General features: G+C 46.1%; 52 protein-coding genes, 16 tRNA genes and 1 pseudogene. 57 read left to right on the top strand and 12 right to left on the bottom strand.

The genetic code is table 11. The features are described 5' to 3' along the window. The first annotated feature begins 151 nt into the window (after positions 1 to 151). The 21 genes from E0496_RS24535 to E0496_RS24635 all read left to right on the top strand — a co-directional run bounded on the left by E0496_RS24535 (position 152) and on the right by E0496_RS24635 (position 5,450). Positions 152 to 227: transfer RNA gene (locus tag E0496_RS24535), tRNA-Asn, on the top strand. 4 nt (positions 228 to 231) lie between these two features. Next, a tRNA-Ser gene (locus E0496_RS24540) sits at positions 232 to 322 on the top strand. Between the two features lie 4 nt (positions 323 to 326). Next, positions 327 to 401 (top strand) — tRNA-Glu (locus E0496_RS24545). Between the two features lie 68 nt (positions 402 to 469). After that, a tRNA-Val gene (locus E0496_RS24550) sits at positions 470 to 545 on the top strand. Positions 546 to 563: 18 nt separating this feature from the next. Continuing rightward, a tRNA-Met gene (locus E0496_RS24555) sits at positions 564 to 640 on the top strand. Positions 641 to 678: 38 nt separating this feature from the next. Next, positions 679 to 755, top strand: a tRNA-Asp gene (locus E0496_RS24560). A 14-nt stretch (positions 756 to 769) separates the two neighbouring features. Then, a tRNA-Phe gene (locus E0496_RS24565) sits at positions 770 to 845 on the top strand. A gap of 32 nt (positions 846 to 877) precedes the next feature. Next, positions 878 to 953, top strand: a tRNA-Thr gene (locus E0496_RS24570). 3 nt (positions 954 to 956) lie between these two features. Beyond that, positions 957 to 1,041 (top strand) — tRNA-Tyr (locus E0496_RS24575). Positions 1,042 to 1,046: 5 nt separating this feature from the next. Beyond that, a tRNA-Trp gene (locus tag E0496_RS24580) sits at positions 1,047 to 1,120 on the top strand. A gap of 18 nt (positions 1,121 to 1,138) precedes the next feature. Beyond that, positions 1,139 to 1,214, top strand: a tRNA-His gene (locus E0496_RS24585). 32 nt (positions 1,215 to 1,246) lie between these two features. Beyond that, positions 1,247 to 1,321 (top strand) — tRNA-Gln (locus E0496_RS24590). 7 nt (positions 1,322 to 1,328) lie between these two features. Further along, positions 1,329 to 1,403: transfer RNA gene (locus E0496_RS24595), tRNA-Gly, on the top strand. 7 nt (positions 1,404 to 1,410) lie between these two features. Further along, positions 1,411 to 1,484, top strand: a tRNA-Cys gene (locus E0496_RS24600). A gap of 22 nt (positions 1,485 to 1,506) precedes the next feature. Next, positions 1,507 to 1,583 (top strand) — tRNA-Arg (locus E0496_RS24605). Positions 1,584 to 1,597: 14 nt separating this feature from the next. Beyond that, a tRNA-Leu gene (locus E0496_RS24610) sits at positions 1,598 to 1,679 on the top strand. A 160-nt stretch (positions 1,680 to 1,839) separates the two neighbouring features. Continuing rightward, on the top strand, positions 1,840 to 2,793 hold the full coding sequence (locus E0496_RS24615) for an ATP-binding cassette domain-containing protein (protein ID WP_141504411.1): 954 nt from the start codon (positions 1,840 to 1,842) through the stop codon (positions 2,791 to 2,793). Further along, positions 2,786 to 3,562, top strand: a complete 777-nt coding sequence (locus E0496_RS24620; RefSeq protein WP_141504412.1) for an ABC transporter permease — start codon at positions 2,786 to 2,788, stop codon at positions 3,560 to 3,562. Before E0496_RS24615 ends, E0496_RS24620 begins: the two co-directional genes overlap by 8 nt. Before the next feature lie 43 nt (positions 3,563 to 3,605). Next, on the top strand, positions 3,606 to 3,986 hold the full coding sequence (locus E0496_RS24625; protein ID WP_141504413.1) for a GntR family transcriptional regulator: 381 nt from the start codon (positions 3,606 to 3,608) through the stop codon (positions 3,984 to 3,986). A gap of 13 nt (positions 3,987 to 3,999) precedes the next feature. Continuing rightward, a complete protein-coding gene (locus E0496_RS24630) occupies positions 4,000 to 4,698 on the top strand; it encodes an ABC transporter ATP-binding protein (protein WP_175598116.1) in 699 nt (232 codons plus the stop codon). Further along, positions 4,695 to 5,450, top strand: a complete 756-nt coding sequence (locus tag E0496_RS24635; protein ID WP_141504414.1) for a hypothetical protein — start codon at positions 4,695 to 4,697, stop codon at positions 5,448 to 5,450. The genes E0496_RS24630 and E0496_RS24635 overlap by 4 nt, the downstream gene beginning before the upstream one ends. A 67-nt stretch (positions 5,451 to 5,517) precedes the next feature. Here E0496_RS24635 and E0496_RS24640 read toward each other — a convergent pair whose 3' ends face one another. The 3 genes and pseudogenes from E0496_RS24640 to E0496_RS24645 all read right to left on the bottom strand — a co-directional run. Then, a complete protein-coding gene (locus E0496_RS24640) occupies positions 5,518 to 6,552 on the bottom strand; it encodes an S-layer homology domain-containing protein (protein ID WP_141504415.1) in 1,035 nt (344 codons plus the stop codon). A 97-nt stretch (positions 6,553 to 6,649) separates the two neighbouring features. Beyond that, positions 6,650 to 7,072 (bottom strand): dockerin type I domain-containing protein, encoded by a 423-nt coding sequence (locus E0496_RS37255; RefSeq protein WP_421924616.1) that lies wholly within the window; start codon positions 7,070 to 7,072, stop codon positions 6,650 to 6,652. Between the two features lie 54 nt (positions 7,073 to 7,126). Beyond that, positions 7,127 to 9,793: pseudogene (locus E0496_RS24645) on the bottom strand (rhamnogalacturonan lyase family protein); the annotation flags it as partial. Positions 9,794 to 10,094: 301 nt separating this feature from the next. On the opposite strand from E0496_RS24645, the gene E0496_RS24650 reads away from it, so the two are divergent. The 6 genes from E0496_RS24650 to E0496_RS24675 all read left to right on the top strand — a co-directional run bounded on the left by E0496_RS24650 (position 10,095) and on the right by E0496_RS24675 (position 18,869). Beyond that, positions 10,095 to 11,846, top strand: a complete 1,752-nt coding sequence (locus E0496_RS24650) for a sensor histidine kinase (RefSeq protein WP_141504417.1) — start codon at positions 10,095 to 10,097, stop codon at positions 11,844 to 11,846. Further along, on the top strand, positions 11,839 to 13,446 hold the full coding sequence (locus tag E0496_RS24655; RefSeq protein WP_241674972.1) for a helix-turn-helix domain-containing protein: 1,608 nt from the start codon (positions 11,839 to 11,841) through the stop codon (positions 13,444 to 13,446). Before E0496_RS24650 ends, E0496_RS24655 begins: the two co-directional genes overlap by 8 nt. Positions 13,447 to 13,565: 119 nt before the next feature. Further along, complete coding sequence (locus E0496_RS24660; RefSeq protein WP_141504419.1) at positions 13,566 to 14,543, top strand: ABC transporter permease; 978 nt, start codon at positions 13,566 to 13,568, stop codon at positions 14,541 to 14,543. A 51-nt stretch (positions 14,544 to 14,594) separates the two neighbouring features. Next, positions 14,595 to 15,530, top strand: a complete 936-nt coding sequence (locus tag E0496_RS24665; protein ID WP_139996102.1) for a carbohydrate ABC transporter permease — start codon at positions 14,595 to 14,597, stop codon at positions 15,528 to 15,530. A gap of 88 nt (positions 15,531 to 15,618) precedes the next feature. Continuing rightward, positions 15,619 to 17,166: an ABC transporter substrate-binding protein gene (locus E0496_RS24670; protein WP_141504420.1), complete on the top strand. Its 1,548-nt coding sequence runs from the start codon at positions 15,619 to 15,621 to the stop codon at positions 17,164 to 17,166. A 131-nt stretch (positions 17,167 to 17,297) separates the two neighbouring features. Next, a complete protein-coding gene (locus E0496_RS24675) occupies positions 17,298 to 18,869 on the top strand; it encodes an ABC transporter substrate-binding protein (protein ID WP_141504421.1) in 1,572 nt (523 codons plus the stop codon). A gap of 121 nt (positions 18,870 to 18,990) precedes the next feature. On the opposite strand, the gene E0496_RS24680 is transcribed toward E0496_RS24675, so the two are convergent. Beyond that, entirely contained in the window at positions 18,991 to 19,536 is a 546-nt protein-coding gene (locus E0496_RS24680) for a C40 family peptidase (RefSeq protein ID WP_141504422.1), read from the bottom strand. A gap of 260 nt (positions 19,537 to 19,796) precedes the next feature. Here E0496_RS24680 and E0496_RS24685 point away from each other — a divergent pair, with 260 nt between their 5' ends. The 6 genes from E0496_RS24685 (at position 19,797) to E0496_RS24710 (ending at position 23,868) form a co-directional block, all read left to right on the top strand. Beyond that, entirely contained in the window at positions 19,797 to 20,093 is a 297-nt protein-coding gene (locus tag E0496_RS24685) for a LiaF transmembrane domain-containing protein (protein ID WP_141504423.1), read from the top strand. Between the two features lie 72 nt (positions 20,094 to 20,165). After that, complete coding sequence (locus E0496_RS24690) at positions 20,166 to 20,852, top strand: PspA/IM30 family protein (RefSeq protein WP_141504424.1); 687 nt, start codon at positions 20,166 to 20,168, stop codon at positions 20,850 to 20,852. Then, entirely contained in the window at positions 20,849 to 21,316 is a 468-nt protein-coding gene (locus E0496_RS24695; RefSeq protein WP_141504425.1) for a PspC domain-containing protein, read from the top strand. The genes E0496_RS24690 and E0496_RS24695 overlap by 4 nt, the downstream gene beginning before the upstream one ends. Position 21,317: 1 nt before the next feature. Beyond that, positions 21,318 to 22,025: a PspA/IM30 family protein gene (locus E0496_RS24700; RefSeq protein WP_141504426.1), complete on the top strand. Its 708-nt coding sequence runs from the start codon at positions 21,318 to 21,320 to the stop codon at positions 22,023 to 22,025. A 112-nt stretch (positions 22,026 to 22,137) separates the two neighbouring features. Beyond that, entirely contained in the window at positions 22,138 to 23,121 is a 984-nt protein-coding gene (locus E0496_RS24705) for a sensor histidine kinase (protein ID WP_141504427.1), read from the top strand. Between the two features lie 96 nt (positions 23,122 to 23,217). Next, positions 23,218 to 23,868, top strand: a complete 651-nt coding sequence (locus tag E0496_RS24710; protein ID WP_479680877.1) for a response regulator — start codon at positions 23,218 to 23,220, stop codon at positions 23,866 to 23,868. Between the two features lie 33 nt (positions 23,869 to 23,901). Here the strand turns inward: E0496_RS24710 and mobB are convergent, their stop codons facing one another. Continuing rightward, a complete protein-coding gene (gene mobB, locus E0496_RS24715) occupies positions 23,902 to 24,411 on the bottom strand; it encodes a molybdopterin-guanine dinucleotide biosynthesis protein B (protein ID WP_161601555.1) in 510 nt (169 codons plus the stop codon). A 114-nt stretch (positions 24,412 to 24,525) separates the two neighbouring features. On the opposite strand from mobB, the gene E0496_RS24720 reads away from it, so the two are divergent. After that, entirely contained in the window at positions 24,526 to 25,824 is a 1,299-nt protein-coding gene (locus E0496_RS24720; protein WP_241674973.1) for a molybdopterin molybdotransferase MoeA, read from the top strand. A gap of 411 nt (positions 25,825 to 26,235) precedes the next feature. On the opposite strand, the gene E0496_RS24725 is transcribed toward E0496_RS24720, so the two are convergent. Next, complete coding sequence (locus tag E0496_RS24725; protein WP_141504431.1) at positions 26,236 to 26,943, bottom strand: hypothetical protein; 708 nt, start codon at positions 26,941 to 26,943, stop codon at positions 26,236 to 26,238. Between the two features lie 134 nt (positions 26,944 to 27,077). Continuing rightward, positions 27,078 to 27,455, bottom strand: coding sequence for a hypothetical protein (locus E0496_RS24730; protein WP_141504432.1), 378 nt, complete (start codon positions 27,453 to 27,455; stop codon positions 27,078 to 27,080). A 107-nt stretch (positions 27,456 to 27,562) separates the two neighbouring features. On the opposite strand from E0496_RS24730, the gene E0496_RS24735 reads away from it, so the two are divergent. The 8 genes from E0496_RS24735 (at position 27,563) to E0496_RS24770 (ending at position 37,364) form a co-directional block, all read left to right on the top strand. Next, a complete protein-coding gene (locus tag E0496_RS24735) occupies positions 27,563 to 28,402 on the top strand; it encodes a YwmB family TATA-box binding protein (RefSeq protein ID WP_161601556.1) in 840 nt (279 codons plus the stop codon). A 148-nt stretch (positions 28,403 to 28,550) separates the two neighbouring features. Further along, positions 28,551 to 30,107 (top strand): glucose-6-phosphate dehydrogenase, encoded by a 1,557-nt coding sequence (gene zwf, locus E0496_RS24740; RefSeq protein WP_141504434.1) that lies wholly within the window; start codon positions 28,551 to 28,553, stop codon positions 30,105 to 30,107. 39 nt (positions 30,108 to 30,146) lie between these two features. Continuing rightward, entirely contained in the window at positions 30,147 to 31,733 is a 1,587-nt protein-coding gene (locus E0496_RS24745) for a peptide chain release factor 3 (protein WP_141504435.1), read from the top strand. A gap of 158 nt (positions 31,734 to 31,891) precedes the next feature. Next, positions 31,892 to 32,959, top strand: coding sequence for an undecaprenyldiphospho-muramoylpentapeptide beta-N-acetylglucosaminyltransferase (locus tag E0496_RS24750; RefSeq protein ID WP_141504436.1), 1,068 nt, complete (start codon positions 31,892 to 31,894; stop codon positions 32,957 to 32,959). 258 nt (positions 32,960 to 33,217) lie between these two features. Then, complete coding sequence (locus tag E0496_RS24755; protein ID WP_141504437.1) at positions 33,218 to 34,258, top strand: LacI family DNA-binding transcriptional regulator; 1,041 nt, start codon at positions 33,218 to 33,220, stop codon at positions 34,256 to 34,258. A gap of 17 nt (positions 34,259 to 34,275) precedes the next feature. Beyond that, positions 34,276 to 35,439: a Gfo/Idh/MocA family protein gene (locus E0496_RS24760; protein WP_141504438.1), complete on the top strand. Its 1,164-nt coding sequence runs from the start codon at positions 34,276 to 34,278 to the stop codon at positions 35,437 to 35,439. Positions 35,440 to 35,497: 58 nt separating this feature from the next. Continuing rightward, positions 35,498 to 36,220, top strand: a complete 723-nt coding sequence (locus E0496_RS24765) for a ThuA domain-containing protein (RefSeq protein ID WP_141504439.1) — start codon at positions 35,498 to 35,500, stop codon at positions 36,218 to 36,220. 43 nt (positions 36,221 to 36,263) lie between these two features. After that, positions 36,264 to 37,364: a Gfo/Idh/MocA family protein gene (locus tag E0496_RS24770; protein WP_139996143.1), complete on the top strand. Its 1,101-nt coding sequence runs from the start codon at positions 36,264 to 36,266 to the stop codon at positions 37,362 to 37,364. A 68-nt stretch (positions 37,365 to 37,432) separates the two neighbouring features. Here E0496_RS24770 and E0496_RS24775 read toward each other — a convergent pair whose 3' ends face one another. The 3 genes from E0496_RS24775 to E0496_RS24785 all read right to left on the bottom strand — a co-directional run bounded on the left by E0496_RS24775 (position 37,433) and on the right by E0496_RS24785 (position 40,496). Continuing rightward, positions 37,433 to 38,302, bottom strand: a complete 870-nt coding sequence (locus E0496_RS24775; RefSeq protein WP_338325874.1) for a glycine betaine ABC transporter substrate-binding protein — start codon at positions 38,300 to 38,302, stop codon at positions 37,433 to 37,435. A gap of 162 nt (positions 38,303 to 38,464) precedes the next feature. Beyond that, positions 38,465 to 39,301, bottom strand: a complete 837-nt coding sequence (locus E0496_RS24780; protein ID WP_141504440.1) for an ABC transporter permease — start codon at positions 39,299 to 39,301, stop codon at positions 38,465 to 38,467. Beyond that, the gene (locus E0496_RS24785; RefSeq protein WP_141504441.1) at positions 39,288 to 40,496 is read right to left on the bottom strand and encodes a quaternary amine ABC transporter ATP-binding protein; all 1,209 of its coding nucleotides are present in this window, start codon (positions 40,494 to 40,496) and stop codon (positions 39,288 to 39,290) included. Before E0496_RS24785 ends, E0496_RS24780 begins: the two co-directional genes overlap by 14 nt. A 239-nt stretch (positions 40,497 to 40,735) precedes the next feature. Between E0496_RS24785 and E0496_RS24790 the strand changes: the two genes are divergently transcribed. Both E0496_RS24790 and E0496_RS24795 read left to right on the top strand, forming a co-directional pair. Further along, a complete protein-coding gene (locus E0496_RS24790) occupies positions 40,736 to 41,293 on the top strand; it encodes a GbsR/MarR family transcriptional regulator (protein WP_139996149.1) in 558 nt (185 codons plus the stop codon). Positions 41,294 to 41,573: 280 nt separating this feature from the next. Next, positions 41,574 to 42,806 carry an alpha-D-ribose 1-methylphosphonate 5-triphosphate diphosphatase gene (locus E0496_RS24795; RefSeq protein WP_141504442.1) on the top strand — a complete coding sequence of 411 codons (1,233 nt, stop codon included), beginning with the start codon at positions 41,574 to 41,576 and terminating at the stop codon, positions 42,804 to 42,806. Here E0496_RS24795 and sspI read toward each other — a convergent pair. After that, the gene (sspI, locus tag E0496_RS24800) at positions 42,776 to 43,009 is read right to left on the bottom strand and encodes a small acid-soluble spore protein SspI (protein WP_139996153.1); all 234 of its coding nucleotides are present in this window, start codon (positions 43,007 to 43,009) and stop codon (positions 42,776 to 42,778) included. The genes E0496_RS24795 and sspI overlap by 31 nt on opposite strands. 135 nt (positions 43,010 to 43,144) lie before the next feature. Between sspI and E0496_RS24805 the strand changes: the two genes are divergently transcribed. From E0496_RS24805 to E0496_RS24860, 12 genes are all read left to right on the top strand, one after another. Further along, positions 43,145 to 43,810 carry a potassium channel family protein gene (locus tag E0496_RS24805; RefSeq protein ID WP_139996155.1) on the top strand — a complete coding sequence of 222 codons (666 nt, stop codon included), beginning with the start codon at positions 43,145 to 43,147 and terminating at the stop codon, positions 43,808 to 43,810. Positions 43,811 to 43,818: 8 nt separating this feature from the next. Continuing rightward, on the top strand, positions 43,819 to 44,643 hold the full coding sequence (locus E0496_RS24810) for a TrmH family RNA methyltransferase (protein WP_141504443.1): 825 nt from the start codon (positions 43,819 to 43,821) through the stop codon (positions 44,641 to 44,643). 753 nt (positions 44,644 to 45,396) lie between these two features. After that, entirely contained in the window at positions 45,397 to 45,972 is a 576-nt protein-coding gene (locus tag E0496_RS24815) for an NUDIX hydrolase (RefSeq protein WP_141504444.1), read from the top strand. Then, positions 45,959 to 46,138 (top strand): hypothetical protein, encoded by a 180-nt coding sequence (locus E0496_RS24820; protein ID WP_141504445.1) that lies wholly within the window; start codon positions 45,959 to 45,961, stop codon positions 46,136 to 46,138. Before E0496_RS24815 ends, E0496_RS24820 begins: the two co-directional genes overlap by 14 nt. 226 nt (positions 46,139 to 46,364) lie before the next feature. Continuing rightward, positions 46,365 to 47,150 (top strand): helix-turn-helix domain-containing protein, encoded by a 786-nt coding sequence (locus tag E0496_RS24825; RefSeq protein WP_141504446.1) that lies wholly within the window; start codon positions 46,365 to 46,367, stop codon positions 47,148 to 47,150. 47 nt (positions 47,151 to 47,197) lie between these two features. After that, positions 47,198 to 48,202 (top strand): VanZ family protein, encoded by a 1,005-nt coding sequence (locus tag E0496_RS24830; protein WP_141504447.1) that lies wholly within the window; start codon positions 47,198 to 47,200, stop codon positions 48,200 to 48,202. A gap of 695 nt (positions 48,203 to 48,897) precedes the next feature. Further along, positions 48,898 to 49,350 carry a VOC family protein gene (locus tag E0496_RS24835; RefSeq protein ID WP_141504448.1) on the top strand — a complete coding sequence of 151 codons (453 nt, stop codon included), beginning with the start codon at positions 48,898 to 48,900 and terminating at the stop codon, positions 49,348 to 49,350. A gap of 112 nt (positions 49,351 to 49,462) precedes the next feature. Further along, positions 49,463 to 49,882, top strand: a complete 420-nt coding sequence (locus E0496_RS24840; protein ID WP_206669850.1) for a hypothetical protein — start codon at positions 49,463 to 49,465, stop codon at positions 49,880 to 49,882. Between the two features lie 198 nt (positions 49,883 to 50,080). Beyond that, complete coding sequence (locus E0496_RS24845) at positions 50,081 to 50,623, top strand: DinB family protein (protein ID WP_421924618.1); 543 nt, start codon at positions 50,081 to 50,083, stop codon at positions 50,621 to 50,623. Positions 50,624 to 50,886: 263 nt separating this feature from the next. Continuing rightward, on the top strand, positions 50,887 to 51,546 hold the full coding sequence (locus E0496_RS24850; protein ID WP_161601557.1) for a DUF4304 domain-containing protein: 660 nt from the start codon (positions 50,887 to 50,889) through the stop codon (positions 51,544 to 51,546). A gap of 171 nt (positions 51,547 to 51,717) precedes the next feature. After that, on the top strand, positions 51,718 to 52,020 hold the full coding sequence (locus E0496_RS24855) for a hypothetical protein (protein ID WP_141504451.1): 303 nt from the start codon (positions 51,718 to 51,720) through the stop codon (positions 52,018 to 52,020). 175 nt (positions 52,021 to 52,195) lie between these two features. Beyond that, entirely contained in the window at positions 52,196 to 52,492 is a 297-nt protein-coding gene (locus tag E0496_RS24860) for a hypothetical protein (RefSeq protein ID WP_141504452.1), read from the top strand. A gap of 154 nt (positions 52,493 to 52,646) precedes the next feature. Here the strand turns inward: E0496_RS24860 and E0496_RS24865 are convergent, their stop codons facing one another. Continuing rightward, positions 52,647 to 53,510: a helix-turn-helix transcriptional regulator gene (locus E0496_RS24865; protein WP_141504453.1), complete on the bottom strand. Its 864-nt coding sequence runs from the start codon at positions 53,508 to 53,510 to the stop codon at positions 52,647 to 52,649. A gap of 139 nt (positions 53,511 to 53,649) precedes the next feature. Here E0496_RS24865 and E0496_RS24870 point away from each other — a divergent pair, with 139 nt between their 5' ends. After that, a complete protein-coding gene (locus E0496_RS24870; protein ID WP_141504454.1) occupies positions 53,650 to 54,474 on the top strand; it encodes a phytanoyl-CoA dioxygenase family protein in 825 nt (274 codons plus the stop codon). The last annotated feature ends 380 nt before the right edge of the window (positions 54,475 to 54,854 follow it).

Genomic DNA, 54,854 nt, shown 5'->3' on the forward strand with positions numbered 1-54,854 from the left:
GTGGAGCTGACGAATACTAATCGGTCGAGGGCTTATCCTAAACACGTTTACTGTGACCCATACATCCGGTAGACAGCAGCGACAAGGCTTCAGCAAGCCTAATCTTTCGTATCCAGTTTTCAGGGCGCAATTTGCTTTGAAATGATTTTATTCCCTGATAGCTCAGTTGGTAGAGCACTCGACTGTTAATCGAGTTGTCACAGGTTCGAGTCCTGTTCGGGGAGCCATTGTAGAGAGGTGTCCGAGTGGTCGAAGGAGCACGATTGGAAATCGTGTAGGCTCTAACCGGGTCTCGAGGGTTCGAATCCCTTCCTCTCTGCCAGCAAGGCCCGTTGGTCAAGTGGTTAAGACACCTCCCTTTCACGGAGGTAACAGGGGTTCGAGTCCCCTACGGGTCACCAACAACTTTTTTAAAAAAATATTGACAAAAAAGAATGACCTATGATAAGATATAAAGGTCGCTCAACATGGAGGATTAGCTCAGCTGGGAGAGCATCTGCCTTACAAGCAGAGGGTCGGCGGTTCGATCCCGTCATCCTCCACCATTTATAATTAGTTAACGACGCGGGGTGGAGCAGCCCGGTAGCTCGTCGGGCTCATAACCCGAAGGCCGCAGGTTCAAATCCTGCCCCCGCAACCAAAAATCTTTACCTATCGGAACTTTCCGAGATATGATGTGGAGCTGTGGTGTAGTGGCCCAACATGCCTGCCTGTCACGCAGGAGACCGCGGGTTCGAATCCCGTCAGCTCCGCCATTTAAACAACATCAGGCTCGGTAGCTCAGTCGGTAGAGCAGAGGACTGAAAATCCTCGTGTCGGCGGTTCGATTCCGTCCCGAGCCACCATTAAGTTGTACATGCAGTGAAAAGGTTTGTATGCCGTTGTAGCTCAACTGGTAGAGCAACTGACTTGTAATCAGTAGGTTGGGGGTTCAAGTCCTCTCGACGGCACCATATGGAGGATTAGTGAAGTGGCTAAACACGGCAGACTGTAAATCTGCTCTCTCTGAGTTCGGTGGTTCGAATCCATCATCCTCCACCAGTTTTAGGGGCATAGTTTAAAGGTAGAACAAAGGTCTCCAAAACCTTTGGTGTGGGTTCAATTCCTGCTGCCCCTGCCAATTAAATAATTGAACGTGGCGGTCGTGGCGAAGTGGTTAACGCATCGGTTTGTGGATCCGACACTCGGGGGTTCAATTCCCCTCGATCGCCCCATTTTAATTCAAGTATGTAATATCGCATTTTGTTGGGGATTAGCCAAGCGGTAAGGCAACGGACTTTGACTCCGTCATTCTCAGGTTCGATCCCTGAATCCCCAGCCATTTATATGCGGAAGTGGCTCAGCGGTAGAGCATCGCCTTGCCAAGGCGAGGGTCGCGGGTTCGATTCCCGTCTTCCGCTCCATTAATTTGGCGCCATAGCCAAGTGGTAAGGCAGAGCTCTGCAAAAGCTCTACCCCCAGTTCGAGTCTGGGTGGCGCCTCCACATTTTTTTTAGAAAAACATATGTGCCCTTAGCTCAGCTGGATAGAGCGTTTGACTACGAATCAAAAGGCCAGGAGTTCGAATCTCTTAGGGCACGCCATAATTTTACTGAATGCCGATGTGGCGGAATGGCAGACGCGCGCGACTCAAAATCGTGAGGGAAACCGTGGAGGTTCGAGTCCTCTCATCGGCACCAACTTTTTCTACATAAGCTCTTAAGATCATTATGATCTTAAGAGCTTTTTTTGTGTTTTCTTTTAAAATAGCCTTTTAAATTATTCTAAAACCACCCTTTACAATCACAACTATCTAGTGTACTATTTAACTAACACACAAGGACACTGGAGGTTAAGTTCATGAATTCATCGATTGAGAAAAAGGAAATGCTTCCTGTACTTTCTTTAAAAAACGTAACCAAACGAATTGGCAGCAAGGCTATTGTAGACCGTATGTCGTTTGATATTCGGAAAGGCGAGATTGTCGGACTGCTTGGACCAAACGGAGCAGGTAAGACAACTACCATTCGAATGATTGTAGGGCTTATCCAAATGTCAGAGGGGGATGTGGTTGTGCAAGGCCACAGCATCCGAAATGATTTTACGAATGCCATTCGCCATATTGGTGCTATTATTGAAAACCCGGAGTTTTATCCGTACATGACCGGTCGAGATAATTTGAAGCAATATCAACGAATGTCAACGGGCATAACGGATGAACGAATTAAAGAGGTTGTTGAGCTGGTGGGCCTGGAAGCTGCGATGAACAAGAAGGTGAAGGCTTACTCGCTTGGGATGAGGCAGCGCCTTGGGATAGCGCAAGCGCTGCTTGATCGTCCATCCCTACTCATATTAGATGAGCCAACAAATGGTTTAGATCCAGCAGGGATCAGGGAGATGAGGCAGTATTTGCAACAGATTGCAAGTCAAGAGGGAATTTCCATTCTTGTATCAAGCCATTTGTTATCCGAGATGGAACTGATGTGCAGCAGGGTAGTTGTCATTCAGGAAGGGAAATTTGTTACGGAGCGTAATTTGAGCGAAAATATCGAGCAATCTCAATCAATAAATGTTGCGTTCCGTGTGGATGATGTCGAGCGAGCAGCCTTGATAGCTGGCAAAATAGAAGAAGTGAAAGTCGTCCAGCTTATTGCGGAGAGGAACGAGCTCATCTTAGCTCTTCAAAATGAATTGATTCCTGATGTAATCACCCGATTAGGGAACGATCAAGTCAACGTTTATCGTATTACTGAAACGAAGCTTACGCTGGAAGATGAGTTCTTGAAATGGACAGGAGGTAGTCGCATTGCTTAACTTTGGAGGATTAGTATTAAACGAATGGCTGAAGATGTCGAAGAAACGCAGCTTTTTTATCTCGTATGCAGTTATGCTGTTTACAATCGTAGGCTTTACTTATCTCATATGGAAACTTTCAGGGGTTCAATCGTCAGATGTAGGGACTGAAACGTCGACTGTGCTTGATTTTATTGCAATGGTCATGTCAGTCAGTGCCGTGGGGAAGGTAATCACCATCATATCCATTATTTTCACAGCAGGCATTGTCGCCAAAGAGCATCAGCTTGGTACGGTTAAGTTTTTGCTCATCAGAGCACATGGAAGAAGCAAGATTTTGGCTTCCAAATATATTGCTGCTTTGTTATTTGTATGTTCTATCATTATTTTCTCGTTAGTCACAGGTTTTATAGCAAGCGGTATTGCATTCGGGTTTGATACAAGTGCCGGCCAAGAAACGTGGGGGAGTGTGGCGGAAGCCGTATTGTATCAAGTGGTTTACACATTCATCTATGTTACGTTAACCTTTATGTTCGGCATCTTGACGCGATCGTCGGGAGCAACCATCGGGATCGGAATGACAGCTGTTCTCATGGAGGGATTGTTACAAATGCTGCTTTCGAGCTATGACTTCTCCAAATATCTACTGTTTATGAATACCGACTTATCCCTATACGCTGGTGACGGTCCCAATGGTGGTACAGCCTTCCCGAGTATGGTTTGTGCAGCTTATGCAGTACTGTTTCTGGTCATCAGCTTTGTTACTTTCAAAAAAAGGGATATAGCCTAACTAACGTTTGATCAATCAAGGCACAGAAGGGAGAATTCCAATTGTGAGCATTGAATTCGATAATAATCTACCGATTTATTTGCAAATCATGAACTATATCAAAAAAGAAATTATTATCGGGAACCTTAAGGCCGGCGATAAAATACCTGCGGTACGCGAGCTGGCTTTAGAGCTGCAAATCAACCCCAATACGATTCAGCGTACTTTTCAGGAGCTCGAACGTGAACAAATCGTCGAAACTAGGCGAGGGCTTGGCCGATATGTAACTAGTGAGGAGTCGAAGATCATGGATATCAAAAAAGAGATGGCTGGCGAATTGCTTGGCCGCTTTATCCAAGGCATGCAGGAGCTCGGTTATAAAAATCAGGATATTATCACCATCGTCAGTCATGCCGTACAAGAGAAAGATAAAGATAAAGAATAGGAGTGAAGTAATCGTGGAAAGCGTATTGCAGCTTGCGGATGTATCAAAGTCTTATTCAGGCAAATTAGCATTGAAGCATGTATCGCTTACCCTTAAGCCAGGCAAAATTATCGGACTGCTAGGAAGCAATGGGAGCGGCAAAAGCACGCTTATGAAAATTGCAGCTGGACTTATTCATCCGGCTAGCGGTACGGTGAAGGTGGGCGGTGTGCCGGTTGGAAGTGAAACCAGGGCTGTAACCTCATTTATGCCTGATCAGCCTCTATCCGAACCGTGGATGAGAGTCGAGGATGCGATTGATTTTTATAGGGATTTCTATGCGAATTTTGATAGCGCCAAAGCGGATGAAATGCTTGCTTTCATGAAACTGGGCAAAAAGGATCGGGTAAGTTCGTTATCCAAGGGGATGAGCGAGCGCCTGCAGCTAACCCTAACCTTATCGCGGAATGCTAAGCTGTATTTGCTTGACGAGCCTATCGGCGGGGTAGATCCCGTTGCCCGAGCTAAAATATTGGATGCTATCGTTAACTATTACAGTGAAGAGAGCAGCTTAATGGTATCGACTCATCTTGTAAGGGATATCGAGCGGATTTTTGATGAGGTTGTATTCCTGAAAGAAGGAGAAATCGTTCTTCATGACGAGGTAGAAAACATCCGCCTTGCACATGGGAAAAGCGTGGATGAAATGTTCAAGGAGGTGTTTGGAGAATGATCAAGCTGCTCAAATATGATTGGAAACGGAGCAATGACGGCATTCTCAGTACGCTTGCCATCTTGATTATTTTGGAAGCCGCGCTGAGCATAACCGGTTTCATTAGAGATTGGGAGGATGCGATTGTCCTTTCGTTTAGTATATTCGGATATGTGTTGGCGCTTATCCTGTTGTTCATTCATTGCTGCAGGACATATGACGGCAATATTAAGTCATTCAGCAGAAGGCTGATTCCCTTGCATCCCATTCATGGTATCGGAGCCATCATTATTTTAAGCTGGATCATACTGCTCTTAGTGACCATCATAGCTCTTATTCATATTACTGTTTATTTGAATTTCTCTGATGCAAGTTGGAGTGAATGGCATAAAATCGTTCAGTTCAAACATGGTGGATTGTTCGGAATGGCTGTTGCCGGCTTATGGGCCTATACTTCAATTATGATTGCCATATTAGCATCCATTACGGTGGCACGTAGCTTCCGGATGAAGCGCTCAGCTTGGATCGGCATTGTTTTTTTCTTCGCTGTCCAAAGCCTATTTGCTTGGTTTAATTCTCTCTTATTTGATTCTAACCAATCCCCATTAGGCATTATTTCAATGGACACTTCGTCAGTCGAACCCGGAGCGGTAAGCTTTGCTTCATCGCTGAACACGGATTATCTATTCGGCCCGTTCCTGCTGGAAGTGGCGCTTAACGCTGGATTTTTGTTGCTAACGATTTATTTGTTAAACAAAAAAGTCGAGGTTTAGTGTTAGCGAATAGAAAATAGGAGCATTGAAGTTTCCAGAACTGGAGACTCCAATGCTCCTATTGCTTTTAAGGCAATAACAAACCTTGCAGCTTAAGGATTACCGTCAATGCTTCTGCACGGGTAGTATGGCCAAGTGGCGCAAAGGTCTGATTGCCTCGTCCATTCAATAGTGCTTTCTCGGAAGAAAGGGCTACGGCCGTTTTGGCCCATTGTGGAATTTGGCTCTCATCCCTGTAGTCGGGTGTCAGGTTGAGCGTTAAATCAAAGGCAGCTGCTCGCGCAATCATGACTGACATCTCGGCACGGTTAATGAGCAGTTTGGAGCGGAAAGTATGATCGTCATAACCCGTAATAATGCCAGTAGCAGCTGCTTCGGCGATGTAAGGCTTCGCCCACACCGGTATTTGATCGAGATCTGTAAAGTTTAAGGCAACCTCGCCTTCGGAAGGCAGAGGCAAAGGAATGGCCCGTGACAGCATCGCAGTAAACTCTGCTCTCGTTACGGACTGATTCGGACGGAATGTTCCATCCGCATAGCCATTAACGAAACCAAGCACAATAGCGCGCTTTATATCTGCTTCAGACCAGTGGCCAGCGATATCCGAAAAAGATAGGTTTGGATGGCTTAACGAAACATTTAGTTTAGCTTGGAGGTTCGGCGTTAGCGTGACGGCTTCTACTTTGCTGTCAACAAGCTTGACTCGTGTGAGCTTCACAATAGCCGGACCAGCTGCAATAGCCTCAAAGGAGAGAGTAGCGATCGAGGCAGCACCATTTTCGCCAGCTGATTTTCCAAGCTTGGTATGCGCGAAGGTAATGAATCCGTTTTTATCTGAAGCTGGCACGGTCAGGCCGGTCCAATGAGCCGAGGCGCTCTTAAAGCGCAAGCGGGTAGTATCGTACTGAACTTGCAGCTCATACCCATACAAATCGGTTAATTGTTTCCCATTTATGGTGATGCGGACATCCTGATTAAGGCTTGGCAATGCATTTGTTAGGGCCAGGGAAAAGGATGGAGCATTAGCTCCGAGGGCAGTTGCGGGCAATGTGGTTAGCACAAGGACTATCGCCAATATGATCAAAGCTAACTTGCGGTTCATAAGCCTCCGACCATCCTTTCTTGAAAATGAGCGGGAAGAGGACGGTATCCCGCCTTCTCCCACGCTCTTGATTTTGGTGCGTATTATGGACGATGGCTTACCAATTCAGAATAAGTTTGGCAAGCGTGACGAGATCTTGAATATCAATGATGTTATCTTTATTGAGGTCAAACGCTTTGACCGAATGCCAGTCTGGATCGGCGGAAGTTTTGCCATAAGCTTTGACCATCATCGCAAGATCGCCGACGCTTGTTACATTATCGTTGTTGTAGTCGCCTTCTACGGCTTGATTAGCTAGCGATAGGAATTTTTGCAGCGCAGCATTAAGATCCAGAGCTGCTTTTTCAATTTGGGCTTGTGTAGACGATGAGTCATTTGCCGCTGTCTTGGCAAGAGTGATTTGTGCTTGGAGCGCAGCTTTCGAGCCGACCGGATATTGACCAATGCGGTTTCCTTCGACAGCCTCGTCATGCTTATGCTGTGCATCAGAGATGAGCGCAATCAAGGCCGCTTTGTCCACGCCAATTTCGATGCTGTGCGAATGGCCAACTAGTTCGGATTCCGTACCATCGCTGCCTGCGATAATTAACTTGGAGATGCTGACATTGGCAATACCAGCGGGAGCTGCCGTTTTAACTTTAAAGCTCAGCTTGAAGAGATCTCCATCTACATGCAGCGATTGGTCGCCAAGATGTACGGCCAGAATACGAACTTGTCCCGGTGTGTCGACACTCGTCTCTACGATCGTTATTTTGTTCGTATCGATTGCTTCAGAAGCTCCTGCAAGCTCTAAACGATTGGAATCATAGTTGATCGTAATGTCTTGAGCTACGATTTCTTTCTGTACCTTGTTCAATCCGTAAGTTAGAGCAAAGCTTTTGCCTACTTCACTAGCATCTGGACCAGATAGGATGCCGCCGCTTCCAGCTTCTTCACCTGTACGAGGTGTCCAGAAGCTTGGGATTGGAACATTTGCAAAGTTCGTATCGGATGCAAAATAGAAGCTAGGGTAGGCAGGTTGGTTATAGGTGGTGTTCTGCCAAGCGATTCCTGTCCGATATTGCGCGTCGTGCATCAACGTGTAAAGCTTGCGGGTTGTTACCTCCGTGCTTAAGAAGATACGGATCGCCGAGCTGTCCGCTGTGCGCACGAGCAGCTCTTCCCGCCAATCTCCAAAAATATCGGCAACGAGAGACGGATTCCCTTTGGTGCTATTATTCGTTCTTGTATCGGTTGCGGTCAACAGGCGCCCGCGCTTCCAATCATCAATCGTTGGTGTGCTGTTGCCAGAACCGTTCACGATTTGAGTCGTCATATTAGCCGCCCATTTAATATTCATGTTAGTGCCGGGAGCGGTGGTGTTAATCCGTGTACCAGAAGCGGTCCAAAGGCCAACTGCCCAGGTTTCGAGTCCGCGATGATCGGGATCGACATCCCCCACCATTCCGCGTCCGGTATCCTTGCCTGTATACCCTCCATAGATAACCTCTCCGGTTTTTGCATCACGAAGCGCATAGCCGTAAGGAGCATAAGTTGCGCCTTCATGAACCATAAAGATTTCAAGCCCCGGCCGGTCGGGGTCAATGTCAGCTACGTGAAGCGCATCGCCGTGACCAAGTCCCGCGATCACCCCTGGATTCGCGCTTTCAGGCGGCATCACAGCCGAAGAGCTGTAGAGCAACGTACCATCATGATCAATTGTTGATGAGCCATAGATAATTTCCTGTTTGCCGTCTCCGTCGACATCGGCGGTGCTAAGCGAATGAGCGCCCTGCGTGTTCAGAGATCCAAGCAACGGATCTGTACCAAACCTCCCGTGCGGGCCATCGTTAAATGGATTGCTCATTGGAGCGTAGCCGCTGTCGACAAACCAATGCTCCTTAAGGTGACTGCCATCCCATGCATAGGAGACTAAAGTCGTTCTCGTATAATATCCGCGTGCGAACACAGCGTAAGGCTTGGCTCCGTCAAGATAAGCGACGCCAGCAAGGAAGCGGTCAACTCGGTTGCCAGGCTCAATCCGGCCCATGGCATAGTCGCCCCACAGAAGACCGTCATCCTGACGGCCCGGCTTGTAATGAATGGTCTCAAGCTCCGTTCCTGTCTCGCCTTCAAATACCGTTAAATACTCGGGTCCTTTCAAAATAAATCCTTCAAATTCGCGCAGCTTGTTATTGGCGCTTCTGCTCGGCGCATACACATCCATAAAATAATCTGTTAAGGCTTCAGCATCTACGCGAGAGAGTGGATAGCTGTATTGTTTGGCAATGCCGAAGCTTTCTTCCAGCGTAGAAGGCCAGTTGCCGCTGACAACCTCTTCATGCGTATGCCAACCCATAAACATGTCTACGACATGGTTGTAATAATCAGTGCGGCTGACCCGGTAATCATCCGAATTGGCATAACCAGCAGCCATATCCTCTTGAGGCATCGTAATATATTTTTCTGATGTTATCGCGCCCTGTGCATCATATTTTAAAATCTTGGTGCCGGGAGCCGTTTTGAACATCATTTCAGATTTTCCGTCACCATCAAAGTCATAGACCATAAACTCGGTATAATGGGCACCTGCCCGAATATTGACCCCCAGATCAATGCGGTACAGGAGCGTTCCGTCCAATCGGTAGGCATCGATGTATACTTTGCCGGTGTAGCCCTTCTGAGAGACATCCTTCGAATTGGAAGGATCCCATTTGACAAAATATTCGTACTGGCCGTCACCATCGACATCGCCAACGCTCATATCGGTGGCTGCATACGTATAAGCCTCGCCGACAGGAGTAACGCCATCAGCCGGTTTGCGCAGAGGTAAGTTGTAGTAAGCGTTGCTCCACGGTGTAATAGCTGCACTCTGATCGACCTCTTTGCCATTAACGACTGCAGCTACGTAGTACTTGGAAGCTACCGTACCGGAAGCATCCGCATAGTTTGTGCTGTCATCAACGGAGGCGATTTTTTGCCCATCACGGTAAACATTGAAATTAGTGCCAGTCATGCCAGTAGCTGAATAGCCAGTGACTTCATTGCCGAGCAATCTCCAGCTCAAAAAGACGCCTTGCGAGGTAGCAGCTGCAACGAGACCCCTGTCCAAATACTCCAGCTGCAAACCAGAACCTTTACTGACCGTTCCGTTGCTTAGCCCGTCGGAAGCAGAGGCTTGGACCATTGTGCCGAAAAGCAAAGCAAATCCCGTCGTCATTGCGACGGCCTTTCTTGTAACCTTGGCGGTTTTCCAACCCATTAACCGTTCACCATCCTTTTCATATTTACCCACACCTTTGATTGCGCTTACAAAAGTAGAGCTCACATTCACCTCTCAATGTTAGGCGCAGGACGCGCCGCTTATCGTTTTCATTTACAGTATAGAAGCTAGCCTAAAGAGATGACATTCAAAAAACAGTAATAATGCACCAAAAAACAGAGGGAATGATACAAAATGTATCTAATCATGCCGCTGCTATTTTAGATTAAATGATGTTAAGAAAACGCTTTAAATGGTAGTATTAGAGAGAAACGGTCAAATGCTAGGGGGAAGACGCAGCGTGAGGTTTGGCAAATCGATTAGATCTCGTCTTATTATTGGGTTTATGGCGGTCATGCTGCCGGTAGTCATTTATATGCTGATAAATAACAGTTACTCGCGCGATATTGTTCGGGAGAAAGTGTCCGAGACGTACCGGAACACGCTTGATATTTATGTGGGCCAAACGGATCACAACCTATCGCAGATTAATGACTATCTTTATAAAATGTCAGTGCTGGATTCGGACGTGGGATTGCTGATGTCCTTTCCGATGGACAGCGACGGGTATACCTTAACCAAAATCAGAATCGATTCGAAGCTGAACCGTGATGTTGGCGTCTATAATCTGATTGATGCGGTGTTCTTGTATCATAAAAACGATATTATTTTTGGAACCGACAGTGTATATAATGATACGAAAAAAATCATCAAGACTCATATGGACAGCATGACCACGGAGGAGAATCTCCTGTTGAATAACCAGCATACTTGGGAGGTTCGAGGAGACGAGCGAATGCCGGGCAAATATTTTCTTATTAATTTCATTAAGGTGTCGGATGGTTTATTCGTCGGCGCCATGATTAAGGTGCAGGATATAAACAAGATGCTGTCGATCCAGTGGAGCGATGGGGATATCGGCCATAATGGCATTTATTTGCTCAATGAAGATCGGCTTGTTCAGTCCTTAACAGAAAACTCCGCGCCGATAGAGCTTAGCTACCGCTTATCGAATAAACCTTATGAATCGTTAACCGACCATAAGACGGGCGAATCCTATCTGGTGATGAACAGAATAAGCTCTATGGTCAATATCGCTTATCGCGTCGTCATTCCGGAGGAAACGCTGCTGCGCAACCTATTATTTTTTAGAAACGCTACGCTGTTCGCACCGATCGGATTTTTGGCGATTCTGCTTCTTTATTTGTTTTTTATGCGAAATATGCTGTTTAAGCCGCTGCATGAGCTCATACTCGGAATGAAGAAAATTTCTCTTGGCATGCTGGATGTCAGGCTGAAAAAAAACAAAACGCTTGAATTTGAGTTTCTGGGCAATACGTTCAACATTATGGCCGAGCAAATCAAAACGTTAAAAATTGATGTCTATGAAGAACAGCTTCGCGTGAAGCAGGGGGAATTGAAGCAGCTTCAAGCACAGATCAACCCACATTTTTATATGAACAGCTTAAACATCATTTATAATTTAGCTGCACTTGGGGATACGGAATCAGTTAAAAAGATGTCATTACATCTAGCCGATTATTTCCGCTTCATTATGAAGGCCAATCGGGATACGATTACGCTCAAAGAAGAGATGCAGCATATTGAAAATTACATGACGATTCAAAAAATCCGGTTTCCCGACAAGCTGCTGTGCACGTTCGAAGGCTTGGAGACGGTGCTTGATTACCCCATTGCGGCACTAACCGTTCAGCCCTTTGTGGAAAACTCGATTATTCACGGCTTCAAAAATAGGCGTCAGCTATTTCAAATTAAAATAACGGCGGATACAGCAGGTGAGGATGGATTTGTGCTTACGATCAGTGATAATGGCGTAGGCTTTAGCTCTGAAGTGCTGCATAAGCTGCAGCATAAGGAGCCTCTGCAGGAAGGTGAATCGAGCAGCTTAGGCATTATGAACGTTATTCATAGGCTGCAGTTGCTATATGGCGAGCGGACCTCGATTACATTCCATAATCAATTAGAGGGCAGCGGGGCTGTCGTAGTTATCGTATTTCCAAAGCTAATGGAGGGCGTGAAAGCTGTTGTATAATTTATTGGTTGTCGATGATGAAGAAATTGCCATTCGCGGCATTGTAGAAGGAATTGACTGGTCCACGCTTCCGTTTGCTAACATTTATACCGCCATTGATGCGGAAGAGGCGCAGGCGCTGCTGATGGAGCATCAGATTCACGTTATGCTCTCGGATATCGATATGCCCAATCAAAGCGGGATTGAGCTGTTAGAGTGGGCGAATGAGCATTCTCCCCACAGTGTAACGATATTCCTCACCGGCCATGCCGACTTTAAATATGCCCAGCAAGCGGTACAGCTCGATTGCTTCGACTATTTACTCAAGCCGATTGACCATCAGGCACTGAAGGCTTGTGTGAGTGAAGCGCTGGACAAGGTGCGGGAAACGGAGCAGCTGGCGAAAATCCGTGGGACGTACAACTTATTCTATGAACAGTGGAGCAAGCAGCGGCCGATTCTGATTGAGCGCTTCTGGCAGGACGTGATCCACTACCGGATTTCGGCGGCGCAGCAGCAGCTTGATTCCGAGATGCAAAATTATGGGCTGCCGCTGCAAGCGGAGAGCCAGCTGCGCGTCGTCCTAATCAGCATCGAGCAGTGGCGCGAGGAATGGTCTGCCCGCGATGAGGAGATCATGACTTACGGCATAAAAAACGCAGCGGAGGAGCTTGTCCTTCAGAGCGCGCCGGGCCATATCGTACAGGATGGGAACGGCATTATGTATGCCTTATTTTACGGGACGGAAGAGGAACTTCCGCTTAGCGTGATAGCCGAGCGCTGCAACATCTTTATACACCAGTGCAAAAGCATGCTGCACTGCCATCTCTCGTGCTATATAGGAGAAGGCACTGCGGTTATGCAGCTGCGGACTGCCGTTCAGGCGCTGCTCTCGCTGGAGCGCAGCAACGTAAGTGAGACCTGTACGGTTATATTGGAGAGGAACCATTTGCCGAATCAAGGCATGGGGACTCTTCCGCAAGCATCCTTCTCTGACTGGTCTTTGCTGCTTGAATCCGGAAAGCAGACCGAATTGTCGCTCCGGATCGATGAATGCTTCGACCAGATGCAGGAGAGCAAGGTGGATTATACGTTTATGGCCTCGTTTTATTACGGGTTTATGAACATGCTCTTCCAATGGCTTAATAAGAAATCGGTTCAGATGACCGATGTGTTTATGAATAGGGAGTGGGAGGTTGGCGAGAATGTCCTCAAATCATTGCCGAGAATGAGGGCGTTAACTCAGCAGCTAAGCCAGCAAGTTACGGAATACGGGGCGCAAAACGGGAAGGATGTGTCCCAAGTAGTGGAGAAGGTGCAGCGGTACATGGAAGAGCATCTGGGAGAGGAGTTCAGCCGCGAGCAAGCTGCGGAAGCCGTTTATTTAAACCCAGCGTATCTATCCCGCTTGTTCCGAAGGGAAACGGGTTATTCTTTAACGGATTATTTGGTCAGGCTGCGGATTACGAAAGCGCGGACTGAGCTCGAGAAGACGAATAACCGCGTGAGTGACATTGCCGTCAATGTAGGTTATGCAAACTTTTCGCATTTCTCCAAGCTGTTTAAACGAACAACCGGCTTGACGCCGCAGGAATATCGCAAAAAATATCAGGATGTGTAAACGTGAAGTCACAGGACCGTTAATACGGTCACGGCGCCGACAGCTGTCGGCGTCTTTTTTTTATACAATAAATACAAGAAGCAAAACAAATGGGAACAAGAAAGAGGAGGGGGAAAGCGATGGCGAAACAAGCGCCAGAAGCGGCAGCAGCCGCTTATATTCCAAGAAGCTCTGTGAAAAAAATGTCTCACCTTCGTATTTTCCGAAAGTATTGGATGTTCTACGTGATGATGCTGCCGGCGATCGTGCTGCTGGTATTGAACAATTACATTCCGATGTTTGGAATTATTATTGCTTTCAAAAATATCAACTATGCAGACGGCATCTTAGGCAGTCCATGGAGCGGGCTCCGCAATTTTGAATATTTGTTCAAAACCTCGGATGCATGGATTATTACGCGAAACACACTGTTGTACAATTCAGGGTTTATCGTGCTCAATCTCGTGTTTCCGATCGCATTTGCCATCATGCTGAACGAAATCAGAAGCCGGTTCCTTGCAAAGCTGCATCAAACGATCATGTTTCTACCCTATTTCTTGTCTATGGTCGTCATCAGTTATCTCGTGTTTGGTTTTATGAGCGATGAGCATGGTTACTTGAACAGCTCGCTGCTCCCTTCGCTGGGGCTAGAGAAGGTTCAATGGTATTTTACCCAGGAGGTATGGCCTTATATTCTGCCTATCGTGAATACCTGGAAGAGCATGGGGTACTTTACGGTCATTTATATGGCGGCCATCATCGGCATAGATGACGAGTATTACGAGGCAGCCACTATTGACGGAGCGAGCAAGTGGAAACAGATGACTAGCATCACGGTACCGCTGATTATGCCCGTAATTACGATTATGACGCTGCTGCAAATCGGTAAAATATTTAATGCGGATTTTGGCCTATTCTTCCAGGTGCCGAGAGAATCGGGCGTATTGTTCCCGGTAACGAATGTTATCGATACGTATGTCTACCGGACTTTCCTGACTGTTGGAGACATCGGACTATCGTCTGCCGCAGGATTGCTGCAATCTGTCGTCGGCTTTACGCTTGTGTTTCTGTCCAACTGGGTGGTGCGCCGCATCAACAAGGAGAATGCCCTATTTTAGGAGTTGCAATGTAAACCGTTATTATTTTGAAAAACTGTTGGAGGTGAACCTATGGAAGCAGCCGAGGCTACACAGTCGTCCGGGTCTAATCCTAAAAACCAATTGTCCGTTCCGGCTTCTCTAGGCATCAATGTATTTTTCATTATTTATTCTTTATTGTGCATAATTCCGCTGCTGCTGATCGTGATGGTATCGATAACGGATGAGTCGGCGGTCGTTCGCAACGGCTATCAATTTATCCCGTCAAAATTTGATTTGGGCGCTTACCAATTTCTGTTTAAAGATGCTACTCAAATTCTTCGTTCCTACAGCATTTCAATCTTTGTGACGATCGTGGGTACCGTGCTGAGTCTTGTCATCATGGCATTGTATGCTTATCCGATATCGAGAACAGATTTCCCGCATGCCAAGTTTTTTACCTTTTTCGTTTTCTTCACGATGCTGTTCTCCGGCGGCCTTGTGCCTTGGTATCTGGTCTACGCACAGACGCTGGATCTGAAGGATACGCTAATGGCACTTATTATGCCGCTGCTGGTAGCAGCCTTCTTCGTCCTCATAATCCGTACGTTCTTTCAGACGACCATTCCGGCTGCAATTCTCGAATCCGCGAAGATCGACGGGGCGGGCGAACTTACGATTTTTCTGAAAATCGTATTGCCTCTCTCGCTTCCTGTATTGGCGACGGTAGCTCTCTTCCAGACACTGACGTATTGGAACGACTGGTTTCTCAGCCTCGTGTTCATTACGAAGGATGGCAATATTACCGTTCAGTATCTGATGTATAAAACAATGCTCAACATTCAGTTTCTTGCCAACAACAGCACGGCAGCAGCAGCCATTACGGCAGCGGGCGGAACGTTCAGGTTCCCTAGCGAAACGGTTCGCATGGCGATGGTGGTTGTTGGGATTGGTCCGATTATCTTCGCTTATCCATTCTTTCAGAAGTACTTTGTCAAAGGGCTTACTGTCGGTGCCGTGAAGGGCTGATCAGACGCTCTCTGAGAATCCATTTGGCTGAAGCCGGATATTCCGGTTTAGCATATAAAACCTAATTTTTAAGGGAGGTCCACCCGCTATGAAGCAAGTTAAACAAAAGACATCTATGCTTCTTCTCATGATGATGACAATCGTACTAATTGTATCTGGATGCTCAGGCAACAACGGCAAGAACAACACGGAACCAACGAAAGCGCCAGCCGCCGCAACCGACAAACCGGTCACTACGGAAGAAGATCCTCCTGCTTCGGATTTAAAGCCTTACCAAATCTCGCTCGTCTATCCTGGTACGCCGCAGGCGGATGAGAAAAAGATCGAAGAAGCTCTGAACAAGCTGCTTACTGAAAAGATCAATGCAACAATTGATCTTAGACCGATTGATTGGGGCGCATGGGATGACAAAATCAACCTGATGGTTGCTTCACAGGAAGAAGTAGACATCGTGTTTACCGCACAGTGGAACGGGCATGCGAAATATGTGGCTAAAGGAGCGTTCCTTGAGTTAGGCGATCTTCTTGAGCAGTATGGCAAAGGCATCACCGATTCATTAGATCCAGCTTTCATTGAAGGCTCGAAAATCAATAATAAAAACTACGGGATCCCAACAAACAAGGAGCTTGCGGCAGCAGGCGGAATTGTATACCGCAAAGATGTTACTGATGAGCTTGGCATTGATATGACAAATGTGAAGACGCCTCAGGATCTGGATGCGGTCTATGCAGTCGTGAAGGAAAAAAGGCCTGATCTGACTCCTCTTTATACGACTGCTGGAGCATTCAACTCCCATTTCTTCGCTAACTACGATTTCTTGGGCGACTCCACGATCCCAGGTGCGATTCTGAAGGATAAGGATGATACGAAAGTAGTGCCGATGGAGCAAATCGACCGTTACAAGGAATTGCTGAACATCACACGTGATTATTTCAAAAAAGGTTATATTAACGCGGATGCTGCAACGACGCAGGTTGCTTCGGCAGATGCATGGAAAGCAGGCACTGTATTCTCGACGCTGGAGCCTATTAAACCAGGCAAGGATGCTGAGATTGCGAGCGCTTCCGGACTTACAGGCAAGCTTGCACAAATTATGATGAATGAGAAAACAGTTGCCACATCCGAAACCGCTGGCTCGATGCTCGGCATTTCCTTTACTTCGAAGGACCCAGCTCGCGCTATGATGTTAATTAATTTGCTGCATACAGATAAGGAAATTAACAACCTGCTTAATTTCGGTATCGAGGGCGACCACTATACTCGCAATGGAGAGATTATTACAGCAACAGGCAATACAGCCAATTATAATCCAGGTTCTTCTTGGATGTTCGGTAATCAATTCCTTAACTACGTATGGGATACAGAAGACCCGGACAAATGGGCTAAATTCAAGGAATTCAACCAAAACGGCAAAGTATCGCCTGGCCTTGGTTTCGTCTTTGACAGCGAGCCGGTAAAAGCAGAGGTAGGAGCGCTTGCAAACGTGATCCGTCAATATCAAAGAGCATTGGAAACGGGCTCGGTTGATGTGGATAAAACATTGGCGGAGTACGAGAAGAAGCTGAAGGATGCAGGCGTGGATAAGGTCGTAGCTGAGAAGCAAAAACAATTCGACGCCTTCCTTGCCAGCAAATAGTCTAGGGAAAAATAATGAAAACCCGCGCCTTGCGAGAGGCGCGGGTTTTTCTTGCTTGCTTTTTTTTGTGTATTCTTTACAATTAAGCTAACAAATACAATTCCGATCCCATGCTAGGGGGCCATTCGACTATGATTCGTTCGACCAGCCGTTTGATTTGCGCAAGCCTGCTCCTGTTAGCTGGCTTATTATTAATAAGCGCTTGCTCTGATCAGAATGGCACGAATAGCCCGCAAACAAGCAATGTTAGCGCAGAAAATAGTAATAATCTTGTAAGCGCTTCAGATGATGGAGAGAAAAATAGCAGCTCAAGCAGCAAGAAATTGGAGCCCTATACCTTGCGGTTTGTTTATACCGGATCGCCGCAGCGTGATGAACAGGAAATAGAAGAAGCGATGAATGCTTATCTGATAGATAAAATAAATGCGAAGATCGATCTCATGCCGATCGATTGGGGACCTTGGGACGATAAAATCAACCTGATGGTCGCATCTCGGGAAAAGGTGGATATTGTATTCACTGCACAGTGGAATAAGCATGCGGTGAATGTGGCCAAGGGTGCGTTTCTTGAGCTGGATGGGCTGCTTAAGCAATATGGTCAAGGAATATTGCAATCGCTTGATCCTGTATTTCTGGCAGGTGCGAAGATTAACGGAAAAAACTATGCGGTCCCGACTAATAAGGAACTGGCGTCTCAAGGCGGAATTATCTACCGTTCAGACGTCGCCAAAGAGCTTGGCATTGATATGTCTGCTGTGAAGACGATTGAGGATTTGGATGCTGTTTATGAGACGATATTACTCAAAAAACCAGGCATGACACCGATTTATATGAAGCTTGGTGAAACCTTTAATACCCATTATGTCGGAAACTTCGATGCGCTTGGGGACACGTCGATCCCTGGCATCATTTTGAAAGACGGAGACAGCACAACGGTAAAGCCTGCTTATGAGATGGAACGCTATGTGAATACCTTGCATACCACCCGCCGTTTTTTCCAGAAAGGCTATATTAACAAGGATGCAGCAACCAATCAGACGATGAACAACGATGCTTTGAGCTCTGGCGATGTTTTTTCGATTACAGGATCATTGAAGCCAGGCAAGGATGAGGAGCTTGCGATCCAGACGGGACTCATCGGCAAGCTTGCCCAGCTTCCTTTGAACGAGAAGACGATAGCGACGTCGGAGACGGCTGGTTCTATGCTCGCGATTTCCACGACCTCTCAGGATTCTGTGCGAGCCATGATGTTCATTAATTTGCTGCATACCGATTCCTATTTAAACAATCTTCTTAATTACGGCATTGAAGGAAAGCATTTCGTTAAAATCAGTGAAAATGTGATCAAGCCTACAGAATATACAAAAAATTATAATCCCGCCGCCAACTGGATGTTTGGCAATCAGTTTTTGAATTATATATGGGAAAGCGAAAATCCCCACAAATGGGAAAGCTTTAGGGAGTTTAACCAAAATGCCAAGCTCTCGCCGGGCCTGGGCTTTGTATTCAATGGCGACGCGGTTCGAGCGGAGGTAGCAGCGGTAGTGAATGTAGATCGGCAGTATCAAACCGCGCTGGAGACTGGTTCTGTCGATGTGGATAAGGTTTTGCCGGAATATATCGAAAGCTTGAAGGCGGCAGGCATTGAGAAGATCATTATGGAGAAGCAAGCGCAGTTCGACAAATTTCTTGCCAGTAAATAAGGGGATCGAACGATCTTCTCTCTAAACTACACCTCTACTTTGTAGATTCCATTTTTGTAAATATAACAAGAGCCGGCCAGCGATTACACGCATGGCCGGCTCTTTGGTTAAATGAAGCTTGCTAAAGTGCGCTACCGCCAAAAACAAAACGGTATTCCCAGTGCTTGTTGTCAATACTGTCTACCCGAACCCCGCCGCTTTCCTTGGAATAGGTATTTAACATTTTGCCGTTGCCTAAATAAACGCCGACATGTGTAATTTCCTGCTTGGTTTTCGCAAGTTTGGCGTAGCCCGTTGCTTCGGAGCCGTGATACGACATGAAGAACATGAGATCGCCGCGCTTCAGACTACTCAAGCTTGTCTTTACTGCTGCATGCTGCTTGATGTAAGCGGCTTGCGTCGCGGCTGTAGGGGGAAGCGTGACGCCGACGGCGTTAAATATGTGCTTTGTGAAATCTGAACAATCAAATGTTTTCGTTGTGCTGCGATTCGATCCGAATTCATAAGGCGTTCCTAAGTATTTCATTCCAGTTGCAATCATTTTCTCAACCGATGAGGATGCCGCGTAGGCATGTCCTTCTATTGGAAAAGGCGCAAGGGCCGTACTAAGCAGTGTTGTTGATAATACGCATGTGACGAGCAGTTTTTTTAGGGATAAGTTTTTCATTGGCAGCGTATACACCTCCTGTACTGCTACTAACGTAACACATGGATATTAGCAGTTTAAGCTGTAAAATATGGATAACTGCCCACTTTGCCCCTAGAGGCGGGCAGGCGACTCGACTTAAGTCCAGTGCAAAAACCGCCGAAAGTCCGTTTTATAAAGGGGAAAATTGATCTAAACTAAGTACATAAGCAAGAGCAGCACAAACAAGGCAACAAACAAAATGAATAAATTCTAATCTGTGAAAGGAGTTGAACTTGGAGATGAATGGAAAAAGCGCTCTTGGCGTATTGCTCGTCATCGTTGGTGGTATCGCGGTACTTAATTTTGTAGGGGTTCATTTCGGTGCTATATTAGGATTTTTGCTCCCGTTCATACTAATCGGTTTTGGAGTTGTCGGTTGGATGAACAACAAGAAATGGATCGGCGGCATACTGGCTGCAGTTGGCGGATTGATGCTTCTCGGCAAGCTAGGCGGCATTCTCGTATTGCTTCTAGCCATTGGGTTGATCGTTGCTGGCGTTAGCCTCTTTAAAAAGGACAAACGCAGAGCTTACTAATCACTGCGAGTGAGAATAGAAGAACGAGTTGAAGATTGGTTTTGCACCGCAAAATGTTAAGGAGGACACGCAATGAGCATTATGAAGCGAGTACGCGACATTACAGTCGCTACATTAAATGAACGGCTTGAGAAATCAGAGGATCCGGTTCGCATGATCGATCAGTTCCTATGGTCCACTAGAGAAGATATTATCCAAGCAGAGAAGCTGTATCAGCAATATGCGGGGCATAGCAACCATCTGAAGGTACAGTGGTTGCAGGCAGAGGAGCAAAAGGAAAAGCGCGAAAATCAAGCGCTGACAGCTCTGAAAGCAGGCGAAGAGCAACTGGCGAGAATTGCATTGCATGAGAAAGCAGGCTGCGAGGAGCGCTCGAGACAGTATCGTGATCTATTTGAGCAAAGTCGCCAAAATACGCTTGATTTAGAAGAGCAACTGCGTGAGATGCGCAGCGAATATCAATCCGTATACGACAAGCGTGAATATTATGCAGCTCGGATGGAATCCTTAAGACTTCAGCAGCGTATGAACAGCCGTTACAACAGCGGTTTTGGAGATAACGGTATTCAATCGGGTACAGCATTTAGAAGACTTGAGGATCGCATTAGCGGAATGGAGCACGAAGCGAAGAGCTTGCGCGACATTCGCAGAATGGGGCAAGAATTCGTAACGGAAGCGGGCAACACCGTACAATCCGTTATAGAACGAGAGCTTGAGCAATTAAAGCGAAAGCTTGAGAAAGAAGGCTGGTCGTCTTGAGAAAACTATACCGTTCCTCTCGCGACAAGAAGCTATTCGGCCTATGCGGCGGTCTAGCGGAAACGTTAAACGTAGATGCGACTCTGCTGCGGATCTTACTGATTGTCGTAACGATTTTTACCAGCGGCGCCGTTATTCTCATCTATATCATTGCAGGACTCGTTGTTCCGAAGGAACCGCCAGTCTACTCTAACTTTGGTCCAAACGGCTACGGCAACGGCGGCTATGGCGGTGGAGGATATAATCCTGGCTACGGTCAACAATCGCAATCGCAATTCGGCGGCCCTTACAAAAACCCGCCACAGCCTCCAGGTTCATGGAATTCGACCGGAGCGGCTCCCCAGCAGCCAGCAGCGTCAACTCAGTTTGACAGCATGATGGATGATTTGGAGAAAAAAGCACTGCGTCGTGAAATCGAAGAATTGAAAGCCAAAATTGCTAAATACGAGAAGGGAGATTTTTAATATGGGAATTTTCAAACGCATGAAGGATATGACAAAGGCATCGGTAAATGAGGCATTGGACAAAATCGAAGATCCGATCATTATGCTAAACCAATATTTGCGCGATATGGAATCTGAAATTCATCAAGCTGAGGTAACGGTAGCTAAGCAAATGGCTAACGAGCGCCGCATGAAACAGCGCCTGGAAGAAACGGTTCGCAGTACGGCAGACCGTGAATCGAAAGCGGAAGCAGCCCTTAGAGCAGGCCAAGAAGAGCATGCACGCAAGCTGCTTGAAGAGAAGCTGTATTTTGACCAAAAGGTAACGGAATACACAGATTTGCATGCACAGTCCAAAGTTCAAGCCGAGGAGTTGCTGCAGCAACTGCACACGATGAAGGATGAGTTCTACCAATTGCGCAATAAGCGCAACGAGCTCGCTTCCCGTGCACAGGTAGCCAAAGCACAAAAACAAATGGCTCAATTGTCTTCTAACCACACGATTGACAGCGGCTCTGCATCACGCGGTTTCTACCGGATGGAAGAGAAAATCATGCAGTTGGAAGCAGAAGCGGATGTTCTTCGTACCCCTTATTCTTACAGCGGATCATCGAACACGTTCAACGCTGCCGAAGCAGAAAAACAGCTTAAGGTTGATGAGCAGCTTCAAGCTTTGAAAAACAAACTTGCCCCAACCCCATCCTTAGCTAAAGAGCAATCAGAAGAATAGGATAAGGCAATGGAATCGGCGGACCGCTTAGCGGTCTGCTCTTTCATTTGTTGGGGACATGACAGGGATAGGCAATAAGGGTTAAAATAGTACATAAAAGGAAGTGAGCCGTATGGAGCCAAACAATAAGAACGATCAACCGAGTCATGCGGCCCGCAGACGCAATATTACGGAAACGATATTGTGGCTGCTCATTATCATCAGCTTGGTCGTTATTGTATTGCAAGGAATCGGCTATGTAGAGCTGTTTACCCTGCAGGGCAAATGGGCGGTTGTTGGGCTTGCATTCGTTGGAGCAGGTTTAGCGGCAGCGGCATTAAACGGTTATTTGCAAAACTCCCGGCTAAAGGAATCTCTAAAGCGATTGACCGAGCAGCAGAAGAAGCGGAGGTTCACGGTGACGCTTAGCAATGGCGACAAGACGGATAATGAAATCTCGGAGCAGGAGCAGGTTGATCCGAGTTGGACTGAAAAGGTTAAATTTACGGCAGTTATCGAAGAGCGCCAACGGCTTGCACGTGAGCTGCATGATGCGGTGAGTCAGCAGCTATTTGCTATCTCCATGACGGCTACCGCAGTTAGCCGGACCATTGAGCGTGACTGGGAGAGGGCTAAACGCCAGGTACAGCTTATAGAAGAAATGGCTGCCGTAGCTCAATCTGAGATGCGAGCATTGCTGCTTCACCTTCGGCCCGTCCACTTGGACGGCAAAAACTTGGGGCAGGCACTTACTGTTCTAGTGGATGAGCTGAAGCAAAAGGTACCGATGATCATTACCTTGGAAGTGGATGAAACGATTGTGCTGGCTCCTAATGCCGAGGATCATTTGTTTCGGATCGCGCAGGAAGCCCTATCCAATACGCTCAGGCATTCTAAAGCGGACAGAATGGAAATCAAGCTTATTCGTACAGAGAAGCAAGTGCATATGAGCTTGAAGGATAGTGGTGTCGGCTTTGATCTCGAAGCAAAGAAGCAAACGTCCTATGGGCTGCTCACGATGGAGGAACGCGTCATCGAAATTGGCGGTTCACTGCAGATGATTTCCAAGCCAGGAGAAGGTACGGCGATATTGATTTGGGTTCCTGTTGAAGTCTAATAAGAGTAGAAAACAATGAATTGGCATAGATAAAGTAAGGCTGTAAAATCGTTAGATAATATAAAGGCGGTGCAAGGTGTGGAGGCAATGGAGCAATTGAGTCAGCCGATAAAGGTATTGCTAGTCGATGATCATGAAATGGTGCGGATCGGACTTGCTGCAGTGCTGGATACAGAGGATGGGATTGAAGTAGTCGGTGAAGCCAGCAATGGCATGGACGGCATTCGATTGGCACAGGCGTATAGACCAGACGTTGTTCTCATGGATCTGGTGATGGACGGCATGGATGGGGTGGAAACGACTGCGAAGCTGCTTGAATTATATCCGGAATGCAAGGTCATCGTCTTAACAAGCTACCTCGATGACAGCAAGCTGTATCCTGTCATTGAAGCGGGAGCGTTCAGCTATTTGCTGAAAACGTCAAGAGCAACGGAAATCGCTGATGCGATCCGCGCGGCAGCCCGCGGGCAATCGGTACTGGAGTCTCAGGTGGCTGCGAAAATGATGAATCGCTTTCGCCAGCCCAAGCAGCAGGAGCAGGCTCCGCTGCATGATGACCTTACGGATCGGGAGATGGATGTCCTTAAGCGCGTAGCGCAGGGGATGTCTAACCAAGAAATTGCCGATCAGCTGTTTATCGGCGTAAAAACAGTTAAGTTCCATATTACGAATATTTTCAACAAACTGGATGTCGATGATCGTACACAAGCAGCTATTTATGCTCATAAGCAAGGAATTGCTGATTAACTAGGTCTTCGTTTAATTTATTATACATTTGTATCATAAAGCAGTGATGAGTTGAAACAACTGATCCGTTTGATCAACAGGCACGGCTGGAATACCGAAACGGGAAATTCCGTTAATGTTGGCTTCTGGCCAGTACGCGATAGCGGCAGTATTCATTAATTGGTCCAATAGCTCATTATCCGCTTCCGTCCGAAACATTAGTATTTTTGGATAGTTAGCTGTTTTAAAGCCCTCAATGAGAATGACATCGGCTTCATCCATTTGAGCGATAAGCTGCTCAAGTGTTTCCGGGTGAGCTTTTAGTAGTGCTGTCCGCTTGGAAGAGGTGATGGCGGTCAAATCTGCCCCGGCTGCTTGGTGCTGCCAGGTATCACTTCCGGGCTTGTCGATTTGAAAATCATGCGCGTCGCGCTTAATGGTTCCTACAATATAACCTGCTTGTTTAAAGTGTTCCGTCAGCCGGCAAACCAATGTGGTTTTGCCGGTATTTTTGTATCCGACGATTTGGATAACATGCTTATGGCGTGCTGATGGCGGCTGCATGGCGTTCTCCTTTATGAGCGTCCTTAATTGCCATAAGTTTAACATACATTGTAAAATGAATGCTGAATAAGCTGTTGAAAAATCGAACCAGCAGCACAGGGACGGGGGATGGGAATGGAGAGGCTAGGCGCCGGTGGAGATAGGGCCTCACGATTTAATCGTGTGGCTGTGAAAGTCGCAGAGGCGCAGCAGAGGGTGCTGACTGCTGCGGACGGGCTGTGCCTCGGCAGCGAGCTCGTGCCGCTGCGAGAGAGTGGCGGCCGAAGGCTTGCGCAGACGATCGTTGCCACAAGCGACTGGCCGCCATTCGCGCGCTCAGGGCTCGACGGCTATGCCGTGCGCGCGGCAGATATCGCGGACGCGACGCCGGAGCAGCCGGTGGCGCTGCGCGTAGTTGACACAGTCGCGGCGGGCGGGCTCGCCCGTGCGGCTGTCGAGCAGGGCACGGCCGTGCGCATCATGACCGGCGCGGCTGTGCCTGTGGGGGCTGACGCGGTCGTCATGCTGGAGCAGACCGCGGATGCGATGCTGGCCTGCGGCACGGCTGCGGTGCTGATTAAGCGCGCCGCTGCCGCAGGCCAGCACATAGCGCCCCAAGGCGAGGAATTTCGCCTTGGGGGCGCGCTTGCGGGGCCCGGCACGCTTGTTCGGCCGGGCCATGTTGCGCTGCTAGGCACCTTCGGCTATGCCGAGGTGCCGGTATGCAAGCGCCCGCGCATAGCGGTGTTTGCGACCGGCAGCGAATTGCTGCCGGTGGAGGCGGCGCTGGCGGCGGGGCAGATCCGCGACAGCAATAGCGGCATGATCGCGGCCATGGCAGAGCAAAGCGGCGCCGAGCCGATCATGTGCGGCTCGCTGCCGGATAAGCTGGAAGCAGTAAAAGAAGCCATTGCTCAAGCGGCGATGGAAGCAGATTTGATTGTGACAACTGGCGGCGTTTCGGTGGGCGACTTTGATGTGATGTCAGAACTGTTCCGCTCGTTTAAGCGCGAATGCTCGTCTGACCAACTGTTGTTCGACCGCGTGGCAATGAGACCAGGCAGCCCAACTTCAGCTGCGCTCATAGACGGTAAGCTCTTAATCGCATTGTCAGGCAATCCAGGAGCATGTTTCGTCGGCTTTGAATTATTCGTACGCCCTGTACTGCTTCGCTTGCAGGGAGTTCGGCAGGCGCTTCCGCGAATCGTAAAGGCTGAGCTGCTTACCTGCGTCGAGAAGCCCAGTCCGCATACACGTTATGTACGTACAAGGCTGCTTTATGAACCGGACGGACGCTTGCTCGCCGATCCACTTGCTTTCTCCAAATCAAGCATGATGGCCTCCATCGCGGATGCCGAAGGGCTTGCCGTAATTCCATCCGGCTCTAGGGGAGCCGAAGCGGGAGAGATGATAGATGTTATTCTTATTCCTTGACCATAATGGTATCCAGCGCAGATGCTGAAGGGCTTACCGTAATCCCATCCGGTTCTAGTTCAGCTGAGGAGGGAAATTGGATAGTTATTATTCTTGTTCTTTGAATGTTATTCCAATTCATTGTGAACATCTGCTTATTGCTTGAATGGATTTTTTCTTCTATATTGATCTTTTCTATATGGTCTGAACAACTGCCAATTGAATCGCTTGAACAGAGAAAACGAAACATTAAAAGGAAAATATGAATTTAAATGGAGGATAAACTAGGGATGGGAACGAATATAAGGATAGAGAGAAAACAAACTTAAAACGCTAACAAAATAAGTTAGCCGCACGAACAGTAATGTCTTCAGCAAGGTTAATAGCCGCTCAATTATTTGCTCAGACAGCTATACTGCAACGCCAATAGCCTCACAGATAGCGATTGAATACCAAGCCGATATAAGGGATCGGAGAATAGGTTTGCATGGAGCCAAAGTATGCCGCATAAGGAAGCGTAGATGTAAGCTGCGGCTGGAGGAGATCATAGGTGCTTTGCTCATCTCCGTAAGTGAGCGCGTATTTCAAGTCATTGAGCAGGCCGTCCGCACCAAGGAGAAGTCTCTTCATTCGATCGGATTCGGCTGGAGATAACTGACTTGACGGTAAGCCATCCTCTTTCGCGACGACATGATTCGAGTCCATGACCCATGTTCCATCGCTGGTGCTTCGGCGCAGTCCAAGCTCCTGAGCGGCAGGATGGCGTAAGGCGAGCTCAACGCTCTCCCAAAGCTCGGGCTTTAGATCATCGGCATGCTGCTTATAGATGGTCTCTTGTTGATTAAGCAGCTTCGTAAAATGATGTAAGCTTTCCGTAATCGGTTTGCCCTCATGAAGCTCTCTGCCCAGCTTCCAGGTTAATTGCTCGAGCTCGAATTGTGCTTGCTTGGAGGAGCTAATCCACGCGGCTGCGCTATTGGCAGCTTGCTGGTAGATACGGCTCCATTCGGTTTCATCTTCAAACACCTGCTGAACCTCACCATCACGGTAAGGGTAATAAGTATAGGGACTGACAGCTTGTACAGGTACATAGGCATTGGTGCGTTCAATACCCCGGATTGATCGTAGATTTGTGCTCATAAGCAAACTCCTCTCGTTATCCATAGTCAGATGCAGCGTCAGCATACTATAGTGCATTCAAAAAGGCTGGCGAAACCTGTCGCCCGCTGAAAAAATCTTGCGGCGCCGCTATGGATAGCACGCCGCTTTGGTCGCTACAATAGCAAAAACAGAAAAGCAATTAGCGCAAAGTCAAGAGTAAGGGCGCCGCCCCAGGGATTATAATATTGTTGTCCATAATAATAAGGATCATAAGGATAAGCTTGTGTCTGAGCTTGCGATTTGCTGGATTTATGCGGTTCCTCTTGTTTACCTTTACCGCCTTTTTTCTTTTTTGAAACGGCTTTCTGTGCGGGCTGGATTTGATTTAACATCGCTTCGGCTTCGCCGGCTCCTGCATTCAGCATCACCTTGCCGTTTCCGCAAGCGCTAAGTATGCCGACATGACGCGTACCGTCGTTCATAATCACGCCTACCGGATACCCGCAATAACGCTTAACCACTTCCTCATGTAATGGATAAATCTGTTCCATACGAGGATGACACCTCCTGAAATTAATCATTCCTGCAACCAGTGTATTCACCCACAGGCTAACGTGTATGGATGTATACCCATTCTGAGCGGACAGGGGCGAAAAACATGTATATTCCAAAAGATACGAAGCCAGTCAGGCGCAGGCTCTCAGCGAAGCAGCGTGCCAAACAAACGAGGATTGGCGTTATTCTGGCGATGCTTGTTATTTTGCTGAGTGCGGGCTGGGCGTTGGGGCAGCAAGCGAACAAGTCAAAGGAGATTTTCACTGGCTCGGCAGTGAAGCGGCTGCAGCATGATTTGCAATTGCTGTGGGTTTGGAGTGATGAACAACTGAGAAGCGGTTCGGAGAGCGCAGATTGGACGATCAGATGGAATGTGACAGGCAAGGAGGGCGCGATGAAGGAGCTTGTAAAGAACATGTTTATGGATGAGAAAGGAATGGTTCTGGCTAAGCTTGAGCAAAATGAAGGGAAAACCGTTTCCGGACTTGTTCCCGCTTACGCTGGAAAGGTTTCGATAAGCCTGATTCAAACCGATGAACAAAAGGAGCAGCTCATGGTATTGCTTGAGACAAACCATTCCTCTCCGTTGACGAAAAGCTTGCTTTTGAAAGCATCCTCATCTATTTCAGAACAGCTTGCACAGCTGTCTCTTTCATTTACGAGCAGCATGAAAGTACAGGGCTATACGGAACAGAAACAGGTCACCTCACGCATGTCTAAACTTGCGAATGCAAGCTTGGTTGACCGTTATGAGGACGGAGGGACCGTAAGTGAAACCTTTTACACAAGGATGTTAAACGCTACAATTGCCGTCCAAAACGGAAATTCCGCGAACTATCAAGTAGCGGTGCATAAAAATACAGATACCAATAATACAGCTTTGACGATCGGAATACCGTTAATTTCAGGTGATTATAGCGTTTCCACAACGGTTTCACCATAAGCTGATAGGCTTAGTGCTTGTTGATTAGAATAAGTAACGTAACTTATCAGTATTTTTTATGCCTGTTGAATAGCGAATTATAGGCGAATATGCTAAACTACATAACATGTAAAGTTGCATGAAAATACATAGGGAAAGAATGAGGCAAATGACATATACGACTAATCTTGATTCCGTCTCCGCAGAAGGCGCAGTTTATTATCTGTTCGGAGCAACGGGCGATTTGGCTCGGCGCAAGCTGTTTCCAGCCCTGTTCAGTTTATATAAAGAAGGCAAGCTATCGGAAAACTTTGCTGTTGTAGGTCTTGCCAGACGTCCTCGGACCAATGAGCAATTCCGTTCGGATCTTTATGAATCAATCGTAGAATTTTGTCGTTACAAAGCGGACGATGCCGAGCTTTGGAATCGTTTTGCAGAGCATTTCGTATACATGTCCCTAGATATCAATGATGTTGAGGGTTTCCGCGAGCTTGGCAAATTGTCAGAACAACTGGATGAGAAATTCAACATCCCGGGTAACCGTCTGTTCTATTTGGCTCTTGCTCCATCATTGTTTGGACCAGTCTCCTTCAATTTGCGAGATGGCGGCTTGCTGGAGTCCACAGGCTGGCACCGCGTTGTGATTGAGAAGCCATTTGGTTATGATCTGCCGTCTGCCCAGAAGCTGAATGAGCAAATCAACCAGGTGTTCAAGGAAGAAGAAATTTATCGGATTGATCATTATCTTGGTAAAGAAATGGTTCAAAACATTCAAGTCATTCGTTTTGCAAATGCATTTTTTGAGCCATTGTGGAATAATAACCATATCGCGAACGTTCAAATCACGCTGTCGGAAACGGTTGGCGTAGAGGATCGTGGCGGTTATTACGATAAGTCAGGCGCATTGCGTGACATGGGTCAAAACCATATGCTGCAGATGCTGACGATGATCGCTATGGAACCGCCAAGCCGTTTGCATGGGGAAGATATCCGAGATGAGAAGGTAAAGGTGCTTCGTTCCCTTCGAAACTACTCATCGAGTGAAGTGGTCAGAGAGAATGTTGTCCGCGGCCAATACAGCGAAGGCAGCCATCACGGCAAAGAGCTTACCGGCTACCGCCAAGAGGATTCGGTTAGCGAGGATTCTTCGACCGAAACTTATTTTGCAGCGAAGGTGTTTGTAGATAATTTCCGCTGGGCTGGCGTTCCTTTCTACATCAGAACAGGCAAACGTCTACCTGTGAAGACGACCGAAATTGTTATTGAGTTCAAATCGATGCCGCAAAACGTCTTGTTTGCGCAGCGGCATGATCTGGCACCGAACCTGCTAGTTATTCGCGTAAATCCGCTAGAGGGCATATATATTAAAGTCAATGCAAAAACGCCAGGCGAGAACAATTCGGTTCAGCCGGTAGCTATGGAGTTTTGCCAAAGCTGCCAAGTTGGCTTGAACACGCCGGAAGCGTACGAGCGTCTTATCCATGATGCGGCACGCGGCGATTCCACTTACTTCACTCGTTGGGATGAGGTTTCCCAAGCATGGGCGTTTGTGGATCGGATCGCGCAGGCTTGGCGCGAAGATAAAGATGATTTGAAGCTATACCCTGCCGGATCATGGGGTCCAGCAGCAGCAAACGAGCTGCTTAAAGAGGATGGCTTCCATTGGTGGCCAGTCAACGGGCAAGAGGAAGATAACGTCATTTGGGTGTCGAACAGCGGGAAATAATCGCTGCCCTATACCTTACGTAATGAAGGGAAGGCAAGCATGAGCAAATCGTTAATTGAAGAAATTAAACAGGAAGTTGATAAACGCCGGACATTCGCGATTATCTCTCACCCTGATGCAGGGAAAACAACCCTTACTGAGAAGCTCCTCCTATTCGGAGGAGCCATTCGGCTTGCAGGGTCAGTCAAGGCACGCAAAGCGAGCCGCCATGCTACATCCGACTGGATGGAAATTGAGAAGCAGCGGGGAATCTCGGTAACATCCAGCGTTATGCAGTTCGATTACCTTGGCCACCGCGTCAACATTCTCGATACGCCTGGTCACCAAGATTTCAGTGAGGACACTTATCGTACCCTTACAGCAGCCGACAGCGCCGTCATGCTTATTGACGTTGCCAAAGGCGTCGAGGCGCAAACGATCAAGCTATTCCAGGTCTGCCGCAAGCGCGGTATTCCTATCTTTACGTTTATTAACAAGCTGGATCGTGAAGGCCAAAGCCCATTCGAATTAATGGAGGAGCTGGAGCGGGTACTTGGTATCCGTGCTGTTCCGATGAACTGGCCGATCGGCATGGGCCGCGAGCTATGCGGCGTATATGACCGGATGAAAACACAGGTCGAGCTATTCCAAGGCAATGACCATTCAACCATCGAGGTTAAGCCTGTCAGCGATTATAATGATCCGATTATTCGCGAGATGGCTGGCGATTATTTGACGGATCAACTAATTGGCGATCTTGAGCTGCTCGACGTTGCAGGCGATCAATTCGATTTTGAAAAGGTGCAGGCGGGCGAGCTGACACCGCTATTCTTCGGAAGCGCGGTTAACAATTTCGGCGTACAAACGTTCCTTGAAAACTTCCTGCAGCTTGCTCCAAAACCGACGCCGCGCAATAGCACGACAGGCCAGATTGAGCCAACAAATGAGAAGTTTACCGGTTATGTATTTAAAATTCAAGCAAACATGAACCCGGCGCATCGTGACCGGATCGCTTTCCTCCGCATTTGCTCAGGCAAATTCGAGCGGGGCATGAGCGTTCGCCACGTTCGCAACGGCAAAGACATTAAGCTGGCGCAGCCGCAGCAATTTTTGGCGCAGGACCGTGATATCGTCGACACCGCATATCCTGGTGATATTATCGGCTTGTTCGATCCGGGTATTTTCCGAATCGGTGATTCGTTGTCGCAAGGCGGAGAGGTCGTCTTTGACGAGCTCCCGACATTCTCGCCGGAGATTTTTGCAAAGGTAACGGTCAAAAATGCACTAAAGCACAAGCAATACCAAAAAGGAATCGACCAGCTGACAGAGGAAGGCACCATTCAGGTGTTCCATTCCACGGGCAACTTCGACGAGACGATTCTTGGCGTTGTTGGTCACTTGCAGTTTGAAGTATTCGAGCATCGGATGAAAGCTGAATACGGGGTAGATATTCAGCTGCACCGTATGCAGTTCCAATTCGCGCGCTGGATCGTTGATGACAATATCGACCCAGGCAAATTCAGGATCAATACGACGCTCGTCAAGGACAAGAAAGGCAATTATGTTGTCTTGTTCGAGAACGAATATGCGATGCGTACGGCGATAGACAAAAACCCGACATCGAAGTTTTTGGAAACCGCGCCTTAAGGGCAAGGAGATACGCAGGTAAATAGCATCCTCAGCCAAAGGCGCAGCAGCGCTTGCGGCCGGGGATGCTTTTATGCTTAGGGGTAGGAATTTCAGTGCTAAAATATAGGATTGCCCGTATAATAAATGGATAAAAAACGATAGGTGGCTAGTCATTCATGAAAACAATCATGTTCACCGGGGGAGGCTCAGCCGGACACGTTACTGTCAATCTGGCCTTGATCCCGCGATTTCTCGAGGAAGGCTGGTCAGTCCAATATATCGGCTCGGAAAGCGGCATTGAGCGTGAGCTTGTCGCAACGATACCGCAGGTAAAGTACTTCCCTATCGCCACAGGTAAGCTAAGAAGATACGTGGATATTCAAAACATTAAGGACCCATTCAAGGTGGTCAAAGGCCTCTATCAGGCTTACCGGCTCATTAAGAAAAACAAGCCTAATGTTATTTTCTCCAAGGGCGGCTTCGTTTCTGTGCCGGTGGTTATCGGAGCTTGGCTGAATAGAGTCCCACTGCTTATTCATGAGTCGGATTTAACGCCTGGGCTTGCCAATCGGATATCGATCCCTTTCGCAACGGGCGTGTGCACGACCTTTCCGGAGACTGGCGGCATGCTGAAGGCTGAGAAAAGCCGTCACGTAGGAGCAGTAATTCGTGAAGAGGTTAAACAGGGGAATGCCGACCAAGGACGCGCTTTCTGCGGATTTACTAGAAGCAAACCGGTCATTTTGATCATGGGCGGCAGCTTGGGGGCACGCAAGATTAATCAGACGGTAAGGCAGGCATTAACAAGACTTTCCAAGCAATTTCAAATCGTACATCTATGCGGCAAAAACCAGCTTGATCCCTCGCTTGAGGTCGCCGGCTATAAGCAGTTTGAATATGTGAACGAGCAGCTTCCAGATGTCCTAGCGATGACGGATCTCGTCATTTCACGGGCAGGCTCCAATTCGATATTTGAATTCCTTTCCTTGAAGAAGCCGATGCTGCTCATTCCTTTAACAAAGGAGCAGAGCCGCGGTGATCAAATTTTGAATGCCCAGTCCTTCGAAAAATCAGGTTACGCCGATGTGCTGTACGAGGAGAAGCTGACTGCAACCACCTTGGCGGATAGCGTAGAGCGTTTGTACGATAATCGCAAAACGTATATAGACCGAATGAACATGACTGAGGAAGCAAACGCTTTGGCCGCCGTATTCAATTGGATTAATGAAATTGCGAAGAAATAGTGTAAACGTAGTTTTTATTGAAAAGCTAAACGATCTGTCCAGCCATGATTTGCGGACGGGTCGTTTTTTTAGGGACGTCATGGTTTGTTTACAAAATATATAAAAAAGATGATTGACGATGAAACGTTTTCATGCCATAATGTACGCGTGTACATAAAATGGTTTTTACGTGCACATGAGACAAAACAACCCGATGACCCTATAAGCACAACTTTTATTGTTGGATGTAATTTATAAGCTTTATTCAGGAGGACAACGATCATTAGCAGGAAAGAAGTAGCGAAGCTGGCCGGCGTGTCAGAGGCAACCGTTTCCCGGGTGCTGAATAATGTCGGCCCCATGAAAGAGGAAACTCGTGCGCGTGTATTGCAGGCTGCTGCTGAGCTTGGGTATGTGCCTAATGCGCTTGCCCAGCAGTTTGCCCGGAGGAAAAGTGGAAATATTGGTGTTATTTTGCCATTTGTACCGAAGGTTCATCTGTTCTCGACCTACTATTTCTCAGAGATACTAAGCGGAATCGGTGAAACCGCGAAGCGGTGTGGCTACGATTTGCTGCTTATCTTCAGAGAGCCGGATGATTCCAGAGATTACGCCAAGCTGTTTCGAACGCAGAAGATTGATGCCTGTATCGTCCTTGGATCTCAAAATGTGCCGGAAGAACGAAGCGCACTCGTAGAGCTTAAGGAAGGTGGCTTTCCCTTCTGTCTAGTGAATCAGCGTTTTGAAGAGGAGGAATTCCTATCCGTCGATGCTGACCATGTTGCCGGCAGCGAGGCGGCCGTCAGGCATTTAATCGAACAAGGCAGCCTTCGCATTGCTTTCGTAAATGGACCTGCCCAGTATTCCAACAGTACGGACAGGCTGGAAGGCTATCGAAATGCACTAGAGAAAGCTGGCATCAAGTATGAGACGCAGCATGTCTATGTGGGGAATTACAGCCGGAAGAGCGGCTATGAGCTTGCCGAACGGCTTGCAAAGGAAATTCAGATAGGAAGGATTGACGCTGTTTTTGCTGCCAACGACCGGATGGCCATCGGATTGATGCAGGGATTGCGGGAGCATGGCCTTGAAGCCAGCCAGCATTATGCACTAATCGGCTATGACGATTCAGACGGCTCGCGCATCATTAGCCCAAGACTTTCAACGGTGGCGGTTCCTTTTTATGAGATGGGCAAGCTGGCTGCCGCTAGGCTGCTTAATGCGGAGCGAGCAAGCGCTCCAAGCGAGCTGCGGCAAGAGGTTCTGCCCGTGAGCTTGGTTCAAAGGGAAACATCAGATCGAAAAAATAAGCATCACTAATTGAGAGGCGGGTTTATATGGAAAAAGTACGTGTGGGTATGGTCGGTTATAAATTTATGGGTAAGGCACATAGCAACGCTTATCGCGCGCTTCCGATGTTTTTTCCAGAGGTCATTAAACCGGAAATGACGGCAATATGCGGACGTGATCCAGAAGGGCTTGAGCAAGCTAGAGCACAATTCGGCTGGGCAAGCTCAGAAACCGATTGGAAGGAGCTCGTGAAACGCGAGGATATCGATTTAATCGATATCAATGCGCCAAGCGATGCGCATAAAGCGATTGCACTTGCAGCGGCTGCTGCGGGCAAGCATATTTTTTGCGAAAAACCGTTGGCGCTCACGCTTGCGGATTCTCGTGAAATGCTAGAAGCGGCTGAGACGGCTGGTGTCAAGCATATGGTCGGGTTCAACTACCGTTTTGCACCTGCGATCCAGCTCGCAAAGAAGCTCGTTTCAGACGGTCGGATCGGCGAAATTCACCATTTCCGCGCGGTGTTTTTGCAGGATTGGATTATTGATCCAAGCTTCCCGCTCGTATGGCGTCTTCAGAAGGAAATTGCAGGTTCAGGCTCTCATGGCGATTTAGGCGCTCATTTAATTGATATGGCCCGTTACCTGGTCGGAGAATTCAACGAGGTGATCGGCATGAGCGAGACCTTTGTGAAGGAGCGTCCGATCGCTTCGGCCATGACCGGACTTAGTGCCAAAGGAAGCGAGGATGGACCGCGCGGCGAAGTAACCGTCGATGATGCAACGGTATTCATGACACGCTTCGCTAATGGCGCATTGGGTAGCTTTGAGGCCACGCGTTTTGCTGCAGGGCATCGTTGTACGAACGCTTTTGAGATTAATGGCAGTAAAGGGAGCATCAAGTTTGATTTTGAACGAATGAATGAGCTTCAAGTATATTTCACGGACGATGCCGAGGATGTTCAGGGCTTCCGCCGCGTGCTGGCAACTGATCCTTCACATGCTTATATGGATGCTTGGTGGCCTGCAGGACATACCATTGGCTACGAGCATACGTTTACGCATGAGATGCATGAGCTGATGCAGGCTTTTGCAGAAGATCGCCAGCCGGTACCTAACTTTGTGGACGGCGTGAAATGCCAAGAGGTGCTGGAGGCCGTTGACCGCTCGATTGCAGAGCGCCGCTGGGTTTCCATTAGCGAGCTAGCCTAAACGAACGAACAAGCATAAATAGATCGCACATAGAGTAGCAGAGAGGCAGGGAGATACATTGAAAAAAGCATTAATCGTATGGGGTGGCTGGGACGGACATCAGCCGAAAGAAGTTGCAGAAATATTTCGCGAGGTTCTCGCTTCGGAAAACTTTGAGGTAGAAGTGTCCGATACGCTGGAGGCTTTTGCAGATGCGGAAAAGCTTCTTGGACTTGATCTTATCGTACCGGTGTGGACGATGGCACGTATTGAGCAAAAGCTGGTTGATAATGTTTCGGCAGCGGTACAGAGCGGCGTTGGCCTTGCTGGCTGTCATGGCGGCATGTGTGATGCGTTCCGTGAGAACGTCGACTGGCAGTTTATGACGGGCGGCCAATGGGTAGCGCATCCCGGCAACGACGGCCTTGAATATACCGTGAATATCAACAATTCATCTAGTCCGCTTACGGAGGGCATCGAAGATTTTGTCGTTAGCTCAGAGCAATACTACTTGCATGTAGACCCTGCCGTGGAAGTGCTTGCGACGACTAGGTTTCCTGTAACGGAGGGGCCACATTCGCTGAATAAAGCCGTTGATATGCCAGTGGCTTGGACGAAGCGCTGGGGAGTAGGACGCGTTTATTACAACTCGCTTGGCCATCAAGCAAACATCATTGAAATACCAACCGTTAAGGAGCTGATGCGGCGTGGCTTCCTATGGTGTGCGGAAGGCAAGGCCAGAGCACTCGAAGCTGGCGTGAAATCGGCTGCTTACAGCGGAATGGCAGATAACCAGCTATAATCAAATTTTAAAATTCAGGATATGGGACGAGGGACTGGCGAAAATGGAGAAGATTAAAGCAGGTATTATTGGAACAGGCAATATCAGCGGGATCTATTTTGAAAACGGAAATCGCTTTGACGCGCTTCAGGTTGTAGCCTGCGCGGATTTGGATGTTGAACGTGCGAAGGCAAAAGGTGAGGAATTTGGCGTGCGCGGTTGCTCGGTTGAGGAATTGCTCGCAGATCCTGAGATTCAAATGATCATTAATCTGACCATTCCCCAAGCGCATGCTTCCGTATGTTTGCGGGCGTTAGAGGCAGGCAAGCATGTGTATGTAGAGAAACCATTCGCCGTTACCCGAGAAGAAGCACAGCAGGTTTTGGAGCTTGCCGAGAAGAAGGGGCTTTATGTGGGAAGTGCTCCCGATACCTTCCTTGGCGGAGGAATCCAAACCAGCATTAAACTGGTGGAGGATGGCTGGATCGGTACACCAATCGGCGCAACTGCATTTATGGTTTGCGGCGGCCATGAATCTTGGCATCCTGCTCCAGAGTTTTATTACCAGACGGGTGGCGGTCCAATGTTCGATATGGGACCCTACTATTTAACTGCTCTTGTAGCGCTGCTTGGGCCGATAACCCGCGTAACGGGTTCGGCGCGCATTTCCTTCCCAGAGAGAACCATTACCAGCAAGCCTAAATATGGCCAAAAGGTTAATGTTGAGGTGCCTACCCATATCGCAGGCGTGATGGATTTTGCATCGGGTCCCATCGGGACACTGCTCACGAGTTTTGATGTGAAAGGCGGTTCCATGCTGCCGCGTATCGAGGTATATGGCAGCGCGGGAACCTTGCTCGTTCCCGATCCCAACGGATTCGGCGGTCAAATCAAGCTTTGGCGAGCAGGCTCGAATGAATGGTCGGATATTCCGCTTGCTTATGGTTATACGGAAAATGCCCGCGGTGTCGGCGCTGCGGATATGGCGAAAGCGATTCAAACCGGCCGCAAGCACCGGGCTAACGGTGAACTGGCTTATCATGTACTTGAAGCTATGCACGGTTTCCATGATGCTTCCGAGCAAGGCGCGCATTATGTCATGAAGAGTACGTGCGAGAGACCGGCACCGCTGCCGCTTGGCTTGCAGCCGTTTTGTCTAGACTAGTGCCCTGTGACCTATAGCAGCAAAAGAAAAAGCAGAGCGACTAACCGCTCTGCTTTTTCTTATTTTTGTTATGATTTAACCCATGCCTCTACTTTATCGGCATTAGCCTCAACCCAGGCTTTAGCCGCCGCTTCCGGCGTTTCGCCTTCCTGGATTTTAATCATGACGGCTGCCATGTCATCGGGAGTCCAATTAAACTTGTCTAGGAAAGCGTAGGCTTCCGGTTGGTCTTCCTTCAGCCCTTGGCGAGCAATCGTATGAATTTGTTCATCTCCGCCGTATACGTTTTTCGGATCCTCCAAATATTTCAGATCCATTTTGGCGAAAATCCAGTGTGGGGTCCAGCCTGTAACCACGATAGGCTCTTTGTTGGCATAAGCCTTTTGCAGTTCTTGCGTCATCGCTGCGGATGAGCTTTCAAGCAGTGTCCATTTATCGCGTAAGTTGTATTCATCAAGCACCTTCTCGGTAGACATCATGAGTCCAGCGCCGGGCTCAATCCCGATAATCGTGTGGTCCACCGTATCGCCAAAGGCACCATTCAACTCATCGATACTATTGATGTCCATATATTTGGGAACGACGAGGCCAATTTTGGTACCTTCGAGATTCGGACCCAAGTCATCGTATTTTCCATTATATTTGGTGACATAGGAAGCATGTGTAGTCGGAAGCCAAGCGGCGACCATCGCATCCGCGCTTCCATCGGAAATACCGGCCCACATTGGCCCCGCATCTACCTGCATCATTTCCACCTGATAACCAAGCTTTTGTTCAAGTACTTCTTTTACCACATTCGTGCTCGCGATTTCGGAATCCCAAGCTACATAAGCCAGCGTTATTTTTTTCTTGTCGCTGCCCCCGGAAGAAGAACATCCCGCTATCAAGGCGAATGCCATTACCGCTGCTACAATTACCGTCATTTTGTTGAATTTCAAAAAATCACTCCTTAAAAGTTTGTGGAACTGATACTTTAAGAGATAGCTTAAAGGTGGTGGAACAAACTTGCTTTGTAAGCATAGATCTTTGTTTTGTGAATCTGCTCGCGCAGCGACTGTTTTGAAACAAACTAACTAAGCAAGCATGTATGCTTTTGAATGCTAGGTTGTTTTGCTTCTGCGAATAACTTGTTGGGTTAAACGGTCTAAGATAATGGCCAAGATAACGATAGCAAGCCCGGCTTCAAAGCCAACACCCGTATTTCCTTGCGTAACGGCACGGTATACATAAGCGCCGACCCCTTGTGCGCCAATCATCGAGGCGATAACGACCATCGATAAAGAAAGCATGATGGTCTGATTGATTCCCGCCATGATGGTAGGAAGAGCAATCGGGAGCTGGAGCTTGAAGAGCTTCTGAGCGGGTGTGGAGCCAAATGCATCCGCTGCTTCGACGAGTTCCTCAGGAACCTGGCGAATGCCTAAATTAGTTAGGCGGATGGTTGGCGGGATGGCGAATATAATGGATGAGATCACCCCAGGTACTACACCGAGCGAGAAGAAGGTAACGGCTGGCAATAAATAGACGAATGCAGGCATCGTCTGCATAAAGTCCAGCACGGGCGTAACAATCTTCTGAATACCGTTTTTGCGTGCGCACAAAATGCCAACTGGCACACCAATGAGTACCGAGATGAAGGCAGAGGTCAGAACAAGCGCTAGTGTCTGCATCGTCTGGCTCCATAATCCCAGGTTCTCAATGATGAGCAGGCCTATTAGCGTAAATAACGCCATTCTCCATTTGCCGATATACCAGGCAAGAACCGTAAACAGAAGGATAAGAACAAGCGCTGGAAACCAATTAAGCGCAGTTTCTAAGCCGTTTACTGTTTCTCCAACCACAATTTTTATCAATTTGAATAGTGGCGCCAGATTATTTTCGAGCCAGGATTCAAACCATTCGATAAAGTCTGCTAAAGGAATTTTAGGCAGATTCATGACTATCACCAGCCTCTAATGTTGAATTTCCGGCTAATGCGGCCAGAACAGCGCCTTTAATGACAATCCCTTTTAGCCGCCCATTCTCATCAATAATGGAAACGGGGAATTTGGAATTGCTCATTAATTCAAATAATTCGTTAAGCAGCGTTTCCGGGAGTACGGCAGGCGCCTCCCGTTCCATTGCTTCTTCAAGCTTCTGTCCGTTTTTGATTGCATTGGCTGCATTCTCCGCGGTAATAACGCCAAGCAGCCTCATGCCTTTATCAACAACGTATAAGCTGGAAACTTCCCGGTCGCGCATAAATTGCAGAGCCACGCGCGGTCCCTTTTCAATGGTAATCGTCTCAGGCTTGACCATCACGTGCGAAGCCGTTAAAACTTTAGACAAATCAACGTCCTCGACGAATCGCTCTACATACTTATTGGCCGGCTGCATCAAAATTTCTTCCGGCGAACCGATTTGTACGATGCTGCCGTCCTTCATTAATGCAATTTGGTCACCAATGCGCAGTGCTTCATCCAAATCATGCGTAATAAACACGATCGTCTTTTTCATTTTCGATTGCAATTCAAGCAGCTCATCCTGCATATCCTTCCGGATCAGCGGGTCAAGCGCGCTAAATGCCTCATCCATCAGAAGCACGTCGGGATCGTTGGCAAGCCCTCTGGCAAGCCCGACGCGCTGCTGCATACCGCCGCTTAGCTGATCAGGATAGCTATCTGCCCAGCCTTTTAATCCTACAAGTTCAAGAGAGTTCATCGCCATTTCCCTGCGTTTTTTCTTATCGATGCCTTGAACCTCAAGCCCGTATTCGATATTTTGGATTACGGTGCGATGCGGAAACAACGCAAATTTCTGAAATACCATGCCTACGTTTTTTCTTCTGAACTTCCTTAGCTGCTCAGGAGACATCTTCAATACATCTGTACCATTGAATAGTACCTGACCGTTCGTAGGTTCGATCAGTCGGTTAAGCAGACGTACAAGTGTCGACTTGCCGCTGCCGGACAAGCCCATGATGACAAATATTTGTCCTGCTTCAATGGAGAAACTAGCTTGGTTGACCCCAACCGTAAGCTTTGTTTCTGCAAATATCTTTTCTTTAGACCATCCTTTATCCAGCAGCGGGATCGCCTTTTTCGGATCGGCTCCGAAAATCTTGGTTAGCCTCTTGGCTTCTATAATCGCCATGTTGTGCCCCCTTGTGGAATATTTCGACTCCTATAAGTTTAGTTGGTTATCTTTGTAATGGTCAAAAGGCGTGAGACAGTGTATACTCTGTACAGTTATAACTTTACGTACTTTACGTACTGTATACTCTTGATAACTCCCTTTTTCAACCTATATGTATTCTTTACTCTGGTGGACCATTTGATTACAATAATTGATATGGGAATGATAGGGGAAAGACACTCCTCAGGAGGAACGACATGAATGAACTTGCAGCATTAACGGAAGAGCAGCTAACGAAGCTGCAAAATACGCGCCGCCGCGTCATTGAATCAATTGGGAAAAACATGGATTTGTACGGCATAACCTTGTCGATCGGCCATCTCTATGGGAATATGTATTTTAACCGTGAGCCGGTAACACTTGATGAAATGAGCCAGACGATGGGCATGAGCAAGACTTCCATGAGTACTGGCATGCGTACGCTGCATGACTTGAAGATGATAAATAAAGTTTGGGGCAAGGGCTCCCGTAAAGATTTATATGAGGTTGAAACGAATTGGCATCAGAACTTTGCGGATTTTTTCTCTATTAAATGGCGGAAAGCCGTCGAGCAAAATATGAGTGCTTTAAATCGTTCAACCAAAGAAATTGCACAATTAAAGCAGCAATATGAGCAAGACCAAGCTTTCCTTGACGTACTGGAGAATGACACGCAGAAGATTGAAGAAGCATTAAAGTATTACCGCTGGCTGGATCGATTAATTGATTCGTTTGAGACGGGTGACATTTATAAATTTATACCGCAAGAAGAGTAAAGCTAGAGGAAATTTGCAATAGATAGGCCGCGGGTTATTAGCTGTGCGGCCTATACCAAATTTTATTTTGTCATGCTTGAAACCGCAGGAGCTCTTTCTCCTGCGGTTTTTTGTATTCTATTTTGGTTAGAGACAGCCGTTTCGCAGAACAATAAATGGAGCTTGCGTTCATGATTAATCCATTAAGAGCTTCTACAGCAGAATGGGGATTGGATGAATTCGCTAAGTTGTTTATGGTAAACTTATTCATACAACTCTTAATGAAAGGGTGACCGCATGGATGAATGATCAGGGAACGACCAGATTAAAGCCAATGATCATTGCGAACGGAAAAATGATATTACCGGATCAAATCGTTGAAGCGTCTGTAGTTGTGTTAAATGGCCGCATTGCAGCTATTGTTGAAGCCGCGAAATTTACTGAGGAGGAGTGGATAGGGAAGTATCCAGGCTCAGAAGTGATTGATGCAGCGAATCGGTATGTGCTGCCGGGCCTGATCGACATTCATTGCGACGCCATTGAGAAAGAAGTACAGCCGAGGCCAAACACACTGTTCCCGCTGAATATGGCATTATTGGAATTCGAACGGAAGCTGCCCGTACATGGGATTACAACCATGTATCATTCCTTGTCGCTTGGCGTAGGACTCAGCTTGCGCGGTGACCATTTGCTGACTGGCATGGTTGAAGAGATTAACAGCTATCGAAGCAAACGCTCAGTGATTCGTAATCGAATTCATTTGCGCTTGGAGGTCTCGCATTTGGCAGGCATTCCGATTGTTGAACGTTTTCTTCGAGACAATACAATTGATTATTTATCTTTTATGGACCATTCACCAGGTCAGGGACAATATCGCGAACCAGGCTCGTTTGAGCGATACGTCATGAAAAACCAAGGTGTAAGCGCGGATGAGGTTCGAATCATTGTCGAGGATCTGCTTGAGCGCAGGAAAATGGTTAGTAAGGAACAGCTGAAGCAGCTAAGCCGTCTTGCGTCGAAACAGGGAATTGCGTTAGCTTCCCATGATGATGACTCCTTACACAAGGTAAACGAATCGGTGGGGCTTGGCGTATCGGTCTGTGAATTTCCGATTAATCTGGAGACGGCAACATATGCGACATCAAAGGGGCTTCGCGTTTGCGTAGGTGCGCCAAACGTAGTCAGAGGAGCGTCGCACGACAAAAACTTAAAAGCAATAGATGCGATTGCAGCGAATGCTGCACACATCTTGTGCTCCGACTATCATCCTTCCTCGATGCTCGCAGCCGTATTTAAGCTGAAGAACGAAGGAATAGCCGCTTTGCCGGAGGCGGTCCGAATGGCTTCCCTAAATCCCGCACAAGCTTTAGGTGCAGCTGGTGAACTTGGATCCATCGAACCCGGCAAAGCAGCGGATCTTATTATAGTAGACCACTATGATGGCCTGCCCTGGGTAACTCATACCATTGTCGGAGGGCAGCTGGTTTATGCTTCCAAAACTCGTTATTGCGATGGATTAGCATTTTCTGAATGATGAAGATGCTTGTATAGGGAATCAACCATACGCCCTTGCTCCGGTTCGGAAGACTGCTGCCAAATCATTTCAAACAAGACGCCAAGGCCTGGCAATGCCCGCTCGTCGGCACCGATGGAGTCTTCAATTACCTCAGACAGCTCCTTAGCCGAATTATCCTGTACACGCCTAACGATGGCTTGACGCAAATCAATAACTTCCATTTTAACAGCCTCCTGGTACATTCAAATTTACTTATTTACTTTGTCCACCAGAGGCTGTTTTCATCCGATTAGGCAAGCTGTGGTATACTGGTTAGATCACTGCAGCAATCATCCTGCAAGGAGGATTTGGGTAATATGGCTAAGAAGCAGTACGCGGTTATCGGAATGGGACGCTTCGGCTCCAGCATTGCAAAAGCACTGACGGACATGGGTTTTGAGGTTTTGGCTATTGATTCGAATGAACAGCGGATCCAAGAGGTCGTCAATACGGTTACCCATGCTGTATCCGCAGATTCAACGGACGAGGAAGCGCTTCGGGCGCTTGGCATAAGGAACTTTGATGTCGTCGTCGTAGCCATTGGCCAAGATATTCAATCAAGCATTTTGACGACGCTGATCTTGAAGGATTTAGGAGTTAAAACGCTAATCGTGAAAGCGCAAAATGAGCTCCATGGTAAAGTCGTGAACAAAATCGGCGCAGACAAGGTGGTTTTCCCAGAGCGGGATATGGGTCTTCGCGTTGCGCATCATCTGGTATCGCCCAATATCTTGGACTATATCGAAATTTCGGATGACTACAGCATTATTGAAATTAAAGCACCGGTCCCCATGATCGGCCAAAGCTTGAAGCAGCTCGATATTAGGGCGAAATATAAATGCAATGTCATGGCCATTAAGAAAGGCACTGAGATGAATATTGCTCCTTATGCAGACGATTTAATTGGCAAGGAAGATATTCTAGTCATAGTCGGCAAAAACTCAGATCTTACAAATTTAGAAATCGCTTATTCGGAAGGTTAGAATCAACTATGAATGAAAACTTTGATCCATTGCTATCATCTGTTCAAAATGACAAGGTCAAGCATTGGGCTTCACTGCTGGACAAAAAAAACCGCGATCGCAGCGGTCAATTTTTAATCGAAGGCGTTCATCTTGTTCTGGAGGCACTGAGGGGACAAGCATCCGTGCTGACCATCGTCTACGACACCGACCGTGGAATTCCAGAGGAGCTTAAGCTGGAACGTGAGACAAATGATTCAGAGGCTACGCTCGGTTTGGAGTGGGTACAAGCTTCACGAGCGGTCATGGCTAAATGCACAGGAACGGATACGCCTCCGCCTGTGTTCGCGATTTTAACGAAACTGTCTCCAGATTCTTCAGCATTGTATCGCAAAAACTGCCTCGTCGTTGTCCTGGACAATGTACGTGATCCTGGCAATGCCGGCACGATTATCCGCAGTGCGGATTCGGTTGGCGCCGATGCCGTGATTCTTGGCAAAGGCTGCGTGGATCTCTACAATCCAAAAACCGTAAGATCGACAATGGGTTCCTTGTTCCATTTGCCGATTATTGAAGCTGACCTGAAAGAGCTGCTTCCGCAGGCGAGAGCCAAGGGCGTAACGCTTGTTGGGACGAGCTTGCAAGCCAAGCATACCTGCTATAGCTACGATTGGAAGCAGTCGACATGGCTGCTGATGGGCAATGAATCGGAGGGACTTTCTCCAATCGTTCGAGACCTTGTGAATGAGTCGGTCATTATCCCGATGGTCGGTCAAGCGGAATCTCTGAATGTAGCCATGGCGGCTACGGTGCTGTTGTATGAGAGCTTGAGACAGCGGGAGTTTAACAAATAAAAAATTCCCGTCAAATTTCAAAATTACCTTCTCTAAATAAAATAAACCGTCTATGAACTCACCAAAGACTGGAACCTGGTTGACGATTGCCCCAACCATTTCTCCAGTCTTTTTCTCTCCTCTTAAAGCATCACAGCAGGGATTCCCCATCCAAATCCCGAATAGGTAATCAGGCATAAACCCAAGTAACTCAAGGCTTTTGCGAAGTGAAAGCAGTTTACTCAAGCTTTTACTCAGGCATTTCCCAGGTACTTACACAGCCAGTATAAATGACTGTCCATGCTTTTCTCAGGTACTTCGCTACCCCTTCAGGGACACGAATTATTAGTTGGTTTCGTTCACAATTGAACCAGTTCTCTTCCAGTTTTCATGTCTTTTTCTCAGCGGTTTTGGGACAGGAATTTTTATCTCGAAAATGGCGGTGAGATCTTGTGGGGTAAGGGATTGGGGGAGGTGGGGATGTGGACAGTTATTTTTAGTTTTCTACAAAGTAACTTTGTAATTAACTTATTTCGTAGCATTCTTCAATACGTAGACCAGAAGGTAGCGACTTAATATTAGTCAAAGATACCATGTCACAGGTGGGCTGTTTAATTATTCAATAAACCTAACAGCCAGTACAGGCAGTTTCCCTATCTCTATCGTTGGATTGCTGGGATGTAGCGATACACATTCAATTTCGGCAAGTAGCCTTTAAAGGCTAATTTATTCAAAAGTCTTCGGATTACGGAGCAAGTGACAGGGAGTGAGTTCGTGCAGTTGATAAAAAGAATGACCGACAGTGATTTTATTGGTGGTGCTCCTGAGTTCATGGAAACCACAACACGTTATGCCTCAAGAGGTGTATTAGTTGATGATAGGCTTAACGTTGCTATGATGTACATGTCAAAAATTAACCTTTACAAGTTGCCTGGCGGGGGAATTGATGAAGGCGAAGAGATCAGGGATGCGTTTCTACGCGAAATTAAGGAAGAGACAGGTTATGAAGCCGAGATCATACATGAATTGGGCTACATCGAGGAGCATAAGAACAAAAATAATTTTATGCAACATTCCTACTGTTTTGTAGCAAAAGCGCAAAACCGTATAAGTAACGCGATGCTTACTGAAAGTGAAGCAGAGCTTGGAATGATAGTTGAATGGATGACTTTTGAAAAAGCAATAGAAGCAATGAACAGCTCGGAAATAATTTGCGATGATTATTCAACCCAATTTATGATTGCACGGGAAAAGGCTATTCTTGAAAAAGCGGTCGAAGTATTAGCGAACATATACGGACAAGGGATTATTGAAGAATGTAAGGGAGCCGATGAAAATGACAAAGGTTGAGAAGATCTACCAACAGGAAAAAGAGCAAGCCTTAAAAGAACAGGCTTATGATTTTGCCAAAAAAATGCTGAATGACCTTGATCCAGATAAAATTGCTGAGATCACTGGGCTTCCAATTGAAGAGGTCAATAAATTAAAACAGAATCAGTCATACCGAAGAGGTTGAGGGTTAATCCCCAGGCTTTTTTTTATTTGGTTAGCTTATGCTGCTGAACATTGAACGGCAGTCTCGCTAGGCTATCGAGCAGGTTACGATGATAGCGAAGTACCTATTATTATGGAGTATTACGTAGTTGCAACCGCAAGTGGCGCAAACGCAACCACCATGATATAGCATCGACTCCATTGTTATCCTATAATTTAGGTATCAGATAGCAGAGGAGAGCAAGCCTATGTCATTTAGTGAAAAGTTGTTACAATTAAGAAAAGAAAAAGGTTATTCCCAAGAAATGCTGGCCGAAAAACTGGGCACAACCAGACAGGCAGTCAGCAAGTGGGAAAACGGACAAGGTTTCCCTGAAACCGAAAAGTTGCTTATGATTGGTAACTTATTCGAGGTATCCATCGATTATATGTTGAAGGAGAACGAGTTGAAGAGCGGCGCTAAAGAGCATGGGTATTATGTCAGCCAAGAGATGGCGGAAGGGTATTTGAGTCATCAGCAGAAATCATCTAATCGCATTGCGACAGGTGTGTGCCTGCTAATTATGGCTTTTTTACCGTATCTAATGCTTCGGCATGAGCCCGTCGTTTATTCCGTTCTTATCATTTTGTTGGCGGCAGGGGGAGTCGTTGTTCTCGTTTCCGCTATACTGAAAGACGAAGAACGGTACCATGTGCTGGGAAAAGAAGCTCTTATGCTGGATCAGGGTTATATGAAGCAATTGAAGGAACGTTTGAATCAATTGAAGAGTAGGTACACATTGGTAATCATCGTCGGGGCTGGCATGTTAGCGGTAGGTGCGATAGCTTTTTTGCTGGAAGAAAAGGGGATCTCGGAAGGCGCACTGGTTCCATATTATCCGGTTTGCGTCGTTTTGATCGCCATGGGAACCTATATAATCATTCGAACATCTACGTTGTGGTCCTCCTATAGTCTGCTTATCTACAATGAGAAGTATATCAACCGGAGGAATGACGGCTTCTGGAGAAAAATCAAGAGAAAGCTAGCCGAATAAACTTTGTACATGTGGGAGCCGCTTTGGAGAAGTGAAAGGATGCAATTATGTATCGAGGAAAGTTGCGAAAAATCACTATAATTCTGTTAGCATTGTATACCGTTTTGACGCTCTATTTTTTGTATATAGGTTTCAACAGGGGTGCTTTTCTTCAAGATTCTAGCATGCGATATAGTCTAATGCCTGAAGGGATTCCTTTACACTTTCCGATGGGAAGGGACTTTCGTATTTGGTTTTTTGAGTTGGGCAACTTTGTAGCCTTTATTCCTTTTGGAATTGTTTTCCCACTGCTGTTTCGTTGTAATTTCATTAGATTTATAACCTTATTTATTTTGTCTATTACGATTCTTGAAATCTTACAAATGCTCACTCGTCTAGGATCCTTTGATATTGACGATATCATAATTAATACATTAGGGGCGGCGGTAGGATTTTGGGCACAACGGTTCGTTCACCGTGATCGAGATAAATTTAAAGGGATTTGTCGAATCATTTTAACAGCCAGTGTACTTTCGATTGGAGTCATTGCCCTTGTTGGTAGCATTAATAATTATTTGGAAAAGGGAGGCGGCGAAGTCGTAGCCCTGAATGAACTTACAATAACAGAGGGGTCTGTACTCTGGGATGAAACTCTCTTAGGTTTTACAGCAGTCCAAGAAAAGGTTGAACCACAAATCAATATGTACAGTAGAAAAAATACAAGAACTAATGAGTTTACGTATCATTTGGATGGCAAATATAAAAAAGTGGCAGGCTATGTCGCTATACCGGATGATGTAATCAACACTGCAAGCAATGGGAAAAGTGACATCCTATTTATCGCAGATGGCACAGAAATTTATTCACTAGGTTTATCAGCCAAAAGCGGAGAGAATCAGCTTACCTCTTTTCAAATCCCTATAAACGGAGCAAATGAACTAACCATTAAATTAATGAACGATGACTCAAATCCGACTACAAATGCCGTGATGTGGGACATTACTCTTACAGAACTCAACACAGGACAGAAGATTATGAACAGTATTAAAAAAGGGCTACGGTCACTTTTCTAATAAGTGTCATATCAAGGTAATGAAAGAAATGAAATTAAGCTTCTCTTCCATATAAGAGAAGCTTATTTTCATTACTATTGTTTTCGGGTTCTAGCCGAACATAATTGGAGGGCTAAGGAGTGGTCATTTGGAAGGTATAATAGGTTTCCTTGCAATTTTTGTTTCGATTTTTATCTTATGTTTAATTGTTTTTGGACTTATACTATGCAGGAAAAATCACTTCAAGGAAGGTTTTTACTTCTTTCTTATGATCTTCTTTCTGAAGATCTATGATTTTATTGCACCATTTACAATAAGCCGATTCATTGATTCTTATAATGTGAATCGTACTTCACTACCGCTGAGAATGACATTTGGAGAGATGATCGCATTACTGAGTTTCATTCCTAGAGCAATAGAGATTATTGCTTTTATTTTTCTAGTTGTTGGACTGTACCGAATATGGAAATCCAATACATTAAAATAAAGATAAATTGAGTTGATGATCAAGCAGGAGTTAATATCGTAACTCCGAATTGAATTTCGAAGAATAAAAGTTAATCTGACATCTGAAAAAGCAATACTATACTGTGACTTATCTTTGTTATCATGAGCTGTGACAAGATGTCAAACGAATGGAAGGAATTAGTAATTCTTGATAGAATAAATATGAAGATGATAAGATAATAAATTTGTCCACATAAGGAGATAAAACTATGGCAAATAACCAATTACTAAGAATGGACAATGTTGGCATCGTTGTAGAATCCCTTGATAACGCAATCTCTTTTTTCGAGGAGATTGGCTTGAAGCTCGAAGGGCGTGCTACTGTCGAAGGCGAATGGGCTGGTCGCGTAACCGGGCTGGGTTCACAGTGTGTAGAGATTGCTATGATGGTTACCCCAGATGGCCATAGCCGAATTGAACTTTCGCGATTTCTCACCCCACCTACTATATCAGATCACCGAACTGCTCCTGTAAATGCCCTCGGTTATCTACGCGTTATGTTCACTGTTGAAGACATTGACGAAATAGTATCCAGACTCATTAAGCATGGTGCTCAGCTCGTTGGCGAAGTGGTTCAGTACGGGGACTCGTACCGGCTCTGCTACATTCGCGGAAATGAAGGGATTTTAATCGGTTTGGCGGAACAACTCGGTAATAAATAAGTGACGCCTATAAGAAGACTTAACTGAAATATGCATTACTAGAGTAAGATGCATCATATAAACACTGCATTCACGCTCCATTTCTTTGTTAAGTTAATGTTAGGGGGAAATGATGAAAAGTAAAAAATGCATGACTCTGATCGGTCTTATCTTTATTTTGATATATTTTTCAGTAAGTATTTGGATGTTATCCAGTGTCAAGGAAACACTGAGAACAATATATCTTCATCCAGAGAAGGATAATCAAATAGTGCATAAACAAATAACTGAATCAGCTTTAAATAAGTTTCATAGAAATGAAATATACCCATCAAGTTCATCAAGCCAGGAGGAAATAATAGCTTACTCAACGAATATGGGATTTGGATTAAACATTTTCTACTCAGGCACCATTTGGATCAAATATACATACAAGGCATTAGACAAAAAAACAATGGAAGTCAAATATGGTTCTTCAAGAGTTCCACTACAGTTAAAGGTAAAACTGAAGAATGGAAGTTGGAGAATAACGGACAAATATGAAAAACCATAATATATCCCGCTGGAACCGATCGGCAGTGAGGCATCTCGGATTCGCAAGAGCTTTCGTCTGCTTGCTTCCGTTGGAACACTTCCGAAATTGGGTTAGAAACGAACGATAAAAAAACTTAAAACGCTACTGACATAATGGTGTCAGTAGCGTTTTTGTATACTTAGAAAAAAAGATGATTAGAGGCGATGATATATGATGATTACAACAAAGTTAGCATTACAACTATTTGAGGAAACTGCGACATATTATATTCATGAACTGGATCAATTCAGTCTGGAGCAGCTGAGGCAAAAGCCAAGTGATAACGAGTGGTCCATCGGACAGATGCTTGTACATCTCATTAGCTCGGCGCTTGATATGCAGCTTCGTAATATTGATCAGTGTCTGATGCCAAGCGAAGATCCCATGGTACCTCGAACGGAAAAAAACGAGGTTGGTGTGGCTATATTTTCTCAAGGGAGCTTCCCACCCATTCGTATTCATGTTCCGCCTTCCCCACAATATACTCCAGAGCAGCCAGAAAGCAAAGAGCAGCTAATTCAAGGCTTATATACTGTCATCCAGAGAATGAATGACATTGAACCTACCCTTGAAAAAGTGACCAAACAAAATATAGTGTCCCATCCGAGATTCGGTGGCTTGTGTGCGGAGGAATGGTTTTTGCTTGTTGAAATGCACTACCGTCATCATCTTCTGCAGCTCGACCGCTTAAAACAAGGATTGGTTCGGGAAGCGATCTAAACATTTTACAGAATAAAGATTTATTAGAACAGCTTAGCATCACTCGCGTGTAACGATAGTTCAATAAAAACACGAAAGTAGCCGATCACCATGATCGGCTGCTTCATTATGCTAACGGGCAGGATTGCGTGGTGTTGCCATTAACAACAATCATATATCAATTATCTTTCAAGGCTAATTTGATGATAAAATAATTTGATATACAGAGATTGATGCTGCTGACACTTCAAATAAATGTGTCTGGCAGGGAGGGGGGATTACTAATGATTAATTTAAAAAAGTTCAAGCAATTATTAAAAGAAACATTCGAACAAGAACTAATAAAGCATGGATTCAATGGCACAGGTGGTAGGTATAGAACAAAACCTAATGATCATTTCATATATACCGTCAATATTCAAGCTGATAAATATGGTGGGTGTTGTTGTGTTGAACTTGGAGTATTCATAGACTTCATCCCAAACACTTTGGGTGTTCATGTCCCTCTTAATAAAGTTTCATCTTATGATTGTGATTTTCGGTGGAGACTTTCAGACCTCGAAGTTGAAGACTTATGGTGGAGTTATGGTGAAACGGAAATCGAAGCCCTTGAAAACATCGGACATATGACAAAAACTTTTTTAGAATACGGTCTACGATATTATGGGTATTTCATTCATTTCCCTGAAAGTCTCACAAGTATTAGCATAGAGGACATAGAACAAAGTAATAAGAATGTAAATCGGTTAGGTGAGTTGCCAACAAATATTAGATTAGCATTAGTTATTTCTAGAGTACATTTGCATGTGAACAACAATGAGCAGGCTATTTCTTTCGCAATTTGGGCGATTAGTCAAATTGGTGATAAACAAGCTGGAAGTGCTTTGATTCCTGTGTTTAACGAGATAATTTACAAAGCAACTGCTGCAAAGAGGTTACAATGAAGAGGTTATAGATATTTGATATAACTGGGAACTATAGCTTCATAAACACCAGGACGAGGCTGCCGGAATAAATCGGCTGCCTCGTTGAGCTAACTGACAGGGAAGCGTGGTGCTCTGGTCGAATTGTTTACCATAGATAAGCCATAAAGTTTCCAAATTGTGAGGGATAGTATGAAAAGGAAAACTAAAGAAGCATTTTACAATAACGCGTTAGATTGTACTTATTTATTGTCATTAGGTATGGAGTATTTTGAGTTTAATGACCGCGCTCGAAAAACGATGGATAGCTTTTTTGATTATGAATACCAACAAGGTGAAATCGAACAGAGAATCAAGATGAAACTTGCAAGCGCATATATGGCCTTCTTAGGAAAGACTAATTTCAGAGATAGATCGGATATTAACAACAAAGTTCTAATCGATAAGTTATCAGGAGAATTGGCAGAAATCAAAGAAGAACTGGGATTCAGCTAACTCAACGAGGCTGCTGACATAAATCGATAGCCTCGTTGAGCTAACGGGCAGGATAGTTTGATCTCTTCACGAATACCTCAGATATGGGAAATTTACGTTCATCGCAAATAAGACGTTATGAGAAACTGCGGTAGTGACATTAATTTCAAAAATCCATTAAGCTCGGAGTTGAAATATGAGTTTAATTCTTCCTTTGGATATTATTGAAAAAATACAGCAGGAATATAAGGATCAATACGATTTTGTTGAAGACCTATTAACTAATCAAAGTTTTTTCCACACCGAAGAAGAGGTTATATTGAGATTAATTAGATCAATTTTGTTTTTATCTGAAGGAAGTATTGAACAGCTTCAAAAATATCTCAACATTGCAAAAATAGATTTTAGAGATGTGTTCTATTGGGCTGAATACGATCAAAATAACAAACAAATACGGGATTTTAAAAAGCCATTTAAAGGGGAATACAATTAAACGTTGAGCTAACGGAAAACAATAGTTCAATAAAAACACGGAAGCAGCCGATCACCATGATCGGCTGCTTCATTATGTTAACGGGCAGTTTAGCGTAACAAATGACCTCGTTAGATTTTGTGTAATATTTTTTGGAGTACTTATTAAACTGAAATCATCTTCGCCACTGCGAAGGTGACAGACCCATATACTTTTTGAATACAGTGGCAAAATGCTGACTAGTCTTATAACCTAAATCCATTGCAACTGTTGTGACGCTAATTTCTTTCTGAAGGAGTATCTGACAGGCAAGTTCAATTCGTAGCCGATCAATATAATTAGCAGGTGACTGTCCATACATAAGGTGAAACAATCGATAGAAATGGGATTCACTTACGCCGATTTGATTGGCCAGATCTTTATTAGTCCATCTCTTTTCTGGCGCTGCCTGAACGGTTTCGGTCAAAGTAAACATAGCCCTTTGGAGATCAAATGAGATTTGACGGTTAGAGAATGGGTTCAACATTTGCAAAATGATATCGAGTACATAATGACGAATTCGGCAGGAGGAGAGTGGCTCGTAATGCTCAATGATGTCTCTTAGCTTGGTGAAGAGTTCACGAACACGGATATCCACAGGTATAATTCTTGGTAACTTTTGTAGTTGGTTATGAATCTCCATACGCTCTTCATCTGGTAAGTTTAGCCAACCGACATGCTCTGAGGGATCTAATAGTATCAACCACCAAATTCTGCAGGGTTCGATGAAATTAAGACGTGCACGATGCCATTCTCCAGGTCGGGTGTGAAAGATCTGTCCGGTGTGGGAAGTAATTAATTGACCGTCTACCTCCCATGTGACTTTTCCGCTGTCCACGAATACATACTCGTACGATCGTTCATGCTTATGAATAACGAGGGGAGAGGCTTCTTGAAATCGGTCATATCCCAGCATTATTAATTCAGGCAAATGGGCAAGCTGATTTGACTCTGAAAACTCATACACCCATCGTGATGTTTCCGTATGCATTTTTACCATAGTTACGATCCTTTTAGTTTCTAATGATCTCTTATGTTTCTAATCCTATTTGATAGGCTTAGGGAAGTCAATGCTCATCAAGTGGTCTACAATAAAAGAAGTAAGCCACTTTGACTAAGAAAAGATGAGGTGTTCCATTATGGGAGTTATTCCTTATACCATTACGGCAGCTGATAAAGAGAAATTTGATCAAGACGGTTATTGGATCAGCCCCAAATTACTGGATGACGAGACAATCGATCAACTTCGTGGAGCGCATGAGCGCATATGGAAGAAAGATTATGATGGGGCTGGGATACCATTGCATGTTTTCAAACTTTCGGAGAATCCGCATGCTCTTCGTAAATTCGATAATGGCTGGTGGATTAACGATGAAGTTCGGAGTGTTGTTACTGATCCGAATTTAGGAGAAATGGCTGCGAAGCTGCTGAACGAGGATGAGATTCGTCTATGGCATGATCAAGTGATCTACAAGCCAGGTACTTCAGGGCAAGAAACAACAGCTGGAAATGTGGGATGGCATCAAGATTACGGCTATTGGCGATCAAGCAGCACAACAAATATGGTGACCGTTTGGATTGCATTGCAGGATACAAATCTGAATAATGGCGGCATGATGACGATCTTGGGTTCACATAAGTGGGGCGCAGTGGAGGGAAGTGATACATTCTTCGAACAGGATATGGTAAAGCTGAAGCAACGGTTTGCAACGCGTGATTGGATTGAGGAGCCATGTATACTAAAAGCTGGACAAGCGAGCTTCCACCATGCGCTAACCTTCCATGGATCGTCAACAAATTTTACAGATCAGCCTCGGTTATCGGTTGTTGCTCATCTTATGCCTGGAGATACCTTTTACAAAGAGGGCAGAGTACGGCATGATAATGTTCGATTGCTCGGGCCACGTCCGCAATTTGGACAGAAGTTCGATAATGAGTTCTTCCCTTTACTGTATTCCAAATAAGCAATAGACAGTGAGTGTGTAGAGTTTCTGAATGATTTTCAAAGTATACAAACTTTACTAACAAATAACTCGTTGAGCTAACGGGAAACGATAGATAAAAACTAAAAGGGCTGCCGCGTGGCAGCCCTTTTAGTTACGCTATACCAGCTAATAGCTTGTCAAGATTACCAGTAAAGCCATTCTGAAACATATGTAATAGTTGCAAATGAGTAAGCCATATAACCGATCAATTACTCCTACATTATGGAAGGTTATACTAGGACGTGTCTGAAAACTAAATGATTTTGTAGTATAATTTGAGAAAAACGATTGGAGCATCCACCATGATTCAAAGAAGGTATGAACTAAGTGATGAACAATGGGAACAAATTAAGGATATG

It is taken from the genome of Paenibacillus luteus (assembly GCF_006542765.1).
Classification (GTDB): domain Bacteria; phylum Bacillota; class Bacilli; order Paenibacillales; family Paenibacillaceae; genus Pristimantibacillus; species Pristimantibacillus luteus.

Bases quoted from the DNA above. Each gene is read 5' to 3' on its own strand.
- E0496_RS24615 (WP_141504411.1), top strand. From the start codon at position 1,840: ATGAATTCATCGATTGAGAAAAAGGAAATGCTTCCTGTACTTTCTTTA.
- E0496_RS24635 (WP_141504414.1), top strand. From the start codon at position 4,695: ATGATCAAGCTGCTCAAATATGATTGGAAACGGAGCAATGACGGCATT.
- E0496_RS24640 (WP_141504415.1), bottom strand. From the start codon at position 6,552: ATGAACCGCAAGTTAGCTTTGATCATATTGGCGATAGTCCTTGTGCTA.
- E0496_RS24660 (WP_141504419.1), top strand. From the start codon at position 13,566: ATGGCGAAACAAGCGCCAGAAGCGGCAGCAGCCGCTTATATTCCAAGA.
- E0496_RS24665 (WP_139996102.1), top strand. From the start codon at position 14,595: ATGGAAGCAGCCGAGGCTACACAGTCGTCCGGGTCTAATCCTAAAAAC.
- E0496_RS24670 (WP_141504420.1), top strand. From the start codon at position 15,619: ATGAAGCAAGTTAAACAAAAGACATCTATGCTTCTTCTCATGATGATG.
- E0496_RS24675 (WP_141504421.1), top strand. From the start codon at position 17,298: ATGATTCGTTCGACCAGCCGTTTGATTTGCGCAAGCCTGCTCCTGTTA.
- E0496_RS24680 (WP_141504422.1), bottom strand. From the start codon at position 19,536: ATGAAAAACTTATCCCTAAAAAAACTGCTCGTCACATGCGTATTATCA.
- E0496_RS24685 (WP_141504423.1), top strand. From the start codon at position 19,797: ATGAATGGAAAAAGCGCTCTTGGCGTATTGCTCGTCATCGTTGGTGGT.
- E0496_RS24690 (WP_141504424.1), top strand. From the start codon at position 20,166: ATGAGCATTATGAAGCGAGTACGCGACATTACAGTCGCTACATTAAAT.
- E0496_RS24700 (WP_141504426.1), top strand. From the start codon at position 21,318: ATGGGAATTTTCAAACGCATGAAGGATATGACAAAGGCATCGGTAAAT.
- E0496_RS24705 (WP_141504427.1), top strand. From the start codon at position 22,138: ATGGAGCCAAACAATAAGAACGATCAACCGAGTCATGCGGCCCGCAGA.
- mobB (WP_161601555.1), bottom strand. From the start codon at position 24,411: ATGCAGCCGCCATCAGCACGCCATAAGCATGTTATCCAAATCGTCGGA.
- E0496_RS24720 (WP_241674973.1), top strand. From the start codon at position 24,526: ATGGAGAGGCTAGGCGCCGGTGGAGATAGGGCCTCACGATTTAATCGT.
- E0496_RS24725 (WP_141504431.1), bottom strand. From the start codon at position 26,943: ATGAGCACAAATCTACGATCAATCCGGGGTATTGAACGCACCAATGCC.
- E0496_RS24730 (WP_141504432.1), bottom strand. From the start codon at position 27,455: ATGGAACAGATTTATCCATTACATGAGGAAGTGGTTAAGCGTTATTGC.
- E0496_RS24735 (WP_161601556.1), top strand. From the start codon at position 27,563: ATGTATATTCCAAAAGATACGAAGCCAGTCAGGCGCAGGCTCTCAGCG.
- zwf (WP_141504434.1), top strand. From the start codon at position 28,551: ATGACATATACGACTAATCTTGATTCCGTCTCCGCAGAAGGCGCAGTT.
- E0496_RS24745 (WP_141504435.1), top strand. From the start codon at position 30,147: ATGAGCAAATCGTTAATTGAAGAAATTAAACAGGAAGTTGATAAACGC.
- E0496_RS24750 (WP_141504436.1), top strand. From the start codon at position 31,892: ATGAAAACAATCATGTTCACCGGGGGAGGCTCAGCCGGACACGTTACT.
- E0496_RS24760 (WP_141504438.1), top strand. From the start codon at position 34,276: ATGGAAAAAGTACGTGTGGGTATGGTCGGTTATAAATTTATGGGTAAG.
- E0496_RS24770 (WP_139996143.1), top strand. From the start codon at position 36,264: ATGGAGAAGATTAAAGCAGGTATTATTGGAACAGGCAATATCAGCGGG.
- E0496_RS24780 (WP_141504440.1), bottom strand. From the start codon at position 39,301: ATGAATCTGCCTAAAATTCCTTTAGCAGACTTTATCGAATGGTTTGAA.
- E0496_RS24785 (WP_141504441.1), bottom strand. From the start codon at position 40,496: ATGGCGATTATAGAAGCCAAGAGGCTAACCAAGATTTTCGGAGCCGAT.
- E0496_RS24790 (WP_139996149.1), top strand. From the start codon at position 40,736: ATGAATGAACTTGCAGCATTAACGGAAGAGCAGCTAACGAAGCTGCAA.
- E0496_RS24795 (WP_141504442.1), top strand. From the start codon at position 41,574: ATGAATGATCAGGGAACGACCAGATTAAAGCCAATGATCATTGCGAAC.
- sspI (WP_139996153.1), bottom strand. From the start codon at position 43,009: ATGGAAGTTATTGATTTGCGTCAAGCCATCGTTAGGCGTGTACAGGAT.
- E0496_RS24805 (WP_139996155.1), top strand. From the start codon at position 43,145: ATGGCTAAGAAGCAGTACGCGGTTATCGGAATGGGACGCTTCGGCTCC.
- E0496_RS24810 (WP_141504443.1), top strand. From the start codon at position 43,819: ATGAATGAAAACTTTGATCCATTGCTATCATCTGTTCAAAATGACAAG.
- E0496_RS24820 (WP_141504445.1), top strand. From the start codon at position 45,959: ATGACAAAGGTTGAGAAGATCTACCAACAGGAAAAAGAGCAAGCCTTA.
- E0496_RS24825 (WP_141504446.1), top strand. From the start codon at position 46,365: ATGTCATTTAGTGAAAAGTTGTTACAATTAAGAAAAGAAAAAGGTTAT.
- E0496_RS24830 (WP_141504447.1), top strand. From the start codon at position 47,198: ATGTATCGAGGAAAGTTGCGAAAAATCACTATAATTCTGTTAGCATTG.
- E0496_RS24835 (WP_141504448.1), top strand. From the start codon at position 48,898: ATGGCAAATAACCAATTACTAAGAATGGACAATGTTGGCATCGTTGTA.
- E0496_RS24840 (WP_206669850.1), top strand. From the start codon at position 49,463: ATGAAAAGTAAAAAATGCATGACTCTGATCGGTCTTATCTTTATTTTG.
- E0496_RS24850 (WP_161601557.1), top strand. From the start codon at position 50,887: ATGATTAATTTAAAAAAGTTCAAGCAATTATTAAAAGAAACATTCGAA.
- E0496_RS24855 (WP_141504451.1), top strand. From the start codon at position 51,718: ATGAAAAGGAAAACTAAAGAAGCATTTTACAATAACGCGTTAGATTGT.
- E0496_RS24860 (WP_141504452.1), top strand. From the start codon at position 52,196: ATGAGTTTAATTCTTCCTTTGGATATTATTGAAAAAATACAGCAGGAA.
- E0496_RS24865 (WP_141504453.1), bottom strand. From the start codon at position 53,510: ATGGTAAAAATGCATACGGAAACATCACGATGGGTGTATGAGTTTTCA.
- E0496_RS24870 (WP_141504454.1), top strand. From the start codon at position 53,650: ATGGGAGTTATTCCTTATACCATTACGGCAGCTGATAAAGAGAAATTT.